The sequence below is a fragment of the Streptomyces similanensis genome (assembly GCF_039543625.1).
Classification (GTDB): domain Bacteria; phylum Actinomycetota; class Actinomycetes; order Streptomycetales; family Streptomycetaceae; genus Streptomyces; species Streptomyces similanensis.
Window position 1 is genome coordinate 1 of the sequence record NZ_BAABKC010000047.1, and the last position, 56462, is coordinate 56462.

At 73.0% G+C, this 56462-nt stretch carries 55 protein-coding genes (1 of these 55 running past the window's edge); 23 read left to right on the forward strand and 32 right to left on the reverse strand.

What is annotated here, in order from left to right; all coding sequences use genetic code 11:
- Positions 1-198: 198 nt before the first annotated feature.
- Positions 199-831: a uridine kinase family protein gene (locus ABEB07_RS16880; RefSeq protein ID WP_345669087.1), complete on the forward strand. Its 633-nt coding sequence runs from the start codon at positions 199-201 to the stop codon at positions 829-831.
- 224 nt (positions 832-1055) lie between these two features.
- On the opposite strand, the gene ABEB07_RS16885 is transcribed toward ABEB07_RS16880, so the two are convergent.
- The gene (locus tag ABEB07_RS16885) at positions 1056-1814 is read right to left on the reverse strand and encodes a SigE family RNA polymerase sigma factor (protein ID WP_345669088.1); all 759 of its coding nucleotides are present in this window, start codon (positions 1812-1814) and stop codon (positions 1056-1058) included.
- Positions 1815-2030: 216 nt separating this feature from the next.
- Between ABEB07_RS16885 and afsQ1 the strand changes: the two genes are divergently transcribed.
- The 5 genes from afsQ1 (at position 2031) to ABEB07_RS16910 (ending at position 6057) form a co-directional block, all read left to right on the forward strand.
- Complete coding sequence (afsQ1, locus tag ABEB07_RS16890; protein ID WP_164588642.1) at positions 2031-2708, forward strand: two-component system response regulator AfsQ1; 678 nt, start codon at positions 2031-2033, stop codon at positions 2706-2708.
- Entirely contained in the window at positions 2705-4345 is a 1641-nt protein-coding gene (locus ABEB07_RS16895) for a sensor histidine kinase (RefSeq protein WP_176150250.1), read from the forward strand. The genes afsQ1 and ABEB07_RS16895 overlap by 4 nt, the downstream gene beginning before the upstream one ends.
- Positions 4346-4494: 149 nt before the next feature.
- Positions 4495-5097 carry a hypothetical protein gene (locus tag ABEB07_RS16900; protein ID WP_345669089.1) on the forward strand — a complete coding sequence of 201 codons (603 nt, stop codon included), beginning with the start codon at positions 4495-4497 and terminating at the stop codon, positions 5095-5097.
- A 101-nt stretch (positions 5098-5198) separates the two neighbouring features.
- Positions 5199-5792 carry a VanZ family protein gene (locus tag ABEB07_RS16905; protein ID WP_345669091.1) on the forward strand — a complete coding sequence of 198 codons (594 nt, stop codon included), beginning with the start codon at positions 5199-5201 and terminating at the stop codon, positions 5790-5792.
- 61 nt (positions 5793-5853) lie between these two features.
- Positions 5854-6057 (forward strand): PspC domain-containing protein, encoded by a 204-nt coding sequence (locus ABEB07_RS16910; RefSeq protein ID WP_164588518.1) that lies wholly within the window; start codon positions 5854-5856, stop codon positions 6055-6057.
- 133 nt (positions 6058-6190) lie between these two features.
- On the opposite strand, the gene ABEB07_RS16915 is transcribed toward ABEB07_RS16910, so the two are convergent.
- Together ABEB07_RS16915 and ABEB07_RS16920 are read right to left on the reverse strand one after the other, a co-directional pair.
- A complete protein-coding gene (locus ABEB07_RS16915; RefSeq protein ID WP_345669092.1) occupies positions 6191-6538 on the reverse strand; it encodes an ATP-binding protein in 348 nt (115 codons plus the stop codon).
- A gap of 127 nt (positions 6539-6665) precedes the next feature.
- The gene (locus tag ABEB07_RS16920; RefSeq protein WP_345669094.1) at positions 6666-7829 is read right to left on the reverse strand and encodes an adenosine deaminase; all 1164 of its coding nucleotides are present in this window, start codon (positions 7827-7829) and stop codon (positions 6666-6668) included.
- A gap of 160 nt (positions 7830-7989) precedes the next feature.
- Here ABEB07_RS16920 and ABEB07_RS16925 point away from each other — a divergent pair, with 160 nt between their 5' ends.
- A complete protein-coding gene (locus ABEB07_RS16925) occupies positions 7990-8751 on the forward strand; it encodes an alpha/beta hydrolase (protein WP_345669096.1) in 762 nt (253 codons plus the stop codon).
- 56 nt (positions 8752-8807) lie between these two features.
- Here the strand turns inward: ABEB07_RS16925 and ABEB07_RS16930 are convergent, their stop codons facing one another.
- The gene (locus ABEB07_RS16930) at positions 8808-9779 is read right to left on the reverse strand and encodes a LysR family transcriptional regulator (RefSeq protein ID WP_345669097.1); all 972 of its coding nucleotides are present in this window, start codon (positions 9777-9779) and stop codon (positions 8808-8810) included.
- A gap of 63 nt (positions 9780-9842) precedes the next feature.
- On the opposite strand from ABEB07_RS16930, the gene ABEB07_RS16935 reads away from it, so the two are divergent.
- Positions 9843-11144: an MFS transporter gene (locus ABEB07_RS16935; protein ID WP_176150243.1), complete on the forward strand. Its 1302-nt coding sequence runs from the start codon at positions 9843-9845 to the stop codon at positions 11142-11144.
- A gap of 133 nt (positions 11145-11277) precedes the next feature.
- Entirely contained in the window at positions 11278-12294 is a 1017-nt protein-coding gene (locus ABEB07_RS16940) for a sigma-70 family RNA polymerase sigma factor (RefSeq protein WP_345669098.1), read from the forward strand.
- Here ABEB07_RS16940 and ABEB07_RS16945 read toward each other — a convergent pair.
- Positions 12178-12537, reverse strand: a complete 360-nt coding sequence (locus ABEB07_RS16945) for an STAS domain-containing protein (protein WP_345669100.1) — start codon at positions 12535-12537, stop codon at positions 12178-12180. The genes ABEB07_RS16940 and ABEB07_RS16945 overlap by 117 nt on opposite strands.
- Positions 12538-12748: 211 nt before the next feature.
- Between ABEB07_RS16945 and ABEB07_RS16950 the strand changes: the two genes are divergently transcribed.
- The gene (locus tag ABEB07_RS16950) at positions 12749-13669 is read left to right on the forward strand and encodes an AEC family transporter (RefSeq protein ID WP_345669101.1); all 921 of its coding nucleotides are present in this window, start codon (positions 12749-12751) and stop codon (positions 13667-13669) included.
- Between the two features lie 7 nt (positions 13670-13676).
- Here the strand turns inward: ABEB07_RS16950 and ABEB07_RS16955 are convergent, their stop codons facing one another.
- The 10 genes from ABEB07_RS16955 to ABEB07_RS17000 form a co-directional block, all read right to left on the reverse strand.
- A complete protein-coding gene (locus ABEB07_RS16955) occupies positions 13677-14261 on the reverse strand; it encodes a Uma2 family endonuclease (RefSeq protein ID WP_345669102.1) in 585 nt (194 codons plus the stop codon).
- A gap of 97 nt (positions 14262-14358) precedes the next feature.
- On the reverse strand, positions 14359-15642 hold the full coding sequence (locus ABEB07_RS16960; RefSeq protein WP_345669103.1) for a thymidine phosphorylase: 1284 nt from the start codon (positions 15640-15642) through the stop codon (positions 14359-14361).
- 106 nt (positions 15643-15748) lie between these two features.
- Entirely contained in the window at positions 15749-16153 is a 405-nt protein-coding gene (locus ABEB07_RS16965) for a cytidine deaminase (protein ID WP_345669104.1), read from the reverse strand.
- Positions 16150-17412 (reverse strand): ABC transporter permease, encoded by a 1263-nt coding sequence (locus ABEB07_RS16970; protein WP_164584037.1) that lies wholly within the window; start codon positions 17410-17412, stop codon positions 16150-16152. Before ABEB07_RS16970 ends, ABEB07_RS16965 begins: the two co-directional genes overlap by 4 nt.
- Positions 17409-18542: an ABC transporter permease gene (locus ABEB07_RS16975; protein ID WP_345669105.1), complete on the reverse strand. Its 1134-nt coding sequence runs from the start codon at positions 18540-18542 to the stop codon at positions 17409-17411. The genes ABEB07_RS16970 and ABEB07_RS16975 overlap by 4 nt, the downstream gene beginning before the upstream one ends.
- Positions 18539-20086, reverse strand: a complete 1548-nt coding sequence (locus tag ABEB07_RS16980) for an ABC transporter ATP-binding protein (RefSeq protein ID WP_345669106.1) — start codon at positions 20084-20086, stop codon at positions 18539-18541. The genes ABEB07_RS16975 and ABEB07_RS16980 overlap by 4 nt, the downstream gene beginning before the upstream one ends.
- 291 nt (positions 20087-20377) lie before the next feature.
- Complete coding sequence (locus ABEB07_RS16985; RefSeq protein ID WP_164584039.1) at positions 20378-21430, reverse strand: BMP family lipoprotein; 1053 nt, start codon at positions 21428-21430, stop codon at positions 20378-20380.
- A gap of 545 nt (positions 21431-21975) precedes the next feature.
- On the reverse strand, positions 21976-23013 hold the full coding sequence (locus ABEB07_RS16990; RefSeq protein WP_176152097.1) for a BMP family lipoprotein: 1038 nt from the start codon (positions 23011-23013) through the stop codon (positions 21976-21978).
- A gap of 297 nt (positions 23014-23310) precedes the next feature.
- Positions 23311-24567, reverse strand: coding sequence for an amidohydrolase (locus tag ABEB07_RS16995; protein WP_176152096.1), 1257 nt, complete (start codon positions 24565-24567; stop codon positions 23311-23313).
- Between the two features lie 350 nt (positions 24568-24917).
- A complete protein-coding gene (locus ABEB07_RS17000) occupies positions 24918-25943 on the reverse strand; it encodes a hypothetical protein (protein ID WP_345669146.1) in 1026 nt (341 codons plus the stop codon).
- 104 nt (positions 25944-26047) lie between these two features.
- Between ABEB07_RS17000 and ABEB07_RS17005 the strand changes: the two genes are divergently transcribed.
- Entirely contained in the window at positions 26048-26173 is a 126-nt protein-coding gene (locus ABEB07_RS17005) for a hypothetical protein (RefSeq protein ID WP_345669152.1), read from the forward strand.
- A 384-nt stretch (positions 26174-26557) separates the two neighbouring features.
- Here ABEB07_RS17005 and ABEB07_RS17010 read toward each other — a convergent pair whose 3' ends face one another.
- The 3 genes from ABEB07_RS17010 to ABEB07_RS17020 form a co-directional block, all read right to left on the reverse strand.
- Complete coding sequence (locus ABEB07_RS17010; protein WP_345669107.1) at positions 26558-27496, reverse strand: N-acetylneuraminate synthase family protein; 939 nt, start codon at positions 27494-27496, stop codon at positions 26558-26560.
- A gap of 10 nt (positions 27497-27506) precedes the next feature.
- Complete coding sequence (locus tag ABEB07_RS17015; RefSeq protein WP_345669147.1) at positions 27507-28796, reverse strand: N-acylneuraminate cytidylyltransferase; 1290 nt, start codon at positions 28794-28796, stop codon at positions 27507-27509.
- 176 nt (positions 28797-28972) lie between these two features.
- Positions 28973-30472 carry a DUF6716 putative glycosyltransferase gene (locus tag ABEB07_RS17020; protein WP_345669108.1) on the reverse strand — a complete coding sequence of 500 codons (1500 nt, stop codon included), beginning with the start codon at positions 30470-30472 and terminating at the stop codon, positions 28973-28975.
- 199 nt (positions 30473-30671) lie between these two features.
- Here ABEB07_RS17020 and ABEB07_RS17025 point away from each other — a divergent pair, with 199 nt between their 5' ends.
- Both ABEB07_RS17025 and ABEB07_RS17030 read left to right on the forward strand, forming a co-directional pair.
- Positions 30672-31649 carry a glycosyltransferase family 2 protein gene (locus ABEB07_RS17025; protein WP_345669109.1) on the forward strand — a complete coding sequence of 326 codons (978 nt, stop codon included), beginning with the start codon at positions 30672-30674 and terminating at the stop codon, positions 31647-31649.
- Entirely contained in the window at positions 31646-32983 is a 1338-nt protein-coding gene (locus ABEB07_RS17030) for a polysialyltransferase family glycosyltransferase (protein ID WP_176150233.1), read from the forward strand. The genes ABEB07_RS17025 and ABEB07_RS17030 overlap by 4 nt, the downstream gene beginning before the upstream one ends.
- 60 nt (positions 32984-33043) lie before the next feature.
- On the opposite strand, the gene leuE is transcribed toward ABEB07_RS17030, so the two are convergent.
- The 3 genes from leuE to ABEB07_RS17045 all read right to left on the reverse strand — a co-directional run bounded on the left by leuE (position 33044) and on the right by ABEB07_RS17045 (position 36014).
- Positions 33044-33697, reverse strand: a complete 654-nt coding sequence (gene leuE / locus ABEB07_RS17035; protein ID WP_345669110.1) for a leucine efflux protein LeuE — start codon at positions 33695-33697, stop codon at positions 33044-33046.
- Between the two features lie 64 nt (positions 33698-33761).
- Complete coding sequence (locus ABEB07_RS17040; protein WP_345669111.1) at positions 33762-34343, reverse strand: Uma2 family endonuclease; 582 nt, start codon at positions 34341-34343, stop codon at positions 33762-33764.
- A 90-nt stretch (positions 34344-34433) separates the two neighbouring features.
- Entirely contained in the window at positions 34434-36014 is a 1581-nt protein-coding gene (locus ABEB07_RS17045) for an acyl-CoA mutase large subunit family protein (protein ID WP_345669112.1), read from the reverse strand.
- A gap of 200 nt (positions 36015-36214) precedes the next feature.
- On the opposite strand from ABEB07_RS17045, the gene ABEB07_RS17050 reads away from it, so the two are divergent.
- Positions 36215-37144, forward strand: coding sequence for a L,D-transpeptidase family protein (locus tag ABEB07_RS17050; RefSeq protein WP_345669113.1), 930 nt, complete (start codon positions 36215-36217; stop codon positions 37142-37144).
- Between the two features lie 251 nt (positions 37145-37395).
- On the opposite strand, the gene ABEB07_RS17055 is transcribed toward ABEB07_RS17050, so the two are convergent.
- From ABEB07_RS17055 to ABEB07_RS17085, 7 genes are all read right to left on the reverse strand, one after another.
- The gene (locus tag ABEB07_RS17055; protein WP_345669114.1) at positions 37396-38652 is read right to left on the reverse strand and encodes an extensin; all 1257 of its coding nucleotides are present in this window, start codon (positions 38650-38652) and stop codon (positions 37396-37398) included.
- Entirely contained in the window at positions 38652-39314 is a 663-nt protein-coding gene (locus tag ABEB07_RS17060) for an RNA polymerase sigma factor (RefSeq protein ID WP_176150228.1), read from the reverse strand. Before ABEB07_RS17060 ends, ABEB07_RS17055 begins: the two co-directional genes overlap by 1 nt.
- Positions 39315-39821: 507 nt before the next feature.
- Positions 39822-41327 (reverse strand): ATP-binding protein, encoded by a 1506-nt coding sequence (locus ABEB07_RS17065; protein ID WP_345669115.1) that lies wholly within the window; start codon positions 41325-41327, stop codon positions 39822-39824.
- A 235-nt stretch (positions 41328-41562) separates the two neighbouring features.
- Positions 41563-42189 carry an RNA polymerase sigma factor gene (locus ABEB07_RS17070; RefSeq protein WP_345669116.1) on the reverse strand — a complete coding sequence of 209 codons (627 nt, stop codon included), beginning with the start codon at positions 42187-42189 and terminating at the stop codon, positions 41563-41565.
- A gap of 126 nt (positions 42190-42315) precedes the next feature.
- On the reverse strand, positions 42316-42714 hold the full coding sequence (locus ABEB07_RS17075; protein WP_345669148.1) for a hypothetical protein: 399 nt from the start codon (positions 42712-42714) through the stop codon (positions 42316-42318).
- A 184-nt stretch (positions 42715-42898) separates the two neighbouring features.
- Positions 42899-43459, reverse strand: coding sequence for a hypothetical protein (locus ABEB07_RS17080; RefSeq protein ID WP_345669117.1), 561 nt, complete (start codon positions 43457-43459; stop codon positions 42899-42901).
- Between the two features lie 278 nt (positions 43460-43737).
- The gene (locus ABEB07_RS17085; protein ID WP_345669118.1) at positions 43738-45387 is read right to left on the reverse strand and encodes a beta-N-acetylhexosaminidase; all 1650 of its coding nucleotides are present in this window, start codon (positions 45385-45387) and stop codon (positions 43738-43740) included.
- A gap of 108 nt (positions 45388-45495) precedes the next feature.
- Here ABEB07_RS17085 and ABEB07_RS17090 point away from each other — a divergent pair, with 108 nt between their 5' ends.
- From ABEB07_RS17090 to ABEB07_RS17120, 7 genes are all read left to right on the forward strand, one after another.
- Positions 45496-46191, forward strand: coding sequence for a 2-oxo-4-hydroxy-4-carboxy-5-ureidoimidazoline decarboxylase (locus tag ABEB07_RS17090; protein WP_425589020.1), 696 nt, complete (start codon positions 45496-45498; stop codon positions 46189-46191).
- 148 nt (positions 46192-46339) lie between these two features.
- The gene (gene sdhC, locus ABEB07_RS17095; protein ID WP_009190275.1) at positions 46340-46720 is read left to right on the forward strand and encodes a succinate dehydrogenase, cytochrome b556 subunit; all 381 of its coding nucleotides are present in this window, start codon (positions 46340-46342) and stop codon (positions 46718-46720) included.
- A gap of 5 nt (positions 46721-46725) precedes the next feature.
- Entirely contained in the window at positions 46726-47208 is a 483-nt protein-coding gene (locus ABEB07_RS17100) for a succinate dehydrogenase hydrophobic membrane anchor subunit (protein WP_164589549.1), read from the forward strand.
- Positions 47209-47231: 23 nt separating this feature from the next.
- Positions 47232-48986: a succinate dehydrogenase flavoprotein subunit gene (gene sdhA, locus ABEB07_RS17105; protein WP_164589550.1), complete on the forward strand. Its 1755-nt coding sequence runs from the start codon at positions 47232-47234 to the stop codon at positions 48984-48986.
- Positions 48986-49765 (forward strand): succinate dehydrogenase iron-sulfur subunit, encoded by a 780-nt coding sequence (locus ABEB07_RS17110; protein ID WP_164589551.1) that lies wholly within the window; start codon positions 48986-48988, stop codon positions 49763-49765. The genes sdhA and ABEB07_RS17110 overlap by 1 nt, the downstream gene beginning before the upstream one ends.
- Positions 49766-49931: 166 nt before the next feature.
- A complete protein-coding gene (locus ABEB07_RS17115; RefSeq protein WP_176150222.1) occupies positions 49932-50342 on the forward strand; it encodes a VOC family protein in 411 nt (136 codons plus the stop codon).
- Positions 50343-50372: 30 nt separating this feature from the next.
- Entirely contained in the window at positions 50373-51107 is a 735-nt protein-coding gene (locus ABEB07_RS17120) for a TetR/AcrR family transcriptional regulator (RefSeq protein WP_176150221.1), read from the forward strand.
- 3 nt (positions 51108-51110) lie between these two features.
- Here the strand turns inward: ABEB07_RS17120 and ABEB07_RS17125 are convergent, their stop codons facing one another.
- A complete protein-coding gene (locus ABEB07_RS17125; RefSeq protein WP_164589554.1) occupies positions 51111-52667 on the reverse strand; it encodes an ABC transporter substrate-binding protein in 1557 nt (518 codons plus the stop codon).
- Positions 52668-52945: 278 nt separating this feature from the next.
- Positions 52946-53185 (reverse strand): SCO4848 family membrane protein, encoded by a 240-nt coding sequence (locus ABEB07_RS17130; protein WP_176150219.1) that lies wholly within the window; start codon positions 53183-53185, stop codon positions 52946-52948.
- Positions 53186-53282: 97 nt separating this feature from the next.
- Between ABEB07_RS17130 and ABEB07_RS17135 the strand changes: the two genes are divergently transcribed.
- The gene (locus ABEB07_RS17135) at positions 53283-54569 is read left to right on the forward strand and encodes a D-alanyl-D-alanine carboxypeptidase family protein (RefSeq protein WP_345669119.1); all 1287 of its coding nucleotides are present in this window, start codon (positions 53283-53285) and stop codon (positions 54567-54569) included.
- Here ABEB07_RS17135 and ABEB07_RS17140 read toward each other — a convergent pair.
- Positions 54517-55440, reverse strand: a complete 924-nt coding sequence (locus tag ABEB07_RS17140) for a YihY/virulence factor BrkB family protein (RefSeq protein WP_176150217.1) — start codon at positions 55438-55440, stop codon at positions 54517-54519. The two genes, ABEB07_RS17135 and ABEB07_RS17140, sit on opposite strands and share 53 nt — an antisense overlap.
- 85 nt (positions 55441-55525) lie before the next feature.
- Here ABEB07_RS17140 and ABEB07_RS17145 point away from each other — a divergent pair, with 85 nt between their 5' ends.
- The gene (locus ABEB07_RS17145) at positions 55526-56290 is read left to right on the forward strand and encodes an SDR family NAD(P)-dependent oxidoreductase (protein WP_345669120.1); all 765 of its coding nucleotides are present in this window, start codon (positions 55526-55528) and stop codon (positions 56288-56290) included.
- Between the two features lie 52 nt (positions 56291-56342).
- Here ABEB07_RS17145 and ABEB07_RS17150 read toward each other — a convergent pair whose 3' ends face one another.
- On the reverse strand, positions 56343-56462 hold the final stretch of the coding sequence (locus ABEB07_RS17150) for a 2'-5' RNA ligase family protein (RefSeq protein WP_176150215.1). The gene runs 465 nt beyond the window's last position; the window shows 120 of its 585 coding nt (coding positions 466-585); the start codon falls outside the window, past its right edge; the stop codon is at positions 56343-56345.

Consider the following 56462-nt stretch of genomic DNA (forward strand, 5'->3'; position numbering starts at 1 on the left):
CCGTCGGCGCCCGCGACCGCGATCAGGACGTGCCGTGCGGTGGAGTGGGGGGTCGAGGCGTGTCGGGCCATGTGTGATGCCGCCTTCCGCTGCGCTGGGTAACGAGTTCAGCGCACAGGGTAGTTGAGACGCAGCCCACGCTCCAAAGCCGACCCGCGGGGTCGGCAGGCGCGCCACGATGCGTCAAACTGGTCTTCCGTGAGCCTTCATCTCCCGTCTCCCGCCCGCGTCGTGCTGCTGTGCGGCCCCTCGGGCTCGGGCAAGTCCCTGGTCGCCGCCCGTTCCGGGCTGCCCGTGCTGCGCCTCGACGACTTCTACAAGGAGGGCGACGACCCCACGCTGCCTCTGGTGGCGGGGAGTTCGGACATCGACTGGGACCACCCGGCCTCCTGGGACGCGGACGTCGCGGTCGCGGCGATCAGCAGCCTGTGCGCGACGGGCAGCACGGGCGTGCCCGTGTACGACATCGCGCGCAGCGCCCGCACCGGGGAGGACACGCTGCGCATCGGCCGTACGCCGCTGTTCATCGCGGAGGGGATCTTCGCCGCCGAGATCGTGGGCCGCTGCCGTGAGCTGGGCCTGCTGGCCGACGCGCTGTGCCTGGCCCGCGGTCCGGTCACCACCTTCCGCCGGCGGTTCCTGCGCGATCTGCGGGAGGGCCGCAAGTCGGTGCCGTTCCTGGTGCGCCGGGGCTGGCGGCTGATGCGCGCCGAGCGGTCCATCGTCGCCCGCCAGGTGGCCCTGGGCGCGTACGCCTGCGACCGGGACGAGGCGCTGGGCCGCCTGGCCGCGGCGGCGGACCACCGCCCCGAGACCCGCACGGCCGCCTGACCCCGGAGCGGTCACCGCACGACCGCCGCCGTCCCGGACGGCGGCCCGGCACACACGAAAGCGGGACCGGTCGGCCCCCCAGCCGTCCGGTCCCGCTTCCTCGGTGCTCCCCCACTTTCCCCCGTGATCCCCCCGGTACCGCTCCCCACTCCCCCGTGGGCTCCCCCGGTACCGCTCCCCCGTTCCCCCCGTCCCCCCGGGTTTCCCCCGTACCTCCGGCTCGCTCAGGCGACGAGCTCGCCGAAGGACTCCTCCTGGTCACGGCCGAAGCTGAGGACCTCGTCCTCGCGCAGCCGGCGCAGCGAGCGCCAGATGCTGGACTTCACCGTGCCGACGCTGATGCCGAGGATGTCGGCGATCTCCGGGTCCGTGCGGCCCTCGTAGTAGCGCAGGACCAGCATGGTGCGCTGGAGTTCGGGCAGCCGGGCCAGCGCCTGCCACAGGACGGCGCGCAGCTCGGTGCCGCGCATGGCGTCCGTGTCGCCGGGCGTCTCCGGCAGTTCCTCGGTCGGGTACTCGTTGAGCTTGCGCCGCCGCCAGGCGCTGATGTGCAGGTTGGTCATGGTGCGGCGGAGGTATCCGCCGACGGCCGCCTTGTCGCTGATCCGGTCCCACGCCCGGTAGGTCGAGAACAGCGCGCTCTGGAGCAGGTCCTCGGCCTCGAAGCGGTCACCGGTGAGGTGGTAGGCGGTCGCGTACAGGGAGGCGCGGCGCTCCTGGACGTAGGCGGTGAACTCCGCCTCCGACCGGGTGCGGCGCTCCTCCGTGGCCTCCCCGTACGCGTTTCCCCCGTGCGCACTCCCCCCGGGCGTCTCCCCGGTGCGCGCGTCCACCACCGTCATGTAGGCGGTGGTGTGCTGACGCCCGGCGCCACGGGAGCACCCCCGCACTCCCAGTGCGGCGCCGGACTTCTCCGGACCCCGGGTCACGTCGTGCAGACGCGTGACCACCGCGCTGGTGCTGTTGCCGTGCAGCGTGTTCATCTCGCGCCCCCCGTCGTGGAGTTCCGGTGTCCGTCGTGCTTGTCTGCCTGTGCCGAGAATCCTTACGCCGCCACTTCATGGCCGTGTCCGCCGACTGTCACAGACCTGTCACAGGGCCCCGGGCGTCCCAGGTCGGAGAGGTGTGTCCGGGTGTGTGCGCGGGGGCGCTCGTGGGGGTGTCGAAACCCCGAGCCCGGATGGGCCAGAATGAGCCCTGTGCCTTCCCTGTTGCTGATCGAGGACGACGACGCCATCCGGACGGCCCTGGAGCTCTCGCTGACGCGCCAGGGACACCGGGTGGCCACCGCTGCCAGCGGCGAGGACGGTCTGAAGCTGCTGCGCGAGCAGCGGCCGGACCTCATCGTCCTGGACGTCATGCTGCCCGGCATCGACGGCTTCGAGGTGTGCCGGCGCATCCGGCGCACGGACCAGCTGCCGATCATCCTGCTGACCGCGCGCACCGACGACATCGACGTGGTGGTGGGCCTGGAGTCCGGTGCGGACGACTATGTCGTCAAGCCGGTGCAGGGGCGGGTGCTGGACGCGCGGATCCGGGCCGTGCTGCGGCGCGGCGAGCGGGAGTCGACGGACTCGGCGACGTTCGGCGGCCTGGTCATCGACCGGTCGGCGATGACGGTGACGAAGAACGGCGAGGACCTCCAGCTGACCCCGACCGAGCTGCGGCTGCTGCTGGAGCTGAGCCGGCGGCCCGGTCAGGCGCTGTCCCGGCAGCAGTTGCTGCGGCTGGTGTGGGAGCACGACTACCTCGGTGACTCGCGGCTGGTGGACGCCTGTGTGCAGCGGCTGCGCGCCAAGGTCGAGGACGTTCCGTCGTCCCCGACGCTGATCCGTACCGTGCGCGGGGTCGGCTACCGCCTGGACGCGCCTCAGTGACGACGGCGCGAGGGGGGCTCCGCGGCTGGTTCGCGGGGCGGGGGAAGGCTCTGTCCGGGCTGCGGTTCACCAGTCTGCGGCTGCGGCTCGTCGTCGTCTTCGCGCTGGTGGCGCTGACCGCCGCGGTGTCGGCGTCGGGGATCGCCTACTGGCTCAACCGCGAGGCGGTGCTCACCCGCACCCAGGACGCGGTGCTGCGCGACTTCCAGCAGGAGATGCGCAACCGGGCGGGCACGCTGCCGGTGCACCCGACGCAGGACCAGTTGCAGCGCACGGCCGGGCAGATGGCCAACAGCAGCCAGCGGTTCAGCGTCCTGCTGGTGGCCGAGGACGCGAACGGCCGTGCGGTGTACGGGAATTCGGGCGGCCTGAGCGGTTTCGCGCTGGAGGACGTGCCCCCGTCGCTGCGCACCGCGGTGAACAAGGCGCAGCCGGTCGACTCGTCCAACAAGTCGCCGTACCACCTGTACTGGCAGCGGGTCACCGAGCACGGCACCCCGTACCTGGTGGCCGGCACCCGGATCATCGGCGGCGGGCCGACCGGTTACCTGCTCAAGTCGCTGGAGCCGGAGGCCAAGGACCTCAACTCGCTGGCCTGGTCGCTGGGGGTCGCCACCGCGCTCGCCCTGGTGGGAGCGGCGCTGCTGGCGCAGGCCGCCGCCACCACCGTGCTCAAGCCGGTGCACCGGCTCGGGATCGCGGCGCGCCGGCTCGGCGAGGGCCGGCTCGACACCCGGCTGCGGGTCTCCGGCACCGACGAACTGGCCGATCTGTCGCGGACGTTCAACAACGCGGCCGAGGCGCTGGAGAAACGGGTCGCCGACATGGCGGCCCGGGACGAGGCCTCCCGGCGGTTCGTCGCCGACATGAGCCATGAGATGCGGACGCCGCTGACCGCCATCACCGCCGTGACAGAGGTGCTGGAGGAGGAGCTGGAGTTCGAGGGCGGCGGCTTCGACCCGATGATCGAGCCCGCGGTGCGGCTGGTCGTCAGCGAGACCCGGCGGCTCAACGACCTGGTCGAGAACCTGATGGAGGTCACCCGCTTCGACGCGGGCACGGCCCGGCTGGTCCTGGACGACGTGGACATCGCCGACCAGATCACCGCCTGCATCGACGCCCGGGCCTGGCTGGACGCGGTGGAGCTGGACGCCGAGCGCGGCCTGCACGCCCGGATCGACCCGCGCCGCCTGGACGTCATCCTCGCCAACCTCATCGGCAACGCGCTCAAGCACGGCGGCTCCCCGGTACGGGTCTCGGTGCGCGAGGAGGGCGGCGAGACGCCGGAGTCGGCGCAGATGGTCATCCGGGTGCGCGACCACGGCCCCGGCATCCCCGAGGACGTGCTGCCGCACGTGTTCGACCGGTTCTACAAGGCGAGCGCGTCCCGGCCGCGCTCGGAGGGCAGCGGTCTGGGCCTGTCCATCGCCCTGAACAACGCGCACATCCACGGCGGCGACATCACCGCCGCCAACTCGCCCGAGGGCGGCGCGGTGTTCACCCTGCGGCTGCCCCGGGACGCCTCCGCGCTCACCGAGGAACCGCCCGAGGCCGACGGCGACGGCGACGGCAGCGGCAGCGGTGGCAGGGCGCGGAACGGCGGCGCGGACGAGGGGTCGAAGGGGGGCGCCCGATGACGACGGCACGGGACGAGCGCGGGCGCGGGCAGGTGCGCGGGCGCGCGGAAGTGCGCGGACGCGTCGAGGCGCGCGGACGCGTCGAGGCGCGCGGGCGCGCAGGCGGGCGTGTGACGGGGCGCGGACGCGGGCGTGGGCGGGGTGCGGTGGTGCGCGGGCGCGCTCTGCTGGCGCTGCCGGCGCTGGCGCTGCTGCTGGCCGGGTGCGGGATCCGCCCCACCGAGGTGCCCACCGACTTCGGCGGCGCGCCCTCGCGGGTGCCCTGCTCGCTGACCCAGCCCGACGGGGCCGTCCAGGTCTCGCGCGGGGTGCCCGTCCAGGTGTTCCTGCTGTGCGGTTCGTCGCTGGTGACCGTGGACCGCGTGGTGCGGGTGCCGGAGGGCACGGCGGACGCGCGGCGGCGGGTGATCGTGGCGCAGGGGCTGCTGGAGCAGCTGGCCGCGCCGCCCTCGGCGAGTGAGCGGGCGGCCGGGTACACGACGCACGTGCCGCACGCCCTGACCGTCGCCGGTCCGCACCCCAAGGACCCCGAGGACACGCTGCGGCTGGGCGCCGCCCCGGCCGCCCTGTCGGCGTACGCGCTCGCGCAGATCGTCTGCACGCTGTCGGACTCGGCGGCGGCCGAGGGCGACGGCTCGGTGGTCCTCGGCGGCCCCGGCGACAGCGCCCCGCGCCGCTACGAGTGCACGGACGACCTGCGCTCCCGCCCCGGCACCACGAGGCCCCCGTCGTCGGAGGCGACCGCCGAGTAGGCGCCGCAGCGGGGCGGGCGGCGCCCGGTGTGGCGCGCGCCTCACCGAGGGGGGCGGGCGGCGCCGGAACCGCGCGGGCGGGTGGGCGCGTCTTGGGTGGCGTGCAGCGTCAAGGCTCCGTCGGCGGCAGCGCCGCGATCCGCGTCCGCGTGACCGGGAGTGTCCTCCTCGTCGCCCATCTCGCGTTCGTCGCCTGGCTGATGCTGCGTCCGCTGGACGTGCCCTGGGTGCTGCCCGCCAATCTGCGTCCGTTCGCCACCGTCCGCGCCGATCTGGCGCTGGGCGGGGCCGAGGCCGTCCGGCGGATCGGGGAGGGGCTGGGGCTGCTGGCGCCGCTGGGCGTGCTGCTGCCGCTGGCGCACGGCCGGCTGCACGTCTCCCCCCTCGGCTCGCTGGTGCGCACCGTCGCCGCGGGCGCCATGGTCTCGCTGGCCATCGCCCTGCTCCAGACCGGTGTGCCGGGGCGGGTCGTGGACGTCGACACGCTGTTCCTGAACACGCTGGGAGTCGCCGTCGTCCACCTCGCGGCCGTCCCGGCCGTCCGTTCCCGGCTCCGCCGCAGGGCCGGGCGCCTGGACGGGCACCCGGACGGGTCCGCGGTGCGTCGGCAGGACGCGGCTCAGGGTCGGACCCCGACGATTCCCAGGGTCGGGATCGCTCCCTGGAGTGACGTTTTGCCCCCTTCGTCTCCGTAACGTGGAGGTCAGACGGGGCGCCGACGGGGAGGCCCCGCACCACAGCCACGGAGGCATCACGATGAACGCCCTTGCCCGCCCCACCCATGGCCGCGTGATCGGCGGAGTGTGCGCCGCGCTGGCTCGGCGCTTCGGCACCTCCGCGACGACGATGCGGGTGATCTTCCTGGTCTCGTGCCTGCTGCCGGGCCCGCAGTTCCTGGTCTACCTCGCCCTGTGGATCCTGCTGCCCGCCGAGGGCAAGGCCGCCCGCACGGCCTGGTAGCCGCCGTCCGTGTACGCCGCCGGGGCGCGCCCTGAGGTTCAAGGGCGCGCCCCGGCGGCGTGTCGGCGTCGCCGCGGGCTCGGGCGGCGACGCCGGGGGTCGGGCGAGGGTCAGGCAGGGGTCAGGCGGGGGTTCAGCCGATCGGGAAGCCGTTCACCTGCACGCCGTTGGTGGGCATGCTCTGCACCGGCATGCCGCCGAGCAGCTTGCCGACCGGCTCTACGGGGCCGTTCTGGAGGCCGCCGGCGGCGGGCTGGGCGGCGGAGAGCCCCGAGCCGAGCACGGGCTGGGTCTGGTCCAGGGCGCGGCCGGCTCCGGGCAGCTGGGCGACGTTCCCCGTCGGCAGCTCCTTGGCGACGGCGCCCAGCGCCTGGCCGGCGTCCGGCAGGGCCGGCGCGGCGTTCGCGGCGCCCGCGCCGACGGCGGCGAAAGCGGCGCCGAGAGCGGCGACACCGAGGGTCTTGGCGGCAGACTGCTTCATGAGAACGCGTCCTTGACTGGAAGACGGGGACTGAGCGGTTGTCGACCGTAGACACGGCCCGCCGCCGTCCGCAAACAACGGAATGCGGACGGAAGGTGAAGACGGCCGGCCGGCCCCCGTTTCGCGGTCATCCCCCGAATGGCGAGGAACCGCTGGTGGGCGCGGCCTGCTTAAACAGCCATTCGGATTTCAGCGCCGCGTACCCGGGCTTGATCACATCATTGATCATGGCCAGACGTTCATCGAAAGGAATGAACGCCGACTTCATTCCGTTGACGGTGAACCATTGCAGGTCGTCGAGCGTGTAGCCGAAGGCGTCGACAAGGTGCTCGAATTCCCGGCTCATGCTGGTGTGGGACATCAGACGATTGTCCGTGTTCACGGTGGCGCGGAAATGCAGTCGGCGCAGCAGTCCGATCGGGTGTTCGGCGTACGAGGCGGCCGCCCCGGTCTGGAGGTTGGAGCTGGGGCACAGCTCCAGCGGGACGCGCTTGTCGCGCACGTAGGAGGCGAGCCGCCCGAGTTCGACCGTGCCGTCCTCGTGGACGGTGATGTCGTCGATGATGCGCACTCCGTGCCCGAGCCGGTCGGCGCCGCACCATTGCAGCGCCTGCCAGATGGAGGGCAGTCCGAACGCCTCCCCGGCGTGGATGGTGAAGTGGTTGTTGGCCCGCTTCAGGAACTCGAAGGCGTCCAGGTGCCGGGTGGGCGGGTAGCCGGCCTCGGCGCCCGCGATGTCGAAGCCGACGACGCCCGAGTCCCGGTGGCGCTCGGCCAGTTCGGCGATCTCCAGGGAGCGGGCCGCGTGCCGCATCGCGGTGAGCAGGGCGCCGATCCGGACGCGCCGGCCGTCGGCGAGGGCGGCCCGCTCGCCCTCCCGGAAGCCCTCGTTGACGGCCTCGACGACCTCCTCCAGGCTCAGCCCGCCCTCCAGGTGCTGCTCGGGGGCGTAGCGCACCTCGGCGTAGACGACGCCGTCCGCGGCGAGGTCCTCGGCGCATTCGCGGGCGACCCGGACGAGCGCGTCGCGGGACTGCATCACGCCGACGGTGTGCGAGAAGGTCTCCAGATAGCGTTCCAGGGAACCGGAGTCGGCGGCCTCGCGGAACCACAGGCCGAGTTTGTCCGGGTCGGTGTCGGGAAGCGCGGAGTACCCGTTCGCCCGGGCGAGTTCCACGACGGTGGCCGGGCGGAGGCCGCCGTCCAGGTGGTCGTGCAGCAGCACCTTGGGCGCCCGGAGGATCTGGTCCGAGCTCGGTGTGTTTCCCGTGGGGGCAGTCTGGCTCGTCATGCGCGCACTCTAACTCCTACGCGCGTAGAAAGCGCCGTGCCGGAGCCGTGCGGAAAGCACTCCGTTCACACCCGCGTGTTCCGGCCGGCGGAATTGTCGATACGCAACGGTGACCGCACGGACGGGTGGCGTACACCGGTGCTTCTGACACTGTTCTGTCATGGCACAGCAAGCGACGCCGGTTCGCACGGCCCGGCTGGGGAGGACGCTCGGCCCGGGGCCGACGGCGGTGAACGGAGCGGTGCTGCTGCTCCCGGGCGGGCAGGAGGAGTCCGGCCGAAGACCGTCCCCGCTGCTGGCGGCCGCCTCGGTGCGCGCGCTGGGCCGCCGGCTGGTGCGGGCCGGCCGCGCCGAGCAGCTGGCCGTGCACGTGGTGCACTACCGCTACCGCGGCTGGAACGGCAGCGAGGAGCACCTCGCCCGCGACGCCGCCTGGGCGGTGGACGAGACCGTACGGCGCTACGGCGACGTCCCGGTGTGCCTGGCCGGTGTGGACATGGGCGGCCGGGCGGCGCTGCGCGCGGGCGGTCACGAGGCCGTCAACTCCGTGGTGGCGATCGCCCCCTGGCTGCCCGAGGACGACGTCGCCGCCTCCCCCGAACCGGTGAAGCAGCTCGCCGGGCGCCGGGTGCTCGTCGTGCACGGCACGAACGACGCCCGCACCGATCCCGAGCTGTCCTTCCGGTACGCGGCGCGGGCGAAGAAGGCCAACCGGGAGGTGTGCCGGTTCGAGGTGCACGCGGACGGGCACGGGCTGCGCCAGTACCGCGACGAAGTCGCCTCGCTCACCGCCGACTTCATGATGGGGACGCTGTTCGGGCGGGCGTTCTCCCGCCCGGTCCAGGACGCGCTGGCCGCACCGCCCCCGCTGGGGCTGCGGATGCCGCTGGCGGCGGGCTTCGGGAAGTCGCTGAGCTGGTAGGGGTGTCGGGGTCGCCGACACCCGGCTCGGCCCCGGAAGGCGGGCGGTTCGAGGGGTCAGGGGAGCAGGCGGCCGCGGCGGGAGAGGAGGAACCGCTTGAAGGCGGCCACCGGGGGTGTGTCCGGGTGGCCCTCCAGCCAGGCCACGCCGATCTCGCGCACCGCGCGCGGCGCGGTGACCGTCAGCTCGGCGACGCCCGGGCGGGGCACGGCCGGCGGCGGCAGCAGGGCCACGCCGAGGCCCGCCGCCACCAGGCCGCGCAGCGTCTCGGCCTCCTCGCCCTCGAAGGCGATCCGCGGCGTGAAGCCGGCCGCGCGGCACAGGTCGTCGGTGATCCGGCGCAGCCCGTAGCCGGGTTCCAGGGTCACGAACGCCTCGTCGGCGGCCTCGGCCAGGCGGACGCGGCGGCGGGCGGCGAGGCGGTGGCCGGCCGGGACGACCAGGCGCAGCTTCTGCTCGTCCAGGCGGCGCGCCACCAGGTCGGGCGCGTCCGGGACCGGCGAGGTGAGGCAGAGGTCCAGCTCACCGGCGCGCAGCCGCTCCAGCATGGCCTCGCCGTAGTTCTGGACCAGGCTGAAGCGGACGCGGGGGTGGTCGGCGCGGAAGGCGTGGATGAGGCCGGGCACGGTCTCGGCGCCCATGGTGTGCAGGAAGCCGAAGGCGACCTTGCCGGTGGCCGGGTCGGCGTCCGCGCGCACCTCCTCGGCGGCGCGCTCGATCTCGGCGAGGGCGCGTTCGACGGAGGCGAGGAAGGTGCGGCCGGCGGGGGTGAGGGCGACGGTGCGGCCCCGGCGGGCGAAGAGGTCGACGCCGAGATCCTGTTCGAGGCGGACCATGGCGCGCGACAGGGTGGACTGCGGGACGCGCATCTCCTGGGCGGCCCGGGTGACGTGCTCGGTGCGGGCGACGCCGGCGAAGTGCGCGAGGCGCGGCGCGAGCAGCAGGGCGACCTCCTCGCCGCGGTCCACGATGACTTCTGTGTCACCGGACGGTGACAGACGAACTCCTGACCTCTGCTGATGCACCATGGGAACGATTATGGCGAGTCCGTGCATTGGACGGATGACGGCCCGGCTTCCTACCGTCGTCGTATGTCTCCCGCCGATACCGGGGCGTCCGCTGTCGTGGGCGCCGCACCGCACGCTTCCGCCGCTTCCGACCCGACCGCGGGCGGGGCCGCCGACTCCCGGATGACGCCGGGCGGTCCCGGCTACCGCCGGATGAGCCTGGCCCTGTTCCTCGCCGGGGTCGCGACCTTCGCGCTGCTGTACTCCACCCAGGCGCTGCTGCCGCTGATCTCCGCCGAGTACGGGGTGGCGGCGAGCGAGGCGAGCTGGACGGTGGCGGCGGCGACCGGCGGTCTCGCGCTGTTCGTGCTGCCGATGAGCGCCCTGTCGGAACGTTTCGGCCGCCGTACGGTGATGACGGCCTCGCTGGCGGTCGCGGTGGCCGTCGGGCTGCTGGTGCCGTTCGCGCCGTCGCTGGGCGCGCTGGTGGTGCTGCGGGCGTTGCAGGGCGCCGCGCTGGCGGGGGTGCCGGCCTCGGCGCAGGCGTACCTGGCGGAGGAGGTCCGGCCCCGGGCCCTGGTCACGGCGATCGGCCTGTTCGTGGCCGGCAACAGCGTGGGCGGGATGAGCGGCCGGGTGATGACCGGCTGGGTGGCGCAGGAGTGGGGCTGGCGGGCCGCCGTCGGGGTGGTCGGCGCGGTCGCGGTGCTGTGCGCGGTGGCGTTCCGGATGCTGCTGCCGGCGCCGCGCCACTTCACGCCGGGGTCGCTGCGCCCGCGGGTGCTGGCCGGCACGGTCCGCGACCATCTGTCGAACCCGCTGCTGCGCCGCCTGTACGCGATCGGCGCGCTGTTCATGACGGTGTTCGGCGGCGTCTACACGGTGATCGGCTACCGGCTGACCGAGGCGCCCTTCTCGCTGCCGCAGGGCGTCATCGGCTCGATCTTCCTGGTGTACCTGGTGGGCACGGTGTCGGCGTCGACGGCGGGGCGGCTGGTGGGCCGGGTCGGCCGCCGGGGCGCCCTGTACCTGGCGGGCGCGACGACGGCGGCGGGGCTGCTGCTGTCGCTGCTGGACTCGGTCGTGCCGGTGCTGCTGGGCCTGGTGCTGATCACGGCGGGCTTCTTCGCCGGTCACGCGGTCGCCTCCTCGGCGGTGAGCCGGACGGCGGCGCACGGCCGCGCGCAGGCCTCCGCCCTGTACCAGTCGGCGTACTACATCGGCTCCAGCGTGGGCAGCACGGTCGGCGCGACCGCCTTCCACGCCCAGGGCTGGTCGGGGACGGTCGGCGTGGGGCTGCTGGCGGTGCTGGGCGTGGTGGCGATCACGGTCCTCGGGTCCCGGGCGGCGCGCGTGGCGCAGCGGCGCACGCCGGTGTCCGCGTGACCGGCGCCCTGCCTGTGACCTGCTGATCCGTCCGCTGCGGGGGCCGTTGTCAGTGGCCTGCGCTAGCTTTTCGCAGTGCCGGGCGCGACAACGCGTCCGGGACGGGAACAGCCACGGGGCGGGTGGACGACGAATGGGCGACGGTACGGCGACGGCGACCGATCTCGGCATGGAGCTGGAGAAGTACCGGGTCGAGCTGACCGGCTACTGCTACCGCATGCTCGGTTCGTCGTTCGAGGCGGAGGACGCGGTCCAGGACACCCTGGTGCGTGCCTGGCGCAGCCACGACAAGTTCGAGGGCCGGTCCAGTCTGCGGTCCTGGCTGTACCGGATCGCGACCAACGTGTGCCTGGACCTGCTGTCGGCGGGCAGCAAGCGGGCGCGGCCGATGGATCTGACCGAGTCGACGCCGCTGGCCCGGGCCGCGCTGGTGCCCCGCCCGGACAGCACCTGGCTGGAGCCGATGCCGGACGGCCGGGTGCTGCCGTCGGTCGAGGACCCGGCGCAGGCGGCGCTCGCCAAGGAGTCGGTGCGGCTCGCCTTCATGGCCGCGCTCCAGCGGCTGCCGGCCAAGCAGCGGGCGGTGCTGATCCTGCGGGAGGTGCTGGCCTGGAAGGCGAGCGAGGTCGCCGAACTGCTCGGCACGACGGTCGCCTCGGTCAACAGCGCCCTCCAGCGGGCCCGGGCCACGCTCGCCGAGCGGGAGGAGCAGGGGGCCGGGGCGCAGGTGTCCGACCCGCTGGACGAGGCGCAGCAGCGGCTGCTGGAGCGCTATGTGCGGGCCTTCGAGGGGTACGACATGACGGCGCTGACCGCGCTGCTGCACGAGGACGCGGTCATGACGATGCCGCCGTTCGACCTGTGGCTGACCGGTTCGGCCGACATCACCGGTTTCATGTCGACCATGGGCGCCTCCTGCGCGAACTCCCGGCTGCTGCCGGTGCGGGCCAACGGCCTGCCGGGCTTCGCCCACTACAAGCCGGACCCGGAGCGGGGCGGCTTCACCCCGTGGGCGGTGCAGGTGCTGGAGATATCACGGGGGCGGATCACCGGGTTCCACTGCTTCCTGGACACGGCCCGGTGGTTCCCGCTGTTCGGGCTGCCCCTCCACCTGGAAGGGGAGGCCGGCCAGGTCGAGCAGGGTCAGTAGCGCCGGGTCGGGGTCGCGCAGTCGTATCCCCGCCCCGGCCCGCCGGGCGGTGAGCAGCAGCCGCGCCAGCAGGTCCACGGCGCCGAGTCCGGGCGGTCCGAGCCCGCCGACGTCGCACACCACGGTCCGGGCGCCGGCCTCGGCCAGCAGTCGCCGCATGTCGTCGCACAGCCTCCTCACCCCCTCGCGGGTGACGGGGCCGGCGAGCACGAGCACGGGTGCGGCGGGTGTCTTGGCGTCCACGCCTTCTCAGACCGGGCGACGGGCCCCAACTCATCGGGCGGGGCGCCGGCGGGGCGCTGATCACCTCGGCGGGGATCACGTCGGCGGGGATCACGTCGGCGGGGATCACGTTGACCTGCCGGTCGCGCCGACCGGAGGGTGAGCGCATGCCGCATGGATCAGCACCGCCCCGGACCGTCGACGGCCTTCTCCCGCCCGGTGAGGGGGCCGCGTGCGGGGAGTGCTGACCGGGTTCGCGGTCATCGCGGTGGTGATCGGCGTCGGCTGGGCGCTCGGGCGGCGCGGCTCGCTGGGCGAGCAGGGCGGCGAGGTGCTGACCCGGCTGGCGTTCGAGGTGGCGACGCCGGCGCTGCTGTTCACCACGCTGGCCCGCGCGGACCTGACGGTGGTGTTCTCCGGCCGGCTGCTGGTGACGGCGCTGAGCACGGCGGCGGCCGCGGGCGTCTTCGTGGTGGTGGGCGTCGTACGGCGCTGGGGCGTGGGCCGCACGACGATCGGCGCCCTGTGCTCCAGCTACGTCAACTCCGGCAACCTCGGCATCCCGATCGCCGCGTACGTGCTGGGCGACGCCTCGCTGGTGGCGCCGGTGCTGCTGTTCCAGCAGATCGTGGTGACGCCCGTCGCGCTGACGGTGCTGGACCTGACGGGTGCGGGCGGGAAGGGGCCGCTGTGGCGGCGGCTGCTCACCCCGCTGCGCAATCCGGTCGCGGTGGGGGCGCTCGGCGGGGTCCTGGTCTCGGCGTCCGGATGGACGGTGCCCGGCCCGGTCAGGGAGCCGCTGACCCTGATCGCCGGCATGTCCGTCCCGGCGGTGCTGCTGGCCTTCGGCATCGCCCTGCCCGGCAGCGCGGCGCCCGGCCGCGGCCGGGACCGCCATCCGGTGCTGTTGTCCGTCGCCCTGAAGTCGGTGGGCCAGCCGCTGGCCGCCTGGGCGCTGGCGTCCGGCGTCTTCGGCCTGCGCGGTGCCTCCCTGCTGGACGTGGTGGTCACCTCGGCCCTGCCCGCCGCCCAGAACCTGTTCACCTACGCCGGCCGCTACGGGACGGCCGAGACCCTGGCCCGCGAGTCCATCCTCCTGTCCACCCTGCTCTCGGTGCCGGTCCTGGTGGCGATCGCGGCGCTGCTGGGTTGAGGGGCGGTCAGTCGAGCGGGAAGTCGTCGGTGTCGATGACCAGGTCGAACGGCGCCGGGAGCTTGATGGGCTCACCGAACTTGGCCGTGGCCAGGGGGCGGTACACGTCGCCCCTCGGCTCCCCGTAGAGCGTGGTGGCGGGGCCGTCGGGGGCCCAGCGGTCGACGAGGAGGTAGAACGGGATGCCTGCGGTGGCGTAGGCGGCGGGCTTGCTGATGCGGTCGTGGCGGGCGTTCGACTTGGACGTCACTTCTACGACGAGTTCGGCGACCACAGCAGAGACATGAGTGTCCGATTCCACACATTGCGACCGGGGGGCCACCACTAGATCCGGGACGAGCATGCCCAGTCGCGAGGGCACAGCCATGGCCAACGTCTGGTAGATCCCCCAGTCACCGGGGATCACGGAGTAGAGGCGACGCTGAATCAACTCCGCGATGACGTTGTGACGAGGTGCGGGAGCAGGTGACACGGTGATGATCCCCTCGATGATCTCCACCTTGCTGCCCTCGGGCCATTCCATCTCTTCCCAGAACCGGACGAGGTCGTCCCAGCTCTGGTCGGGGTCCTGGCTCACGGTGAGTGCGCTCATGGCGGTTCTCCTATCGGTGCGTCACCGATCCCAGCATGCCGAACGGGACCGGTGGCCGTCCACCGGTCCCGTTCACCCGAAGGGGTAAAGCACCTGGTCAGGCGATACGTTCCAGCACGACCGGGGAGGTGGTGAAGGCCGTGCCGGCCGGGGCGATGTCGTAGGAGCCCTCGGTGGCCTCAAGGGCGTACGCGAAGCGGTCCGGGGTGTCGGTGTGCAGGGTCATCAGGGGCTGGCCGGCGGTGACCGTGTCGCCGGGCTTGGCGTGCAGTTCGACGCCCGCCGCCGCCTGCACCGGGTCCTCCTTGCGGGCCCGGCCGGCGCCCAGGCGCCAGGCGGCGACACCGATGTCGTAGGCGTCCATGCGGGTCAGGACGCCGGAGGCGGGGGCCGTGATCACGTGCTGGTCCTGGGAGGTGGGCAGGGCCGCGTCCGGGTCGCCGCCCTGGGCCGCGATCATGCGCCGCCAGACGTCCATCGCCGAGCCGTCGGCCAGCGCCTTGGCCGGGTCGGCGTCCTTCAGGCCGGCCGCGTCCAGCATCTCCCGGGCCAGGGCGAGGGTCAGTTCGACCACGTCGGCCGGGCCGCCGCCGGCCAGGACCTCGACCGACTCGCGGATCTCCAGCGCGTTGCCCGCGGTCAGGCCGAGCGGGGTGGACATGTCGGTGAGCAGCGCGACCGTCTTCACTCCGTGGTCGGTGCCGAGGCCGACCATGGTGGAGGCGAGTTCGCGGGCGTCCTCGACGGTCTTCATGAAGGCGCCGGAGCCGACCTTGACGTCCAGGACCAGGGAGCCGGTGCCCTCCGCGATCTTCTTGGACATGATGGAGGAGGCGATCAGCGGGATGGCCTCGACGGTGCCGGTGACGTCGCGCAGGGCGTAGAGCTTCTTGTCGGCGGGCGCCAGGCCGTCGCCGGCCGCGCAGATCACCGCGCCGCAGCCGTCGAGCACCGACAGCATCTCCTCGTTGGACAGCAGCGCGCGCCAGCCGGGGATCGACTCCAGCTTGTCCAGCGTGCCGCCGGTGTGGCCGAGGCCGCGCCCGGACAGCTGCGGGACGGCCGCGCCGCAGGCGGCGACCAGCGGGGCCAGCGGCAGGGTGATCTTGTCGCCGACGCCGCCGGTGGAGTGCTTGTCGGCGGTGGGGCGGGACAGGGCGGAGAAGTCCATGCGCTCGCCGGAGGCGATCATCGCGGCGGTCCAGCGGGCGATCTCCCGGCGGTCCATGCCGTTGAGCAGGATGGCCATGGCGAGCGCGGACATCTGCTCGTCGGCGACCTCCCCGCGGGTGTACGCGTCGATGACCCAGTCGATCTGCTCGTCGCTGAGCGCGCCGCGGTCCCGCTTGGTGCGGATGACGGAGATGACGTCCATGGCCATGGGGTTCGGTTCCTTCCGGTGGTGCGAAGGGGGCTGAGAGAGGGGGAGCCCCGGAAAAGGGTGCGGCCCCTCCGGGCCGGGACGGGCTCGGAGGGGCCGCACGGTCTCACTTGGCGAGGTGGTCCGGGCCGAAGGCCTGCGGCAGCATCGCGGACAGCGGCCAGATTCCCTCGGGGGTCTCCAGCAGCAGGTCCGGGCCGCCGAACTCGTACAGCAGCTGGCGGCAGCGCCCGCACGGCACCAGGATGTCGCCGCGGCCGTCCACGCAGGTGAAGTGGGTCAGCCGGCCGCCGCCGCTGTTCTGGAGCTGCGAGACGAGACCGCACTCGGCGCACAGGCCGATCCCGTAGGAGGCGTTCTCGACGTTGCAGCCGGTGACGGTGCGGCCGTCGTCGACGAGGGCGGCGACGCCGACCGGGTAGCCCGAGTAGGGGGCGTAGGCGCGGCACATCGCCGCGCGCGCCTCCTCGCGCAGCGCGTCCCAGTCGACCGTCGCCGGCTCCCGCGTCACTTGCCCTGTCCCTTCCGGTACGGCAGGCCGTCCGCCTTCGGCATCCGCAGGTGCTGCGCGGACAGCGACAGCACCAGCAGGGTGACGATGTACGGGGTCGCGGTGACGACCTGCTTGGGCACGTCGTCGGTGCCGGCGTACCAGACGAACATCAGCGCCGAGACGACGGCGGTGATGACGGCGGGCACCAGCTTCTTCTTCCACACCAGGTACGCGACCCCGAACACCAGCAGGATCGCCAGCAGCAGGATCAGCGCGTGGACGTTGGTGGTGCCGCCGCGCAGGTTCAGGCTGTCGGTGTAACCGAACAGGCCGGCGCCGAGGGCGAGGCCGCCCGGCATCCAGTTGCCGAAGATCATCGCGGCGAGGCCGATGTAGCCGCGTCCCGCGGTCTGCCCGTCGAGGTAGACGTTGGAGGCGACGATCGACAGGAAGGCGCCGCCGAGGCCGGCGAAGCCGCCGGAGATGATCACGGCGAGGTACTTGTACTTGTAGACGTTGACGCCGAGGGACTCGGCGGCCACCGGGTTCTCGCCGCAGGAGCGCAGCCGCAGGCCGAAGGCGGTGCGCCACAGCACCCACCAGGACAGCGGGACCAGGGCGACGGCGATGACGGTCAGCGGCGACAGGTCGGTGATCAGACCGCCGAGCAGGCCGGCGACGTCGGAGACCAGGAACCAGTGCTTGCCGTTGAGGGTGGCGAGCCAGTCCGAGAGGCCGGGGATGTCGAAGGTGCCCAGCGAGTCGATCGGCGGGGACTGCTTGGAGGAGCCCTGCGGGACGCCCTCGAAGGTGAACTTCGACAGGTAGCGGGTGGTGCCGAGGGCCAGGATGTTGATGGCCACACCGGAGACGATGTGGTTGACGTTGAACGTCACGGTGGCGACGGCGTGCAGCAGGGCGCCGAGCGCGCCGCCGACGATGCCGAACAGGACGCCGGTCCACGGGCCCCACTGGTAGCCGGCCCAGGCGCCGAACCAGGTGCCGAGGATCATCATGCCTTCGAGGCCGATGTTGACGACGCCGGCGCGTTCGGCCCACAGGCCGCCGAGGCCGGCCAGGCCGATCGGCACGGCCAGGCGCAGCGCGGTGGACATCTGGCCGATGGAGGTGATCTCGTCGGCGCCGGTGATCAGGCGGACGGCGGAGGTGAGCACCAGGACGCCCGCGATGATCAGCAGGAGTACCGGCAGGGAGAACCGGCGGCTGCCCTTGCCGGGCTGCTTCGCCTGCGGCTTGGCGATGGTCGCGGTGGTCATCGGGCCGCCACCTCCTGCTTCTTCTGGGAGTTGTTCCGGGCGGCGGCCGCGGCGAGTTCGGCGCCGACCTGCTTCTGCTGGCGGCGCAGGCCCCACTGGCGCACGGCCTCGTAGGAGATGACGACCGCGAAGACGATCAGGCCCTGCATGATCGTGGCGATCTCCTTCTCGTACGCGACCGGGGTGGCGTAGTCGAGGGCGGGAGAGGCCTTGTCGAGGAAGGCGATCAGCAGCGCGGCGAAGGCGATGCCGATGGGGTTGTTGCGGCCGAGCAGGGCGATGGTGATGCCGGTGAAGCCGAGGCCGGTCGGGAAGCTGAGGCTGTAGGTGTGCGAGTCGCCGAGCAGCAGCGGCAGGCCGGACAGGCCCGCGACCGCGCCGGAGATCAGCATGGCGGTGAGGACCATCTTCTTGGCGTCGACGCCGGAGGCCGCGGCGGCGGTCTCGGACTCGCCGGTGGCGCGCAGGTCGAAGCCGAAGCGGGTGCGGTTGAGGACGACCCAGTAGACGACGCCCATGGCGACGGCGAGGAAGACCAGGCCGTAGATCTCGCCGACGTCCGAGCCCAGGTCGATGCCCGGGATCCAGCCGGAGTCCTTCATGACGCCGGTCGTCATGTTGTTGCCGACCTGCACGCCCCACACGTCGGAGAGGGTGAGGTAGCCGATGAGGCTGGTGGCGATGGAGTTGAGCATGATCGTGGCGACGACCTCGCTCACGCCCCGGGTGACCTTCAGGACGCCCGCGATGCCGGCCCAGAAGGCGCCGGTGAGCATGCCCACGATGAGCAGCACGGGGATCTGGAGGAAGGACGGCAGCGCGAGGTGGGCGCCGACGACGGCGGTCATCATCGCGGCGAGCCGGTACTGGCCGTCGACGCCGATGTTGAACAGGTTCATGCGGAAGCCGACGGCGACCGCGAGCGCGGCCAGGTAGTACATCGACGCCTGGTTCAGGATCAGCACCTGGACGTCGGAGTAGCCGGCCTGCTGGAGCATCAGCGTGTACGGCTCGATCGGGCTCTTGCCCGAGGCGATCAGCACGACCGAGGTCAGCACGATCGCCGCGACGAGCGCGATGACCGGGCCGGCCACCGCGAGGAGCACCCGCTCCTTGTCGAACTTCTTCATCGGGCCTCGTCCTCCGGACCGGCGGCTTCGTCGGTGGTCTCTTCGTGTTCCAGGTGGCCGGAGGCGGCGCCCGTCATGGCCGAGCCCAGTTCCTCCGGGGTGATGGTGGCCGGGTCGGCGTCGGCGACGAGGCGGCCGTTGTAGATCACCCGCAGGGTGTCGGACAGGCCGATCAGCTCGTCGAGGTCGGCGGAGATCAGCAGCACGGCCAGGCCCTCGCGGCGGGCCTCGCGGATGTGGTCCCAGATCGCGGCCTGCGCGCCGACGTCCACGCCGCGGGTGGGGTGGGCGGCGATCAGGAACTTCGGGCTGTGGCTCATCTCGCGGCCGACGATCAGCTTCTGCTGGTTGCCGCCGGACAGGGAGGCGGCGGTGACGTCGATGCCGGGGGTGCGCACGTCGTAGGCCTCGACGATGCGGCGGGTGTCGTCCTGGGCGCCCTGGGGGTCGAGCCAGAAGCCCTTGGCGTTGGGGCGCTCGGTGACGTGGCCGAGGATGCGGTTCTCCCACAGCGGGGCTTCCAGCAGCAGGCCGTGGCGGTGGCGGTCCTCGGGGATGTAGCCGACGCCGGACTCGCGGCGCCTGCGGGTGGGCCAGGGGGTGATGTCCTCCTCGCCCAGGGCGATGGTGCCGGAGTCGGCGTGCTGGAGGCCGATGAGGGCCTCGATCAGCTCCGTCTGGCCGTTGCCCTCGACGCCCGCGAGGCCGAGGACCTCGCCGGCGTGGATGGTGAAGGTGATGTCGTCCAGGACGGCGCGGCCGCCCTCGGCCTCCAGGCGCAGCTTGTCGACGGTGAGGACCGGGCGGTCGGTGACGGTCGACTCGGCGGTCTCCGGGGTGGGCAGTTCGCTGCCGACCATCATCTCGGCGAGCTGGCGGGGGGTGGTCTCGGCGGGGACGGCGGTGCCGACCGTGGTGCCGCGCCGGATGACGGTGATGTCGTCGGCGACGGAGAGGACCTCGCCCAGCTTGTGGGAGATGAAGATGACGGACAGGCCCTCGGCCTTCAGCTCGCGCAGGTTGTCGAAGAGCGCGTCGACCTCCTGCGGGACGAGCACGGCGGTCGGCTCGTCGAGGATGAGGGTGGTGGCGCCGCGGTAGAGGACCTTGAGGATCTCCACGCGCTGGCGGTCGGCGACGCCGAGGTTCTCCACCAGGGCGTCGGGGCGCACGCCGAGGCCGTAGCGCTCGGAGATCTCGTTGATCTTCCTGCGGGCGTTGCCGCCGATGCCGTAGAGCTTCTCGCTGCCGAGGACGACGTTCTCGAGGACGGTCAGGTTGTCGGCCAGCATGAAGTGCTGGTGGACCATGCCGATGCCGCGGGCGATGGCGTCGGCGGGGCTGCCGAAGGCGATCTGCTCGCCGTCGATCGCGATGGTGCCCTCGTCCGGCTTCTGCATGCCGTAGAGGATCTTCATCAGGGTCGACTTGCCGGCGCCGTTCTCGCCGACGAGGGCGTGCACGGTGCCCTTGCGGACCGTCAGGTGGATGTCGTGGTTGGCGACGACTCCGGGGAACCGCTTGGTGATGCCCGCGAGCTCCACCGCGACGGTCGACCGAGCGGTGAGCGGAGGGCTGCTGGACGCGTCGATGGCGCACTCTCCTCAGGAAAGGGGCCTCTCTACGCGCGTAGCGCCCCTGCTTTAAATAGTGCCCGGACCCGATCGATGATCATTTTCTCTCGATCCGTTCCGAGCATTCTGCCGCGAACGGGGCGCGGGTCGGCGAGTCCGCCCGCACCCCGTTCCGTGGCCGTAACGCTGCCATTGGAGCGTTCTTTTGACCATGCCTACGACGGGTTCAGCACCGGTCGCGACGGGTCCGTGACCTGTCGGTCAGGAGGTCTTGACCTTGATGCTGCCGTTCTTGATGCCTTCCTCGGCCTTCTTCAGCGCGGCCTGGAGGGCGGCGTTGTTCTTGAAGACGGGGTTGGAGTCGGCCAGGCTGACGCCGCCGGTGGCCAGGCTGGCGCGCACCTCGCCGGTCTGCGGCTTGCCGTCCTTGACCGACTTGGCCAGGTTGAACACCGCGCCCTGGACGTCCTTCATGGCCGAGGTGAGGATCGAGTCCTTGTACTTGGCCAGCGCGTCCTGCTTGTACTGGTCCGAGTCGACGCCGATGGCCCAGATCTTGTGGGCGTTGGCGGCCTTGATCACGCCCTGGCCGGAGAGGCCCGCGGCGGCGTAGACGATGTCGGCGCCGGCGTCGATCTGGCCGTTGGCGGCGTTCTCGCCCTTGTCGGGGCTGGCGAAGCCGCCCTCGGCGGCCGTCTCGGTCAGGTACTGCGACTTGACCTTGACGCCCTTCTTGGTGTCCTCGACGCCCTGCTTGAAGCCGGCCTCGAACTTGTGGATCAGCGGGACGTCCACGCCGCCGATGAAGCCGACGGTGTTCGACTTGGTGGTCTTGGCGGCGGCGACGCCGGCCAGGTAGGAGGCCTGCTCCTCGTGGAAGACCAGGTCGGCGACGTTGTCGGCCTTGATGGTGTTGTCGTCGACGATGCCGAAGGTGGTCTTCGGGTACTTCGCCGCGACCTCCTTGACGGCCGGCGCGTAGGCGAAGCCGACGCCGATCACCGGGTTGTAGCCCTGCTTGGCCAGAGTCTCCAGGCGCTGCGCCTTGTCGGCGTCCGACTCGCCGTCCTGCGGCTCGACGGCCGCGCTCTTGTAGCCGTACTGCTGGTCGGCCTTCTCCATGCCGGCGGTGGCGGCGTCGTTGAAGGACTGGTCGCCCTTGCCGCCGACGTCGTAGGCCAGGGCGAGGCCCAGGTTCTTCTTGGCGCCATTGCCGGCCGACTCGCTGGACGAGCTGCTGCCGCAGGCGGAAACGGTGACGGCGAGAGCTGCGGTTGCAACGCCTGCAACCGCGATACGGGACACCCGGCGCATGGAACGTGACTCCTTTGTGCAAGCGCCCAAACCAGGCGCTGGTTCCGCCGCAGCGTAACGCGCGTAGACCAGACGGAAAACCCCTTCTGTCCGGTCCGTTATCGACCTGTGGCCGCACGCACGGGGCGTCCTCACGGACAGAGAGGGCGGCCTTGCGGAAGGCAAGGGGCGCGGCCTGCGGCGGGGCGCGGGGCGGCCTCCGGCCCGGTGGAGGCGGGGCGGGAGCGGCCTGGGGGCGGGTGGGGAGCGTCCCTCGGGCGGGTGGGGACGCGCTTCGGGCAGGTGGGGGGCGTGCTTCGGACGGGTGGGGGCGGGCTCCGGACGGGTGCGGGGCGGACTCCGGACGGGTGGGGGGCGGACTCCGGACGGGTGGGCGGAGGGCGGGTTTGGCCTGGCGCCGGGGCCGGGAGCTGCCCGGCGGCGCCTCACCCGCCGCCAAGGGGCCGCGGCCCGGGAGGGGGCGCGGCCTCGGGGCGGGGCGTCCGCGGGGGCCGCCCGCGTCCGCGCGACGGGCGCGGGCGGCAGGTGAGGACGCCCCGGGGGCGCTACTTCGTGTCGACCGTCACCTTGCCCGCGATGATGTCCTGCTTGGCCTGGTTCACGGCGGCCACGACGTCCTTCATGGCCTGGTACTTCGGGTTGGAGTCGGCGAAGCCCACGCCGCCCGACTTCAGGTCGCCGCGCACCTCACCGGTCAGCGGCTTGCCGTCCACCACCGACTTGGACAGGTCGTACACCGCGCCGCCCACGTTCTTCAGGGCCGAGCCGAGGATCCAGTCCTTGTACTTGGCGAGCGCCGCCTGCCGGTACTGGTCGGAGTCGACGCCGATCGCCCACACCTGGTGCGCCGCCGCCGACTGGATCACGCCCTGCCCGGAGAGGCCGGCCGCGTGGTAGAGGACGTCCGCGCCCTTCTCGATCTGCGCGTTGGCCGCGTCCTTGCCCTTGTCGGGGCTGGCGAAGCCGCCCTCCTGCGCGGTCTGCGTCAGGTACTGCGACTCGATCTTGATTTTCGGGTTGACCGAGCGGGCGCCCTGGTCGAACCCGGCCTCGAACTTGTGGATCAGCGGGATGTCCACGCCGCCGATGAAGCCGATGTGGTTCTTCTTGGTGGCCTTGGCCGCCGCCACACCCGCCAGGTACGAGGCCTGCTCCTCGTGGAAGACGAGGTCCACGACGTTGCCCGCCTGGACGGTGTTGTCGTCGATGATGCCGAAAGTGGTCTTCGGGTACTTCGCCGCGACCTCCTTGACGGCCGGCGCGTAGACGAAGCCGACGCCGATCACCGGGTTGTAGCCGCTCTTGGCGAGCTGCTCCAGGCGCTGCACCTTGTCGGCGTCAGACTCGCCGTCCTGCGGCTCGATGTCCCGGCCGCTGATCTTGAACTCCTTCTCGGCCTTCTCCAGACCGGCGAAGGCGGCGTCGTTGAAGGACTGGTCGCCCTTGCCGCCGACGTCGTAGGCGAGACCGATGCCCTTGCCCTGGTACGTGCCGGACGCGCTGGAGCCGCCGCCGTCGCCGCCGGAGTCGGTGCTGGACTTGCCGCAGCCGGCGGCCGCGAGCGCGAGGACCGCGACGGCCACCGCGGCCTGGGAGAACCTGGTCCTCCGGGAGTTCGTACGCACAGCAAGCACCCCTTCTTGCCCCACGGCGCCGTCGCCGGCCCGCTTCCCCTGTGCCGCCTCTGGTGGCGATCCGGCGCACAGTAACGCGCGTAGAAGGAGGGGGGAACGGACTTTCTCCGGGCCGTTACCGAACCGTGCCGCCGGGCCGTTACGGCCGCGTGTCCCCGGTGACGGGCGGGTGTCGCGGTCGGGTGAAGGGGGAGGAAACACCCTCCCCGGCCCCTCCCCCCGGCCCGGGTCCCGGCCCCGGCGGGCTCAGTGCGCGGGGTGCAGGAGCGCCGCGGCCGTGAAGAGCTCCACGCCCACCCGGATCGCGGACTCGTCCGCGTCGAAGTCGCCCTGGTGCAGGTCGCGCAGGGTCCGCTCGCCCGGGGTGCGCACCCCGAGGCGGGCCATCGCGCCGGGCACGTGCTCGAGGTACCAGGAGAAGTCCTCGCCGCCGAGGCTCTGCTCGGTGCCCTCGACCGAGTCCGCGCCGCGCCGGGCCGTCATGGCGGCGCGGAGCAGTTCCGTCGCCTCCGCCTCGTTGACGACCGGCGGCACTCCGCGCACGTAGTTGATCTCCGACTTGGCCTTGTGCAGATTGGCCACCTCGTCGATCGCGGCGACCACGATGTCCGGCGCGTGCCGCCAGGCGTTGATGTCCAGGCAGCGCACGGTGCCGGCCAGCTCGGCGTGCTGCGGGATGACGTTCGGGGCGTGCCCGGACTCGATCCGGCCCCAGGTCACGGCGAGTCCGGCGCGGGTGTCGACGCGCCGGCCGACCAGGGCGGGCACGTCGGTGACGACCCGGGCGACGGCGGTGACCAGGTCGGTCGTCAGGTGTGGGCGGGCGCTGTGCCCGCCGGGGCCGTCGAGCGAGACCTCCAGCCGGTCGCAGGCGGAGGTGATGGCGCCCTGCCGCAGACCGATCATCCCGGCGTCCACCCGCGGGTCGCAGTGCACGGCGAGGATGCGGCCCACGCCGTTGAGCACGCCCGCCTTGATCGCCTCGGCGGCGCCGCCGGGCAGCACCTCCTCGGCCGGCTGGAACACCAGCCGCACCGGCCGGGGCAGCAGTCCGTCGCGGTGCAGGCCGGCCAGGACGAGCCCGGCGCCGAGGACGACGGTGGTGTGCACGTCGTGGCCGCAGGCGTGCGCCCGGTCGGGGACCGTGGAGCGGTACGGGCACTCGGTCTTGCTGTCCGGGATGGGCAGCGCGTCGATGTCGGCGCGCAGGGCGAGGACGCCGCCCTCGCCCCTGGCGTCGCCGAGCGCGCCGGCGTCGGCGGCGCCGCTGATGTCACCGATGTCGCAGACGACTCCCGTCCCGGAGGGGAGCACCCGCGGCGCGAGTCCCGCCTTCTCCAGGCGCGCCTTGATCGCGGCGGTGGTGCGGAACTCCTGGTTGCCGAGTTCCGGGTGCATGTGCAGGTCGCGGCGGAACGCGACGAGTTCGGCGAACAGCGCCTCCGGCAGCGTGCCGGGGAGACGGTTTTCCGCGGGGAGATCGGCCTCGGGCTCTGGGGACATCAGTTGCTTCACCCTCTGAAGGGTATGACGCCGGGGCGGTCAACTGACCCTCGATCAACAAAAGTTCAGCCCGTTAGGGGAAGAAAAACCGGCCGCGGACGCATGGCTGTCGACGGGGCTGGGTACACTCGCCGACCTTCGCCGGCCGAGCGGATCACGGGATCCCCGGGAGTGGCCTTCCGCCACGTCCTTGGCACCCGCCCCACTGTTCTTTCCTCCACGCATACCACGCTTCGCCGGGTGCACGCCCGAATTGTTCAGCTGCCGGACGCCCGCGGCGCGCCCGCCGACCTGCCCGGCGCCCTGGTACGACCTGCCCGGCCCACCCCGGAACGGGGCGGACACGCCGGTCAGCCGGGCTGGCCCGTCCGGGCGAGGCGGTGCACGTCACGGGCGGTGCCGGTGACTCCGGACAGGAAGCCCTGGGCGCGCGGCGAGGCGTGCGCGGTGAGCCAGCTCGGGTCGATGTCGCAGACGGCGACGCGCACCGGGGTGCCGGCCAGGGCGCGGGGCAGCGTGTGCACGACCGTGGACGGAAAGCTGAGGACGGTACGGCCGATCGGGCCACGGCGGGCGATCAGCTCCAGCGGCAGGTCGGGGCGGACCACCTCCAGGCCCGTCTCCACGGCCAGCCGGTGCAGCTTGTCCACGCTCTCGCGGCGGTGGGCGAAGTAGCGGGTCGCGCCGTGCGCCTCGGCGAGGGCGCGGACGGCGTCGAGGTAGCGCTCGCCGTCCACCACGCCCGTCTCGACCAGCGACGTGCCGACCAGGTCGGCGCCGGAGGTGAGGCGGGGCGGGCCGAAGCGGGCGCGGGTCCAGGCGAAGTCGTTCACGCCGACGCCCACGCCGTCCGGCACGTCGTCGATCGGCATGGCGGAGAAGACCTCCACCCGGCGGCCCCGGCCGCCGGCCGCCGGGGTCAGCCGGCGGCGGGCGGTGGCGGAGACGGGGGCGAACAGCAGGTCGCGCGGGCTGGGCCGGCCGCCCTTGCGGTGCCAGCGCACCAGGCGTTCGCCGCGGGCGAGCTGGGCGACGAACTCCATGGTGGCCGTGCCGTCGTCGACGACCACCAGGTCACGCGCCTTGGTGATGGTCAGCAGCAGTTGCACGTAGCGCGAGAAGGGGTCGCCCATCACCACCCGCTCCGCGCGGCGCAGCAGGCGTCTGAGCCCGCCGACGGTCTTGAACGGCGCGGCGGCGCCGCCGCGCGCCTCCTCCCAGCGGACCTCGTGGCCCTCCTCCCGGGCCAGCTCGGCCATCCGCCGCAGCTGGCCGCGGGTCATCGGGTCGGTCGGGGACAGGACGACGAGGGTGAGGCGGGGGCGAGGGCGGGGTTCGGGGCCCGCTCCGGGGCCGGGGGCCGCGGTCGTCGGCATGGCCGGCCGTCGGCGCGACTGGGCCGGGATCAGCCGGCCGGGCCGCCTGCCGGGGGCGCCGGGCTCCGGGGCGCTCGTGGGCGCGGGTACGGGTACGGGTACGGGTGCCGGTACTGGTGCTGACGCTGGTGTCGGTGCGGGTCCTGGTGCCGGTGCGGGTCCTGGTGTCGGTACGGGTGCTGGTGCGGCCGTATCTGAGGTGTCGGCGTCAGTACCGGTACCGGTACTGACGGGGTCGGTGGGGGCGGTACCGGCGGAATCGGCACCGCCCCCACCGGCGTCCCTGCTCCCACCGGCTTCCCCGCCCCCCGCGGCGGACGCGTCGCCCTCTGAGAACGCGCCGTCCTCGGCGGACGCGCCGTCCCCCGGTGGCCGCGCCGCCGCTCCCCCGGCCCCCCGTATCCACGGATCCGCCGGGCTGCCCGGGCTCCAGGGGTCCCGTGGGGTTCCTGGGGCGCGGGAGAGGCCCTGGGCGTGGGCCCACTCCAGGACGTTGAGGAGCTGGACGGGGCTCTCGACGAAGGCGAGGGTGTGGGGGCTCATCGACGCACGACCGTTCCGTCGTAAGGGGCCGTAAGGGGCGGGGGCGCGTGGGGGAACCGGGCGGACCGGTCTCAGACCGCGACCGGCTCGCCCGCCGCGGCGGCGATCTCCGCCTCGGCGACGACCCCGGTGACGCGGCGCAGCTTCTTCATCGGGCCGCGCTCGGAGTCGTAGACCTTCTTCACGCCGTCGCCGAGCGATGCCTCGATGGTGCGGATGTCGCGGACCAGGCGGGTGAGGCCCTGCGGCTCGACGGAGGCGGCCTGGTCGGAGCCCCACATCGCGCGGTCCAGGGTGATGTGCCGCTCGACGAAGACCGCGCCGAGGGCGACGGCGGCCAGCGTGGTCTGCAGGCCCGTCTCGTGGCCGGAGTAGCCGATCGGGACGTTCGGGTACTCCTTCTCCAGGGTGTTGATGACGCGCAGGTTCAGCTCCTCGGCCTTGGCCGGGTAGGTGGACGTGGCGTGGCAGAGCAGGATGTTGTCGCTGCCGAGCACCTCCACCGCGTGCCGGATCTGCTTCGGCGTCGACATGCCGGTGGAGAGGATGACCGTGCGGCCGGTGCCGCGCAGCGCGCGCAGCAGCTCGTCGTCGGTGAGGGAGGCGGAGGCCACCTTGTGGGCGGGCACGTCGAACTTCTCCAGGAAGGCGACGGCCTCGGTGTCCCACGGGGAGGCGAACCAGTCGATGCCCTTCTCCTTGCAGTGGGCGTCGATCAGGCGGTACTCGTCCTCGCCGAACTCCACCCGGTGGCGGTAGTCGATGTAGGTCATCCGGCCCCAGGGGGTGTCGCGCTCGATGTCCCACTGGTCGCGCGGGGTGCAGATCTCGGGCGTGCGCTTCTGGAACTTCACGGCGTCGCAGCCGGCCTCGGCGGCCACGTCGATCAGCTTGAGGGCGTTGTCGACGTCGCCGTTGTGGTTGATGCCGATCTCGCCGGTGACGTAGACGGGACGGCCGGGGCCGGCCTCGCGGGTGCCGAAGGTGCGGATGCGGGAGTCGGTGCTCATGACGGGGTCCTTACTTGCTGGTGAGGGGTTCGGGGGTGGGGAAGGCGGGGGTCAGCGAGGGGCCGAGGAGCCAGCCGGCGATCTCCCGGACGGCGCCGTCGCCGCCGGGGACGGTGGTGACGGCCCGGGCGGCGCCGCGTACGGCGTCGTGGGCGCTGGCCACGGCCACGGGCCAGCCGACGAGGCCGAAGCAGGGCAGGTCGTTGACGTCGTTGCCGACGTAGAGCACGCGTTCGGGCGCGATGCCCTGTTCCTCGCACCACTGCTTGAGGGCGAGGTCCTTGCGGTCGATGCCGTGCAGCACGGGCAGCCGCAGCTTGCGGGCGCGGGCGGCGACGACCGGGTTCTCCTCCGTGGAGAGGATCAGCAGGCGCAGGCCGCTCCTGCGCAGGGCGGCGATGCCGAGGCCGTCGCCGCGGTGGACGGAGACGAACTCGCGTCCGTCGGAGTCGATCAGCACCCGGTCGTCGGTCTGGGTGCCGTCGAAGTCGAGGACCACCGCGTCGACGTCGGCGAGCGTCGGCAGGGCGCCCAGGGCGGCGCCGCCTGCCGCGGGGTCGGGCGTGCGGGGGAGGTCGGCGTCGAGGAGCGGGGCGAGGGCGCGGGCGCGGGCCAGGTCGTGCGGGTCGTCGATCTCCAGGACCCGGGCCGGGTCGGTGCGCACGAGTTCGGTGCGGCCGAAGAAGCGGTGGCGGTGCTCGCGGAAGCCGGCGGCGGTCATCGCGTAGGCGGCGCCGGTCTCCAGCAGGTCCTGGGGGCGGTCCTGGCGGCGCGGGCGGACGGCCTTGTCGTGGTTGACGCCGTAGCCGCCGCCGGTCGCGGCCGCGGCCTCCGGGACGCTGCCGGCCGCCGCCTCGTCCTCGGCGTCGCGCCAGACGAAACCGTGGAAGGGGGCGACGGTCACGGCGGTGTCCGCGCCGTTCTCGACGATCGCGCGGGCCACTGAGTCGACGTCCTCGCGGGCGACGAAGGGGCTGGTGCACTGGACCAGGAGCACGACGTCCACGCGGCCGCCGTGCGCCTCGTGGGCGTCCAGGGCGTGCAGCACGGCCGACTCGGAGGTGGCCGTGTCGCCGGCTATCGCGACCGGGCGCGAGACCACCTCGGCGCCGGCCTCGCGGGCCGCGGCGGCGATGGCCGCGTCGTCGGTGGAGACCACCACGTCCGTCACCAGCCGGGCGGCGCGGCACGCGCGCACCGCGCGGGCGACCAGCGGTACGCCGCCCACGGAGGCGAGGTTCTTGGCGGGCACGCCCTTGGACCCGCCGCGCGCGGGGATCACCGCGAGCACCCGCCGCACGGCGGCGCCCAGGTCCGCCCGCGGGCCGTACGGGCCGGCCGCCGGGGACGCCGCCCGCTCGCCCGCCGCCCGCTCGCCCGCCGCCGGGCCGTTCGCCGCCAGGCCGTTCGCCGCCGGGCCGTTCGCTTCCGGGTGGGACATGGGGGCTGCTCCTTGAGGTCGGGCCGGGAGGCGGTTCACAGGTCGCCCATCCGCCGGATGACGGGCGCGACGCGCTGCACGCCGTGCCGGTAGGCGCCCCGCGCGGCCCGGCGCACGATCTGCCGGACCGGACCGGGCTCCCGGCCGGGAGCCGGCGCGCCGGACAGCGGGGCGCCGTCGGGGCCGAGGTGGTGGCGGGCGAGGATGCCGGGCAGGTAGCCGGGCGCGGTCGCGGCCGTGTAGTACGGGTCCAGGGGCGGCAGTCCGCCGGGCGCCGCCAGCAGCGTCGCGATGCGCTCGCGCGCCGTGTCGAAGGCGGTGGCGTACGCGCCGCCCGCGGCGGGGCCGCCTCCGGCGGGGCTTCCCTGAGCGGGGTCTGCCCCAGTCGAGCTTTCCCCCGCGGCGGAGCCGTCCTCGGCGAGGTGTCCCCCGGCGTGGCCGCCGGCGGCCACGCCCTGGCGGGCCAGCCACTCCTCGTCGGGCACCGGGCGGTGCCCGGCGTCCAGCTGCTCCCAGGAGGCCAGGCAGCCGGAGCCGGTGAAGTGGTGGTTGCCGAGCACCTCGCGCACGCCCAGGTCGGTGAGGACGGCGGTGGGGATGCGGCGGTGCAGCGCCTCCAGGGCGGCCGTGGAGCTGACCGTGACCAGCAGGTCGGTGCGGTCCAGGACCTCGCCCATGTGCCCGTAGACGAGGCGGAGGTTGGGCGGCAGGTCGGTCTTCTGCGCCAGCTTCTGGTAGGGCAGTTCCTCGATGTGGGTGGTGTGCTCGCCGGGCCGGGAGCGCAGCTTGAGCAGCACCTCGCGCTCGGGGTGCGCGGCGGCGTGCCGGATCAGCCGGTCCAGCAGGTAGGCGCGCTCCGCGCGGCCGGCCGGCACGGAGGGCTGCGCGGCGAACACCACCGTGTACGGGTCGTTCGGCCCCTGGTAGGGCGTGCCGCCGAGGAACGGCAGCGCCACCTCGGTGACCGCCGAGGCGTCGGCGCCCACGCCCTCGTACACGGCCCGGAAACGGTCCGCGTCCTGGCGGGAGTTGGCGAGGACGAGGTCGGCGCCGTGCCGCAGCAGCAGGCCGTCGGCGAGCTTCTCGTAGACGACGCCCACGTAGCCGGTGACGACGACGGGACGGCGCGCGCGGCCCTGCCACACCCGCTTCAGCCCGTGCAGCATCGCCTGCACGCCGCCGCCCACGAGGGCGAGGACCACGACGTCGTACGGCTCCTCAACGTCGGCGTCGCCGTCGGCGTCGGCGTCGGCGGCCATGGCGCGCAGGAACTCGACGGCGGTCACCTCGCGCAGCGAGTCGGCGTGGACGCCGACCTCCGTCAACTGGCGGGCGGTGGGGGTGGCTCGGCCTCGCAGGAGGTATCCGTCGAGGCGGAGGCCCGGTGCACCCGGTCCGCCGGGCTCGGCCGTGTCGCCTGAGCCCTGTGGCGGGGCGGAAACGATGCGGGACGCGGTGAGCGCCCCCCATTTCCACCGGGTGTCGGAATCCGCGAGAACGGCGACCCGCCGGGCCTTCTTCGTTCTTGCTGGCACGTCGAAGACCGTAGGAAGGCATTTCTAGGTCCGGCCCAACCGAGCGGCAACAAACGGTTAACAGCACACCGCCGGACGGCGAATCGAGCCCGGGCCGGCTTGCCGCGGGCCCTGGTTCACGGCATCGCCACGCGCCGTTCACCCCGGGTCAAACTGCGGGTAAAGACGCAGGCGGGAGCCACGCCCTAACGTCATTCGCGTGGTCAAGCTCTCCGTCATCGTGCCGTTCTACAACGTGCAGCAATACGCGCCCGACACCTTGAAGAGTCTGCGTGCGAACGCGCGCGACGACTTCGAATTCATTCTCGTCGACGACTGCTCGCGCGACGGGACCCCGGACATTCTCGCGCGTGCGCGGCGCGAACTGCCGGGCGCGGTGTGCGTCCGGCACGAACGGAACGGAGGGCTGGCGACCGCGCGCAACACCGGGATCGACCGGGCGCGCGGCGAGTACCTGACGTTCCTGGACGGCGACGACTGGCTCGCGCCGGGCTACTACCAGCGGCTGCTGTCCGAGATCGAGGCGCTGGGCTGCGACTTCGTGCGCACCGACCACGTCCAGTGCACCGGGCGGGCGCGCACCGTCCACCGGGTGCCGCACGGCCGGCGTTCGGTGGTGCTCGACCCGCGCTCGGTGATCCTGCCGGCCGACCGCTCCACCTCCGTCGACTACCCCTACGCCTGGGCCGGGATCTACCACCGCCGTCTGGTCGACCGGGGCCTGCTGCACTTCACCGACGGGCTGCGCACGGCCGAGGACCGGCCGTGGATCTGGAAGCTGCACCGGGAGGCGGAGTCCTTCGCCGTGGTGGGGCTGCTCGGCGTGCACTACCGGCGCGGCGTCGCCTCCTCGCTGACGCAGATCGGCGACGTGCGCCAGCTCGACTTCATCCGCGCCTTCGACCAGGTCGTCGAGGAGACGGCCCGGGACCGGGAGGCGGACCGGCTGCTGCCCAAGGCGGTGCGCACCTACTGCGCGATCATCTCCCATCACCTGGGAACCATCCGGAGGTTCGAACCGGCGGTGGCACGGAAACTGAAGTCGCGCAGCGCGGCCGCGCTGCGGCGCATGCCGCAGGACGTCCTGGACGCGGCACTGGACTCGATGGACGTGCAGCGGGCGACCCGGCTGCGCCGGCTGCGCCGCCGCCCGGCCGCGACGGGGGCCGCCGCGTGAGGACGCAGATCTTCCTGGCGTCGACGCTGTACGGCGTCGCCACGCTCGCCGCCGCACTCGACTCCGACTGCTTCGGCGCCGCCGACCGGCGGATCCTGCTGGTGAGCAACAACGCGGCGACGCCCGAGACCGCGCCGCCGCTGGACCGGCTGCCCGGCTTCGAGCGGCTGCGCGACCGGTTCGACGACGTGGTGTCGTGGAACGAGACCATCGCCCCGCTGCACCCCGGCGACTGGGCGCCGCGCCCGGACGACGTGCCGCTGTGGGAGCGGCACCTGCGGCCGCTGTGGGGGCTGGGCGACGACGAGATCGAGCTGGCCGTCGAGTCGATCCAGGTCAACCCGGCGCTCGCGGTCTGCCAGATCTTCACCGGGGCGCCCGTCACCGTCTACGCCGACGGCCTGATGAGCTACGGCCCCACCCGCAACAAGCTCGACCCGCTGGTCGGCACCCGGATCGACCGCCTGCTGCACCTGGACCTGGTGCCGGGTCTGAAGCCGGTGCTGCTGACCGAGTTCGGCGTCGAGCCGGAACTCGTCCCCACCGACGCCTTCCTGAAGGTGCTGGGCGAACTCGGCGGCACGGCGTCAGAGTTGCCCGCTCTGCCGGAGGAACCCGCGCTGCTGCTCGGGCAGTACCTCTCCGCGCTCGGCATCCTCACCGCCGAGGAGGAGGAGCGGCTGCACCTGCGGATGCTGCGGGGCGCGGTCGCGCTCGGCCACACCCGGGTGGTGTTCAAACCGCACCCTTCGGCGCCGGCCGGCTGGTCGCGGGCGCTGCGCGAGGAGGCCGGGACGCTGGGCGCCGAGCTGACGGTGCTGGACACACCGGTCCTCGCCGAGGTGCTGTACGAGCACACCCGGCCGGCGCTGGTCGTCGGCTGCTTCTCCACCGCGCTGCTCACCGCGTCGGCGCTGTACGGGCTGCCGGTCGCCCGCACCGGCACCGGCACGCTGCTGGAGCGGCTGACCCCGTACGAGAACAGCAATCGCGTCCCGGTGACGATCGTGGACGCGCTGCTGCCCGGCCTGGACGACCGCGAGGCGGTGACGGGGCAGCGGCGGGGCATGACCGTGGAGGCGCTGAGCGAGCTGGTCGAGGCGGTGTCGTTCGCGATGCAGCCGCGCATCCGCCCGGATCTGCGCCCGGCCGCGGAACGGTACCTGGCCGCGCACCTCGACACCCACGCCCGCCGCTACTTCAAGCGCCGCCGGCTCACCTCGCTGGCGCTGCCCGGCGGCATCCCGGTGCAGCTGGGCTTCATACCGCGCAACGCGGCGGTACGGCGGATGGCGCGGCGCGCCCGCGCCCTGGGCCGCGCGATGGGCCGCTGACGCGGGCGGGGCCGCGCGTCACGCGTTACCCGTCACCTGTCACCCGTCACCCGTCACGCGTCACGTGCTGGCCAGCGACAGCTTGACCGCGAAGCCGAGGAACAGCGCGCCCGCCGCCGAGGTCGCCCACGCCGACAGGCGCTTGCGGCGGCGGAAGGCGGCGGCGAGCTTGGTGCCGCCGAAGATCAGGGCGCTGAGGTAGAGGAAGCTGGCGACCTGCGCGAAGGCGCCCAGGACGACGAAGGAGAGAGCCGGGTAGGCGTATCCCGGGTCGACGAACTGAACGAAGAAGGCGACGAAGAACAAAATGGCCTTGGGGTTGAACAGGCTGACGACGAAGGCGCGGCGGTAGGGGCGCTCGTCGGTGGCCGCGGGCGCGGCGGCGGCCGTCTCCAGGGACCTCTCGCGCCGCGTCCGCCACATCGACCAGGCGGCCCGCATCATCCCGATCGCGAGCCAGGTCAGATAGCCGGCGCCGGCGTACTTCACGATCCCGAAGAGCACGTCGTTCGCCTGGAGCAGGGAGGCGACCCCGGCGGCCGACAGCGTCATCAGCACGGTGTCCCCGCACCAGACGCCGGCCGCGGCGGTGTATCCGGCCCGCACACCGCGCCGCGCGGCCACGGACAGCACGTAGAGCGAGTTGGGTCCGGGAAGCAGGACGATGAGGACGAGACCCGCCAGATAGGTGGGGAGATCGATGACGCCGAACATGCCAGGGAGTCTCGCACGCGGGTACGAGACTCCGGCAGGGGGTCCGCGGGACGAGACGCCGGGTTCAGCCGCTGCCGTCGAGGAGGGTGTCGACGGCGAGGTCGAGGGCCACGCCGACGGACGACGGCAGCGGCACGGACTGGCCGCGCTTGAAGCGTTCGGGCTCGGGATACTTTCCGTCGGTGGGGGCGGTGTAGAGAAGGACCTCGTCATGTCTGCGATCGGCGATCACATAGACGGGGATGCCGGCTCGCGCGTAGACGTCGACCTTGGTCGCCGTGTCCTGGGTCCAGTTGGACGAGGTGACTTCCAGGACCAGGCGGAAGACGTGGGGCGCGTAGCAGTTCTTCTCCACGAGCGCGTCCTTGTAGTCGTCGTCGACCACGGACACGTCCGGCACCGCGTAGTCGTCCGGTCCGGTCGGCAGCCACAGGCCGATGCCGGGGACGGCCCGGATCCCGGCCTTCCGAGCGCCGGCTTCCCTGAACAGGTGAGCGATTTCGTAGCAACTCTCCTGATGCGAGCCGTCCGGCGGTGGTGTCACGACAATGCTCCCGTTGAGAATCTCCACCCGGTGACCGGGCAGCTCCTCCCAGAGCCGGTCGGCAGCATCGGCGAGCGACGACTCGTGCAGCATCACAGCCACGGCACCCTCCTTTCGGAAGCAGTCTTCATGAGAGTAACCGGCCGTGGGCGTTTTCCGCCCCCGATCACCCATTCGAGGGATCACCGCAGTTCAGAGGGTGTCTGTGGGGACGTGGGCGCCCCACACCTCCCGTAGCGCTCCGCACACCTCGCCCACCGTGGCGCGGGCGCGGAGGGCTCGCTTCATGGGGTACAGGACGTTGTCCCGGCCCGCGGCGGTCTCCTTGAGGGCGGCGAGGGCGGCGTCCACCGCGGGCTGGTCGCGGTCGGCGCGCAGCGCGGCGAGGCGTTCGGCCTGCCGGGCCTCGATCGCGGGGTCGACGCGCAGCGGCTCGTACGGCTCCTCCTCGTCCAGCCGGAACCGGTTGACGCCGACGACGACCCGTTCGCCGGAGTCGGTCTCCCGGGCGATCCGGTAGGCGTTGCGTTCGATCTCGCCCTTCTGGAAGCCGCGCTCGATGGCGGCGACCGCGCCGCCGAGATCCTCCACCCTCCGCATCAGCTCCAGAGCGGCGGCCTCCACGTCGTCGGTCAGCGACTCGACGGCGTAGGAGCCGGCGAACGGGTCGACGGTGGCGGTCACGTCCGTCTCGTGGGCGAGGACCTGCTGGGTGCGCAGGGCGAGCCGGGCGCTCCTGTCGGTCGGCAGGGCGAGCGCCTCGTCGAAGGAGTTGGTGTGCAGCGACTGGGTGCCGCCGAGCACCGCCGCCAGCGCCTGGACGGCGACCCGGACCAGGTTGACCTCGGGCTGCTGGGCGGTCAGCTGCACGCCCGCCGTCTGGGTGTGGAAGCGCAGCATCAGCGACCTGGGGTTCCGCGCGCCGAACTCCTCCCGCATGACGCGGGCCCAGATCCGGCGGGCGGCGCGGAACTTGGCGACCTCCTCCAGCAGGGTGCTGCGGGCCACGAAGAAGAAGGACAGGCGCGGCGCGAAGTCGTCCACGTCCATGCCGGCGGCGATCGCCGTGCGGACGTACTCGATGCCGTCGGCGAGCGTGAACGCGATCTCCTGCACGGGCGAGGCGCCCGCCTCCGCCATGTGGTAGCCGGAGATGGAGATGGTGTTCCACTTCGGCATCCCGGCGCCGCAGTACCGGAAGACGTCCGCGGTCAGCCGCAGCGACGGCCGGGGCGGGAAGATGTACGTGCCGCGCGCGATGTACTCCTTGAGCACGTCGTTCTGGACGGTGCCGGTGAGCCGGTTAGCCGGGACGCCCTGCTCCTCGGCGACCAGCTGGTACAGCAGGAGCAGCAGCGCGGCGGGCGCGTTGATGGTCATGGACGTGGAGACCCGGTCCAGTGGGATCCCGTCGAACAGCGTCCGCATGTCGTCGATCGAGTCGACGGCCACGCCGACCCGGCCGACCTCGCCGTGCGCGATCGGGGCGTCGGAGTCGTGGCCCATCTGGGTGGGCAGGTCGAAGGCGACGGACAGGCCCGTGGTGCCGTGGGCGATGAGCCGCCGGTAGCGGGCGTTGGACTCGGCGGCCGTGCCGAAGCCGGCGTACTGGCGCATGGTCCAGGGGCGGCCGGTGTACATCGTCGGGTACACGCCGCGGGTGAACGGGTACGCGCCGGGCTCGCCCAGCTTCCCGGCCGGGTCCCAGTGCGCGAGGGCGTCGGGCCCGTAGACGGGCTCGATGGGCCGTGCGGACTCCGACTCGCGTGCCATGGTGTGCCTCCGCGTCCTGGGCCGCCCGCTCACCGACCGGTTTCCCGTCTCTCCTCGTTTCCCACCCTTCCCCGTGGTTCGCCGCCGGTCACGTGTGGGGAGGAATCCGGTGTACGGCCCAGAGGCCGTGCGAGCGGAGTGGCGAAGGGCGGTCGCGGCGGACGCCGGGCGGCCGACGGCGGGGAGACGGCGGGGGCGGTATGCGCATCGGGGGCATCGGGGGCGTGGGGAGGGCGGGCGCGGCGGCGGCCGCGGTGCTGGCGCTGCTGGCGGTGTCCGGCTGCGAGGTGCGGGACACGGGGGCGGGGACGGCGGGCACGGGTACGCGTACGGCGCCGGCGGGCACCGGTGCGGGGACGGCGGGTACGGGTGCCGGGCGGCACCGGGCGCCGACCGGCACCGACGACCGGCCGGGGAAGGGCGACGGGGCGCGGACAGGCGCGAGTACGGGTACGGGCTCCGCCTCGGGGCGGGCCACCGCGCCGTCCGAGCCGCCCGCGCGGGTGCTGTGGTCGCGCGGCGACAGCGGTCGCGCCGTCCGCGCGCTCCAGGCCCGGCTGCGGCAGGTCGGCTGGCTGGCCGCCGTGCCGAACGGGACGTACGGCCCGCAGACGGAGCGGGCGGTGAAGGGTTTCCAGGGCAGGCGCGGCCTGCCCGCGACGGGCCGGGCGGACACGGTCACCTGGCGGCGGCTGGTGGCCATGACGCGCGAGCCGACCACCTGGGAGATGTACCCGATGGGCGGGCAGCCGGCCGGCCCGCCGGACGCGCACTGCCTGACCGGCCGGGTGCTGTGCGTCGACAAGACCAGCCGGACCCTGCGCTGGATGATCGACGGCCGGACGCTCTCGACGATGTCGGTGCGGTTCGGCACGCAGTACACGCCGACCCGGGAGGGCGAGTTCCAGGTCTACTGGAAGTCCCGCCACCATGTGTCGACGCTCTACCACACGGCGATGCCGTACGCGATGTTCTTCAGCGGCGGGCAGGCCGTGCACTACTCCGCCGACTTCGCGGCCCGGGGCTACGCGGGCGGCTCGCACGGCTGCGTCAACGTGCGGGACGAGGCCGCGATCGCGCGGTTGTTCGCGCAGGTGAAGGTGGGCGACAAGGTCGTCGTGTACCGGTGAGGCGCGGCGCGGGCCGGCGGGCCGGCGCGGTGGCGTCGATGGGGCGCGGGCGGGACCGGGGGAACGTGTCCCGCCCGCGCCGTGTGCACGAGCCGTAGGTACGGGGGGAACCCCGGCTCTGTGCGAGGGCCGATGACCAGTCGGCTCACTCCTTACTGCGCCGCGCCGTGCGAAAACGTCACACCTCGCGGGAGGAAATTTTCACGGCTCGGAAAACCGCAGGTCAGAGACGGTGAGATGCGGCAGATGGATCACGGGGAGCCGTCGGAAGGGGTTCCGTCGGAGGCGGTCGCGTCGTCCGGGGCTCCGTCGCCGGGAGTTCCGTCCGTGGGCGCGGGGGCCGGGTCCTCGGTGGCCGGGGTCGTGGCCGCCGTCGGCTTGGGGAGGAGCCGGAGCAGGGGCGGGGCGGTGGCGATGTCCGTCCGGGGGAGGTTCCTCCTGGGGCGACCGCCCGGGTCGTGTCCTTCGCCGTCACCGCCCTGTCCGTCGTCGCCGCCGTGACCGCCGCCGTGGCCGCCGCGTCCGTTGCCCCGGCCCTTCCCGGCGCCCTGTCCGGCGTGGTCGCCGCCCTCGTCCGCGCCCTGTCCGGTGCCGCGGCCCTGGGCGCGGCCCTCGATCGCCTTGAGGACGCCGACGCAGTACGCCCACACGCGCGACGGTCCGCCGGCCGCGCCGTCCAGGACGTGCCGGCGGACGGCGTCCAGGCCCTTGCCGTCGCGGAGGTCGCGGCAGGCCAGGGCCAGCGGGTCGCGGCGGCCGCCGGAGCCGTCGCCCCGGTCGCCGCCCGCTCCGGGGGTGGCGTCGGGTCCGGCGGTCCCGGCGCCGCCACGGGCCGTGTCCTCGTCGGGGGCGCCGGCGGACGACCCCGCCGTGGCGCCGCCGGTCGGCGACGCGTCGGGCGCGCCGCTCGGGGTGCCGTTCGAGAGCGTGGCGGCGGGGCGGCCAGGGGTGGGCGGGGCGGAGACGGAGGCCGCGGGCGCTGGGTCGTCGTCGCCGAACGGCGTCGGCAGCACCCCGGTCGTGGCCGCCGCGGCGACGCCGCCCACCGCGCCGGCGGCCAGCGCGGCGGACAGCACGAGATGCACGGGCCGCCCCCGACGGGGCCGCCGGCCGGCCCGGTCCCGCCCGCGAGGCCGCGCCCGCCCGCCGATCCGCACGACCGGGTCCCCGATCGCCCCGTCGACCGGGCCCGCGCCGACCGGGCCCGCCGCGGGCGTCGGGTCGGGGGTGGGCCGGGGCTCGGGGCGGTAGGCGTCGTAGGGGGACGTGCGGGCGTCGGTCCGGTCCGCCGTCGCCTTGCGGAAGGCGGCCAGGGCGGCGGCCTCGCCGGGAAGTTCCGCGGCGGGCTGCGAGGCGCCGGCGTACGGGTCGGCGGCCAGGGCGGTCAGCGCCCGGGCGAGTCGTTCGGCCTGGTCGCGGACGGCCGCCTCGACGGTGTCCAGCGGCTCCCCGCGCAGCAGTCGCTCCGCCGTGTCGCGGTCCAGCCACCTGTACTGCTCGTCGGCCATCACATGTCCCTCTGCGTCCGGGCGCGCGTATGCGTCACACCGGCGGACGTCACCGCACGGCCCCTCGGTTGCCTCGGCGGCGGCATCGCGTCCAGCGCGTCGGCGGCTTCCGGATCGTCCCCCAGCAGTTCCGCGAGCCGTTTCAGACCCCGGTGCGCCGCCGTGCGGACAGCGCCCGGCCGCTTGCCCAGCGTCTCGGCGGCGGTCTTGGCGTCCAGCCCCACGACCACGCGCAACACGACGGCCTCGGCCTGGTCCTGGGGGAGCCGGGCGATCAGCGAGAGGGTGCGGCCGGTGGCGAGGGACTCGAACGCCTCGCCCGCCGTGTCGCTCTCGGCGGCCTTGCCGGTGAGTTCCGTTTCGTCGCCGCCGATGGCCGGACGGCGGCCCCGCATGCGTATGTGGTCGAGGGCGCGGTTGCGGGCTATCCGGGCGGCCCAGCCGCGGAACCGGTCGGCGTCCCCGCTGAAGCGCGGCAGGTCACGGGCTATCTGGAGCCACGCCTCGGACGCGACGTCCTCGGCGTCCGGCTCGCCGACCAGCGTGCGGGTGTATCCGAGCAGCCGCGGGTGCACGGCGCGGTACACAGTCCGGAACGCGGTCTCGTCCCCGTCCTGTGCCGCGAGCACCGCGGCGGTCAGCTCCGCGTCGTCCCCCAGCACCCCGTGGTGCCCTTCCTCGCGCCTGGACCGGCGCCGCTCGCGCGGACCGGGTGTTCGCCGTCGTGGTTCCTCAATGGATGGTCGCGGTGTTCGAGGCCGCAGCCGCCGCAGACGGTTGCGGGGGCACGCGCCCGCCGCCCCTCGGCGCGACACCGCACGGTACGACTTGCGACCGTCTTACGTCCATGACCGTACAACGTGCAACTAACCCTTTACGGGGTGAGGTGTGACGCAAAACGCACACCCGGCGCTGTAGGAAGTACGGGCCGCCGCGCGACCCGTGCCACGCGACGGCCGGGGCCTCTCCTGTGGGGGGTGGCGGCCCCGGCCGTCGCCTCGGTTTCAGGGCTCCGGCTTGCGGCGTTGCACCGACTCCGTGACCAACGTGGCCAACGCGTGACCAACCGGTCGGACGCTCTTGTCCAGCACGAGGCGCTGAACCGTCCACTTGCCGCCCCTCGGCTCCCCCGACTCGGGGGGCTGCGGCACGAGCTCTGCCCGCCGGTGTCAGCTCCCGTAGAGGGCGGGCAGATCGACCAGAAGAAGGTCGTCACGACGATTGGCCAGGTCGACCAGGTCCGGATAGAAGCCGTGCAGGGAGTACAGGGCCAGAGTGGTGGCAGCGGTGTCGTGTCCCTGATCCGCGAGCAGGCCACGGATGCGTTCCAGGCGTTCCAGGTCACCGGTCCCACGGCGAGCGGCGGTCGCCTTCGCTTCGCCCAACAGCGCGATTTTCACTCGGGGTGCCTGCGGACGCTCGCCGGCTGCCAGCGCGATGACATCGATCTCGTGCTTGGTCCGGGCGGCCTGGTCGGCGACCTCGGTGGTGCCGACCGGCCCGGGCAGTCCGCCGGGGAGAAGGGTGTGGGCGTAGCGGCGGGTGAAGTCTCGGGCCAGATCCTCGAAGTGCGGCCCGAGGATCTTGGAGTTGAAGGTCGGGGCCGCCTGCTGCCAGACCTGCTCGGCGAAGCCCTGCTCCACGGCGGCGGCCTGGGGAAGGGTGATGAGCTGGTTGAAGCGGATGACGGGGTCGGCGAGGGTGATGGCAGGGTGCTTGGAGCGGAGGATGTCCTGTTCCCGGCGGATGTAGCCGGTGGACTCCAGCACGCCCAGGGGGTGAGCGACGGCATTACGCGGCCGCTCCAGGGCGGCACCGATCTTGCTGGGTGTGGTGGCGCCGTTCGCGATCGCGGTGAGGATGTCGTAGTACAGGGTGTGCTGCGTGATCCTCGGGTCCTCGCGCAACAGATACTCGGTCTCGGTACGCGAATACACCGCCCGGCCTGGATCGAGCAGTGTTCGGGCGAGCCACGTGTCAAAACCGTCGTCCGGATGCGGACGGCCGGCCACCGGCCGGTAGCCGGGCGCCCCGCCGAGGACCGCGTGCACCTTGAGCGCGGTCAACGGGTCGGTGATCTGCCAGAAGTCCCGGCTGTCCCGGTAGTCGAAGGCGCCCAGCCGTAGATCGACCACGGCCCGGCCCCGCAGCGGCTTGGTTCCCGAGAGCAGTTCGTGCATGACGCTCATCGCGGAACCGCACAGGATCAGCCGCGGCCCCGGCCCGGCACCACGCCGGGCGCCGCGCTGGCGTTCGTCGTAAAGCTGCTGAAGCAGTCCCGGGATCTCGGGCGAGTGCTGGAGCAGATAGGGCAACTCGTCGATCACCAAGAGCGGATGCGCCGAGCGGGCCGTCACATCAAGGGCATTGGACAACACGTCACGCCAGTCGGCCAGACGCAGGCTGCCCGGCCTCAGACCGGCATGCCGGGCGACCGCGTCACTGAACCGTTGGATCGCGGGCAGTCTCCCCTCTTCCCGGACCGCCGTGACGTACAGACCGCCGACCTGCTCGGACAGGGCCTGCAGAAGGTACGACTTCCCGTGCCGCCGACGCCCCGACACGATACCGAGCCGCATCGCCGGGTCCGGATCGGTGAGGAACTCCGCGAGCAGACCCCACTCCCGGTCCCGGTCGACCACATCGTCCGGCTTCGCCGGCAGGCTGTTCTCCACTCGCCCTCCCCTATCTCGACTGCGACCATTTGCGTCTAAGTCTACTTCGACGAACAAAGTCGTGCTGGAGTAGTCCGCTTGCGTCGTCACTCGGCTGCTCGCAGAGCAGAGCCGGCGTCGGCCGCATGACCAAGCGGTAAACGAGGGCTCCCGCCCGGACGATGAAATACCTGTTCAGATCCGTGTTACGGCTCTCTCGGGCCAGGAGGGCGGCCCCGGCCGTCGCCTCGGTGGCTCACCCGTCCTCTTCCCGGCCCTCGCTCCCGGTCGGCGCCTCGTCGGCGGCGAGTTGCTCGGCCAGGCGTCGCAGGCCCCGGTGGGCGGCGGTGCGGACGGCGCCCGGCCGCTTGTGCAGGACGCGGGCGGCGGACGGTCCGTCGAGGCCGACGACCACCCGCAGCAGCACCGCCTCGGCCTGGTCGCGGGGCAGCCGGCGGACCAGGGCGAGCGCGTGGGCGGTGCCGATGGACTCCATGGCCTGGTCGTGGGTGCTGTCCGGGCCCGGCAGGTCCAGTTCCTCCGGTTCCAGCGCGGCGCCGCGCGGCCGGGACCGCCGCCGGCGCAGGTGGTCCAGCGCCCGGTGCCGGGCGATGGTCGCCGTCCAGCCGCGGAACCCCGCCCCGTCGCCCCGGAAGCGCGCGAGGTCGCGGGCCGTCTCCAGCCAGGCGTCGGCGGCCACGTCCTCGGCCTCGTCGCCGACGAGCGTGCGCAGGTAGGCGAGCAGGCCGGGCTGTACGAGCCGGTAGGCCACCGCGAACGCGTCCTCGTCACCGTCCTGGGCCCGCGCGACGGCCGCGCCCAGGTCGGCGTCGTACGCCTGCGCGCGGCGGGCGTCCCTTCCTTGGCCCTGGCCCTGGCCCAAGAACCGTCCTCGTCCGTAGCGGGTCCTCGCGGGTGCGCGGCCCGGCGACCGGTGCGCACGCCCCCAAGGCGATCAGCGCCGGGTCCGGCGGAAGTGTCACAGCCGCGGCGGCGGGGCGGCGGCCGCTCAGGCCCGGCCCCGGCCCGCTTCCAGCGCCTCCCGGCACAGCAGCCGCAGCGACCCGTGGCCGCCGTAGCAGCGCCGGGCCTCGTCCACCGGGTCCCAGAACCGCCCGTCCGCGGTGCGCACCCAGTGCTCGCCGCCGGTCGCCCACCACTCGGCGCCGCCCGCGCGGACGATCACCTCCCCGGCGTACGCGCCGAAGCCGCGCAGCACGCTCTCCACCGCCGCGTACGGCGTGCCTTCGCGGCGTATCTCCTCGATCACCCGGTCCACCCGCCACAGGCTGCGCGCCGAGTAGTCCAGGCGCAGCCGGGCGCCCTCGCGCATCGCCGCCACGGTGTCCGCCGCCCAGCGCGCCGGGCGGGCGGCGGCGTGCGGCCTGGTCTGCTGCCGATTGGTCACTTGCTGCGCTGTCACATAGGGATTGAGCGCCGCGCGGGCCGGTTCCGTCACCGCCGATCCGGCCGGTTCCGGCAACCCGCCCAGGACCCGCGCAGCATGCCCGCAGGACGCTCACAGGATCACCGCCCCACCGGGGTGCGGGGCCGGTGTCACCCCCGGCCGCGACCCCGCCGCCGGGCCGGTGTCACACCCGGCCGCGGGCCCGGCGGGAGACCACCGCGCGCAGCACCCGGCGGCCCTCCGTGGAGACCGCCAGCGCCTGGCGCAGTCCGGCGGGGCCGGGGCCGGCGAGGAGTTCCAGGACCGTGATCTGGCGGCGCAGCTCCCCCGCGGCCAAGGGGGACATGCCGTCCGTACGGCCCTGCCGGCGGGCGTCGACCGGGGCGGCGTCCGCGGCCGGGTCCAGGAGCAGGTGGATGCGCAGGGCGGCGACCGAGCAGGCGTCGGCCCACTCCCGTACGCCGTCGGCGGCCGGGGCGGCCGGGGCCGTGCCGAGCATCCGGCGGGCCAGCAGCGCGGCCTCGTCCTCGGCGGGGTCCTCGGGGCCGGCCGCCGCGAGCGCGCCGCGCGCCCGCTCCAGGCGACCGGACCAGCCGGCGCCGGAGCCGTCCGCCAGGGCGCCCCACAGCGGGCGCAGCACCTCGTCGTCGCCGCCGAGCAGCGGAACGCACCGATCCAAACAAGCCAGCCCGCTGGCGGCCAGTCCTCGCTCGTCGGCCCGCGCGATCAGTTCCACCAGGCTCATGCTCGCCTCCCCGCCAGGACCCCGACCTTCCAGGAAGGCCGTGGTTACCGGTGCCGCACCCGCGGTCGCCCCGTAGTGTCACACGCCGATCACACCCAGTCGAGGGTGCGGCGGGAGAAAGATTCCGGCCAACCACGCGCCACACCCGGCGGGGCGTACGGCGAGCGGCGCAGTGCCCCGCACGCACGGCGGGCGGGCACGGCGCGACGCGCGGGCCGGTCGGCCCGCGCGTCGCGGTGGCGGTGGTGGCGGTGAGTGGCCGCAGGGGGGCGGGGCGGTCAGCTCACGTGGTTCGCCAGGGTCTCGAAGTCCGGCCAGGACAGGGCCGGCTTGCGGGAGTCCCACAGTTTCTGGGCGGTCGCCCGCAGCGGCATGCGGATGCCGGCCGCCACCTGGTCCTGGGTCTGGGAGTGCGCCAGGTCGCACCAGACGGCGAAGGAGCCGCCGAGGATCTGCGCGTCGTAGCGGGCGGGGACCGCCTCCGTGCCGCGCAGCACCCGCGGGGTCCACTGCTCGTAGATCCGCCGGCCGGTCGGGTAGACGAAGGTCTGCGGCTCGCCGAGGACGTAGTACAGGAACTCGTCGTTGTAGTTGATCACCTTGCGGCCGGCGCTCAGATAGGCGTCCGGCTGCCGGGCGCCGAACTCCTTGCCGGTCCAGTAGGCGACCTCGATGTCCTCGCCCGGCCGCACGGAGGCGTCCCGGAAGAAGCCGTCGTTCCAGGCGCGCGGGGCGCGCTCGTGCGCGCGGACGGTGGCGGCGCGGTCGTTCAGCCAGCCGGTGGTGAGGTCGGCCACGGTGCCGCCGGAGCCGTACGCCGTGCGCGCGGCGGCGGCCAGTCGCGGGTAGGACGCCTCGGGGTCGCGCACGGTCAGCGCCTGGTACTCGTCGCCGCCCAGGTGCCAGTAGCCGCCGGGGAAGACGCCCGCGAACTCGTTCAGGAGGTCGTCGACGATCCGGGCCGAGGCGGGCTTGGAGATGTCGACGGCGCCCTTGGTGGCCACGCCCCGCGCGTCACGCAGCTGGAGGTCGGGGTGGGCGGCGATGACCGCGCCCAGGTGGCCGGGCGAGTCGATCTCCGGCACGACGGTGATGTGCCGGCTCGCCGCCAGGTCCACGATCCGCTTGACCTGCGCCTTGGTGAGGTGGTCTGCGGAGACGATCTCGGGGTGCGTGTCGGACTGGACGCGGAAGCTCTGGTCGTCGGAGAAGTGCAGCCCGAGCTCGTTGTACTTCAGGTCGCCCAGTTCCCGTACGCGGTCCTCGATCCAGTCGGCCGTGAACGGCTTGCGGGCGATGTCGAGCAGGAAGCCGCGGCGCGGTTTGGCCGGCGCGTCGTCCACCACGCCCTCGGGCGCGGTCCCGCCGCCGCGCACCTCCTGCTTCAGGGTGCGGGTGCCGTAGAAGACGCCCGCGTCGGAGGGCCCGCTGACGGTGACGGCGCCGCCGCGCACGGTCAGGGTGTACGACTCGGGGCCGCCGCTCCCGGCGCCGGCCAGGGCGAGCCGTACGTCCCCGGCGCGGGCGTCGGTCCGCTCGCCCGCGTAGGTCAGGCCCAGCTCGCTCGCCGTCAGCCGGCCCTCGTCGGCCAGGGACGGGTCGGTCACCACCACCCGGTCGCCGCGGGCCGGGCGCCAGCCGGGGCCGCGGGCGGCGGTGTGCGCGCGGACGGCCGGGATGGTGCGCGGGGCCTTGGAGAGGGGGTAGGCGCGGGTCGGGCTCGCCGAGGCCGGAGACGAGGAGGCGGCGGACGCGGCGGACGCCTCGGGCGCGCCGCGCGCCGGTCCCGCCGGGGACCCGTCGCCGTCGAACGCGCCGACGCCGAGCGCGACGCCGAGGCCGGCCGTGACCGCTAACGCCCCGGCGGCCAGGACCCGCCCGCGCCGCGGCTTTCGCGCCGGAGGACGGCGCCGCCTGTGCTGACTCACTCCGTCAACCTACGGCCTCAGCGGAGGGGGCGCGTCCACCGGCCGTTCCCAAACTCCGCCGTCCGGGTGAAATCCGCGTATGCGACGGACAGGTCATGATCATTCCCTATAACGTGGCCGCACAGCTCACTTCGCCCCTCCCCCGATCGCCCCGTCACCCCCCGCTCACCCCCCGTCGCCCCCGTCGATCCCGTCGACCCCGTCCGAGGACCCACGCTGCCCGCGCAGACCCTGGAGCACTTCAACACCGCCCCGCCCGACGAGGCCCGCCGCACCCTCCTGACCTGCCTGCACAGCACCCGCTGGGCCCACCGCCTCACCGCCCACCGCCCCTACCCCGACCTGCCGGCCCTGCTGGCGGCGGCGGACGAGGCGGCCTACGACCTGAGCCCGGCCGACCTGGCGGAGGCGCTGGCGACGGAGCCCGCGCCCGCTCTGCCCGCCGGCATCTACCTGGCGGCCTCCACGGCCCTGAGCGCCGCCCGCTCGGCCTACGAGGCCCGGTTCGGCCACCGGTTCGTCGTCTGCCTGGACGACATCGCCCCGGACGAGGCCGTGGACCGGGCCCTGGCGGCGATCCGGTCACGATTGACGAACGATCCGGAAGAGGAACGGATCACCACGGCGGACGAACTCCGCCGTCTGGCCAGGGGGCGGCTCGGCACCGCCGTCGAGGGGCCCGGGGCCGCGCCCCCGAGCGGCTCCGCCGCGGGGCGCGAACAGCCCGCACCCGCCCGCGTCCGGCAGCAGAACGCGCCCGCCCGCCCGGCGGCCGCCCCGACTCATCCGTCCGTGCAAGTTTGAGTGCCAGTTTGATCACACCGGCAGGCCCGCTGCAAAGCTCGCGGCAGCGCATCGCTACGATGCTGGGGGCCGGTGGACCGTACCCGGCCGGGCCCGACCGACAGTGAAGCCGGCGCGGCCCTAGTCCCCGCTCCCGGAGGGTTCTTCCGTGCCGGCTGGAACGCTGTACCGCGGACGGGAAGGAATGTGGTCCTGGGTGGCTCACCGAGTCACCGGCGTCCTCATCTTCTTCTTCCTGTTCGTTCACGTGCTGGACACCGCGCTCGTCCGCGTGTCTCCCGAGGACTACGACAAGGTCGTGTCCACGTACAAGACCCCGATCGTCGCGTGCCTGGAATACGGCCTCGTCGCCGCCATCCTCTTCCACGCGCTCAACGGCCTTCGGGTCATCGCCGTCGACTTCTGGGCCAAGGGCGCCCGCTACCAGAAGCAGATGCTCTGGACCGTCGTCGGCGTCTGGGTCGTGCTCATGATCGGGGCGATCTACCCCGTCCTCGGCCACGCCGCTCGAGTCGTCTTCGGGAGCTGACGCGCATGTCCACCACCGAATCCCCCGCTTCCGGCATCGGCCCCGTCGAGGGCGCCTCCGTCTACACCGTGGACAACCCGGCGCCGTTCATCGAGGCCCCCCGCAAGCGCACCAAGAAGACCCCGAAGTCGACCCGGGGCAACTTCGAGATGTACGGCTGGCTGTTCATGCGGCTGTCCGGCATCGTGCTGGTCGTCCTCGTCATCGGGCACCTGCTGATCCAGCTCGTCCTGGACGGCGGCGTCTCCAAGGTCGGCTTCGCCTTCGTCGCCGGCCGCTGGGCCTCCCCCTGGTGGCAGGTCTGGGACCTGCTGATGCTGTGGCTGGCCATGCTGCACGGCTGCAACGGCCTGCGTACCGTCATCAACGACTACGCGGAGCGCGCCAACACGCGGCTGTGGCTGAAGGGCCTGCTCTACACCGCCACGGTGTGGACCATCCTGCTGGGCACGCTGGTGATCTTCACCTTCGACCCGAACATCCGATAGGCACGGGGCTGAGGCATCCACTGATGAAGATCCACAAGTACGACACCGTCATCGTCGGCGCGGGTGGCGCCGGTATGCGCGCCGCCATCGAGTCGACGAAGCGCAGCCGCACCGCCGTGCTGACCAAGCTCTACCCCACCCGCTCCCACACGGGCGCCGCGCAGGGCGGCATGGCCGCCGCGCTGGCCAACGTGGAGGAGGACAACTGGGAGTGGCACACCTTCGACACGGTCAAGGGCGGTGACTACCTGGTCGACCAGGACGCCGCCGAGATCCTGGCGAAGGAGGCCATCGACTCCGTCCTCGACCTGGAGAAGATGGGCCTGCCGTTCAACCGCACCCCGAACGGCACCATCGACCAGCGCCGCTTCGGCGGCCACTCGCGCAACCACGGCGAGGCCCCGGTCCGCCGCTCCTGCTACGCGGCCGACCGCACCGGTCACATGATCCTCCAGACGCTGTACCAGAACTGCGTCAAGGAGGGCGTGGAGTTCTTCAACGAGTTCTACGTCCTGGACCAGCTGATCACCGAGGTCGACGGCGTCAAGCGGTCCGCCGGCGTGGTGGCCTACGAGCTGGCGACCGGCGAGATCCACGTCTTCCAGGCGAAGTCCGTGATCTACGCCTCCGGCGGCACCGGCAAGTTCTTCCGGGTGACCTCCAACGCGCACACCCTGACCGGTGACGGCCAGGCCGCCGTGTACCGGCGCGGGCTGCCGCTGGAGGACATGGAGTTCTTCCAGTTCCACCCGACCGGCATCTGGCGCATGGGCATCCTGCTCACCGAGGGCGCCCGCGGCGAGGGCGGCATCTTGCGCAACAAGGACGGCGAGCGCTTCATGGAGAAGTACGCTCCCGTCATGAAGGACCTGGCGTCCCGCGACGTCGTGTCCCGCTCGATCTACACGGAGATCCGCGAGGGCCGCGGCTGCGGTCCCGAGGGCGACCACGTGTACCTCGACCTGACGCACCTGCCGCCGGAGCAGCTGGACGCCAAGCTGCCCGACATCACCGAGTTCGCGCGGACCTACCTCGGCATCGAGCCCTACACGGACCCGATCCCGATCCAGCCCACCGCGCACTACGCCATGGGCGGCATCCCGACCAACGTCCAGGGCGAGGTCCTCGCGGACAACACCACCGTCGTCCCGGGTCTGTACGCGGCCGGCGAGGTCGCCTGCGTGTCGGTGCACGGCGCCAACCGCCTGGGCACCAACTCGCTGCTGGACATCAACGTCTTCGGCAAGCGGGCCGGCATCGCCGCCGCCGAGTACGCGCACACCGCGGACTTCGTCGAGCTGCCGGAGGACCCGGCCTCGCTCGTCGTCGGGCAGATCGAGCAGCTGCGGTCCTCCACGGGCACCGAGCGGGTGGCGGAGCTGCGCCGCGAGCTCCAGGACACCATGGACGCCAACGTCATGGTGTTCCGCACCGAGCAGACGATCAAGACGGCGGTCGAGAAGATCGCCGAGCTGCGCGAGCGCTACCGCAACGTGGCGATCCAGGACAAGGGCAAGCGGTTCAACACCGACCTGCTGGAGGCCATCGAGCTGGGCAACCTGCTGGACCTGGCCGAGGTCATGGCGGTCTCCGCGCTGGCCCGCAAGGAGTCCCGCGGCGGTCACTACCGCGAGGACTACCCGAACCGCGACGACGTCAACTTCATGCGCCACACCATGGCGTACCGCGAGGTCGGCGCCGACGGGTCCGAATCCATCCGTCTCGACTACAAGCCGGTCGTCCAGACCCGCTACCAGCCGATGGAGCGTAAGTACTGATGGCAACCCCTGTTCTGGACAAGGCGGATGCGGCCGGGCAGCCCGAGCCGGGATTCGCCGACTCCCCCTACATCACCGTCACCTTCCGCGTCCGCCGGTTCAACCCGGAGGTCTCCGCGGAGTCGGTCTGGGAAGACTTCCAGCTGGAGATCGACCCCAAGGAGCGCGTCCTCGACGCCCTGCACAAGATCAAGTGGGACCTGGACGGCACGCTGACGTTCCGCCGCTCCTGCGCGCACGGCATCTGCGGCTCGGACGCCATGCGGATCAACGGCAAGAACCGCCTCGCCTGCAAGACGCTGATCAAGGACATCAACCCCGAGAAGCCGATCACGGTCGAGGCCATAAAGGGCCTGACGGTCCTGAAGGACCTGGTCGTCGACATGGAGCCGTTCTTCCAGGCGTACCGGGACGTGATGCCCTTCCTGATCACGAAGGACACCAACGAGCCCACCCGGGAGCGGCTCCAGTCGGCCGAGGACCGGGCACGGTTCGACGACACCACGAAGTGCATCCTGTGCGCGGCGTGCACCTCGTCCTGCCCGGTGTTCTGGAACGACGGCCAGTACTTCGGTCCGGCCGCCATCGTCAACGCCCACCGGTTCATCTTCGACAGCCGTGACGAGGCCGGTGAGCAGCGGCTGGAGATCCTGAACGACAAGGACGGCGTCTGGCGCTGCCGCACCACCTTCAACTGCACCGACGCCTGCCCGCGCGGCATCGAGGTGACGAAGGCGATCGCCGAGGTGAAGCGGGCGCTGATCACGCGCCGCTTCTGACCCCGGCCACCCGCGGTCTGTGCGCGAAGGGCCTTGCTCCCACCGGAGCGGGGCCCTTCGGGCTGTCGCGGCGGCCGCCGCCCGGTGGGCCGGGCGGGTGACGCGGGGGCCGGTCGTGCGGGGTGTGCGCCGGGGCGGGGGCCGGGACCGTACCTAATCTGATCGCATGTCAGATGACGAGTCGTACGAGCTGCTCGGGTTCGACAACGTGCTGCTGCCCGTCGGGGATCTCGACGAGGCCGTCCGCTTCTACGCACGGGCCGGGTTCGAGGTGGCGTTCCGGCTGGACGAGGCCCGGATCGCGCTGCTGAAGGTGGGCGGCGAGACGCCGGGCGTCCTGCTGCGCGCGGAGGAGGCGCTGGGCCGCCGCACGCCGCCGTGGCCCTCGCCGCGGATCTGGCTGGAGGTGCCGGACGCCCGGGCGGCGGCGCGGGAACTGGCCCGGGCCGGGATCGCGCTGCTGGACGAGCCGTCGGCGGTGGCCACCGGCTGGACGGTGGAGATCGCCGACCCGTGGGGCAACGTCCTCGGCTTCACCGACTACACCAAGCGCCCGGAGCTGGGCCGCCGGCCGTGACGGCGTGCGGCCAGTGACTAGGCTCTCCCCGTGCCCGAGAAGAACAGCAGCAAGTCCGAGCAGACCCGTGCCCTGATCCTGGAGACGGCCATGCGGCTGTTCCAGGAGCGCGGCTACGACAAGACGACCATGCGGGCCATCGCCACGGAGGCCGGGGTCTCGGTCGGCAGCGCGTACTACTACTTCGAGGGCAAGGAACACCTGATCCAGGGCTTCTACGACCGGATCGCCGCCGAGCAGCGGGCGGCGGTGCGCGAGGTCCTGGACCGGGAGACCGACCTGGAGGCGCGGCTCGCCGGGGTGCTGAAGACCTGGCTGGACATCGCCACGCCGTACCACGAGTTCGCGGTGCAGTTCTTCAAGAACGCGGCCGACCCGGACAGTCCGCTCAGCCCCTTCTCCACCGAGTCCGAGCACGCCCGCGAGGAGGCCATCAGCGTCCACAAGGAGGTGCTGTACGGGGCGCGGACGAAGGTGGCTCCCGAACTGCGCGAGGTGCTGCCCGAGTTGATGTGGCTGGCCCAGATGGGGCTGGTCCTGTACTGGGTGTTCGACCGCACCGAGGGCCGTCGGCGCAGCTACCGGCTGGCCGAGCGCGGCGCCCGCCTGACCGCGCGGGGCGTCTCGCTGGCCCGCTTCCGCGTGCTGCGGCCCCTGGTGCTGGAGGTCCACGAGCTGTTCACGGACTTCCTGCCCGGCATGACGAAGGCGCTGCCGGACCCGGCGGCCGAGAAACGGCCGGCCGGGTCCGCGGCCGACGGGTGACGGTCAGATCCAGGTGAGCTTCCACAGCCGGAAGACGCCCGTGCCGTCCGACAGGTACTGGCCGCCGCCGACGTCCTCGGTGGAGACGACGTACTCCTTCTGCTGCCACAGCGGGATCAGCGGGACGTCCTCGGCCACGTCCGCCTGGAGGTCGCGGAAGTCGGAGGAGACCCTGCCGCGGTCGGCGTAGCGGCGGCTGTCGGTGATCAGGCCGTCGACGGCCTTGCTGCTGTAGCCGGTGTTCATGCTGGAGCCGGTGCCGACGAGCGGGGCGCCGAAGGTGTCCGGGTCGGGGTAGTCGGCGACCCAGCCGACCGCCCAGGCGTCCAGCTTGCCGGCCGTGTAGCGCTTCTGGAACGCGGTCCACTCGTAGCCCTTGACGTCGACCTTGAACAGGCCGCTCGCCTCCAGCTGCTTCTTGATCGCCGCGGCCTCCTCGGCGCCCGCGCCGCGGCCCACGCCGTAGCCGTAGGTGAAGCGCACCGGCAGGGAGACGCCGGCCTCGGTCAGCAGGGCGCGCGCCTTCTGGGCGCTCTGCGCGGGGTAGGCGTCGAAGAACGAGGTGGTGTGGCCGGTGAGTCCGGCCGGGATCAGCGAGTACAGCGGGTCGACGGTCCCGTCGTACACGTCGGAGGCCAGCTCCTCCCGGTTGAGCAGCCAGGCGACGGCGCGGCGGACGCGGGCGTCGTGCAGCGGCGAGGAGGCGTGGGTGTTGAGGTAGAGGTTGCGGGTCTCGGAGCTGTCGCTGACCGATACGCGCTGGTCGGGGTCGCTGGGGTTGAGTCCGGCGAGGACCTTGGGCGTCAGGGTGCGGGTGGCGACGTCGACGGTCTTGTCCTGCCAGGCCGTGTCGAGCGCGTCGCCGTCGGCGAAGTAGCGCAGTTCGACCGGCTTGCCGGTGGCGGTGACCGCGCCCTCGTAGGAGCCGTTGGGCTCCATCACGGCGGACTTCCCCTTGACGTACCGCTTGAGGCGGTAGGGGCCGGTGCCGTCGACGTCGCCGCCGGTGCGCAGCGCGTCCTTCGGGTAGCGGGTGTGGTCGACGATGGAGCCGGCGCCGGTGGCCACCTTGAACGGGAAGGTGGCGTCCGGCGTGGTCAGGTGGAACGTCACGGTCGTGCCGTCGGCGTCCACCGAGCCGAGGGTGTCGAACAGGGACGCCGGGCCGACGTCGGACTTGATCTTCTTGACCCGGTCGAAGGAGTACTTCACGTCCTCGGCGGTCATCGCGCGTCCGCTCGGGAACTTCAGGCCCTCGCGCAGTCGGCAGCGGTAGGTGCGCAGTCCGGTGTCGGTGAAGGAGCAGCTCTTGGCGGCGTCCGGGACGGGGGTGGTGCCGTCGGACTCGAAGGTCAGCAGCGACTGGAAGAGGTTGCTGTACAGGGCCCAGGAGCCGGCGTCGTAGGCGCCGGCCGGGTCGAGCGAGGTGACGGCGTCCGTGGTGCCGACGGTGATCGTCTTGTCGGTCCCGCCCCGGGAGGGGAGCAGCCGCCAGGCGCTCACGCCCACGATCGCCACCACGAGCAGCGCCAACAGAATCCGTATGCGAACCGACCGCATCGGTGATGTCCCTCCCGGGCCCGCCCGGGCCGTCGTGCATGCGCCACACACCTGAGTGGCGCGGCAACCTAATCACACGTGTTTCGCCCGGGGGAAGAGGGTTTTGGAGAGGATGAGAAGACGTTATGAAGAACCGTATCCAGTTTGTTTCACAGCAAGTCCTCAGGAGTTCCCGGTGGCTTGGTGAAATGGTATGAAATGTCGGTTCTGTTGGCCTTCTCGTCCCCTGACGCCCGCACACGCGGGAGAGTCGCGGCAAGGGCGGCGGCCCTGGGGGGCTATGACGTCCGGCGCAGTGCGCGCAGTCCGCGCAACCCGAGGACGCCGATGGCCGTCCCCCATAGGAAGGAGACGACGGCCAGCGCGAGATGCACCCAGAAGTACGCCGTCGGGTGCCCGTCGTCGAACGCGAGCCCGCTGCTGTCCGCGACGAGATTCTTGACGAAAGTGACCCAGATGATCCAACTCCACACCCCGAAGACGAGCAGGAACCAGGAGACCGGGCGGCTGAGCTTCATGCCTTCAGTATCGCTGCCGGGCGCCCGGGGCCGGGCCGGGGGTGGAAGCGGGGGCTCGGGTGCGGCCCCGGCGGGCGGTGCGGGTACGTTTCCGACCGTGCCCGCACCCCACAAGAGCGCCCAGCGCACCCTGCTGGTCGCCTCCGCAGCCCTGCTGTCCCTGTCGCTGACCGCGCCCGCCGCCCTCGCCGCACCGGGCCCCAAGTCCGGCAAGCCGGCCGCTCCCCCGGCGGGCATGTCCACCCTCGGCGGCGCCCGCCTCGGCCTGGCGGGCACCCAGGTGAACCTCTCGGCCGGCGTGCCGGTGCTGCCCAAGGACCTCACCGCCCGCTCCTGGATCGTCGCCGACGCCGAGTCCGGGCAGGTGCTCGCCGCGCACAACGCGCACTGGCGGCTGCCCCCGGCCAGCACCCTGAAGATGCTGTTCGCCGACACCGTCCTGCCGAAGTTCCCGGCGGCGCAGCAGCACAAGGTGATCACGAGCGACCTGGCCGGCATGGGCGAGGGCTCCAGCCTGGTCGGCATAAAGGAGAACGAGAGCTACTCCGTGCGCGATCTGTGGCTCGGCGTCTTCCTGCGCTCCGGCAACGACGCCGTGCACGTGCTGTCCGCGATGAACGGCGGCGTCGGGGCCACCGTGGCGGACATGAACGCGCACGCCCAGGACCTCCAGGCCCTGGACACCCACGTGGTCAGCCCGGACGGCTACGACGCGCCCGGGCAGGTCTCCTCCGCCTACGACCTCACCCTGTTCGCGCGCTCCGGGCTCCAGAAGAAGGACTTCCGCGCCTACTGCTCGACCGTGCGGGCCGAGTTCCCCGGCGAGACGAAGAAGGACAAGAAGGGGAAGACCACCCGGGACTCCTTCGAGATCCAGAACACCGACCGGCTGCTCAGCGGCGACTACGACATGTCCGTCTACCCGGGCATCGCCGGGGTGAAGAACGGCAACACCACCAACGCCGGCGCCACCTTCACCGGCGTCGCCGAACGCGGCGGCCGGGTGCTGCTGGTCACGGTGATGAACCCGGAGAAGAAGGAGCACAACGAGGTCTACCGGGAGACGGCGAAGCTCTTCGACTGGGGCTTCCAGGCGGCCGGCAAGGCGCAGCCGGTGGGCGAACTGGTGGCGCCCCGGAGCGCGCGGGGCGCGACACCGGCGGCGCCCTCGGCCGGAGCGGCGGGCGGCGGACAGGCGGGCGGCGGACAGGGCGGTGCGCCGGCCGGGCCGGTGGCGAGCGCCGCGGTGAGCGGCGGCTCCCGCGGCATGGGCGTCGCCCTCGGCATCGCCGGCGGACTGGTGGTGCTGCTGGCGGCCGGCGCCTTCCTGGTCAACCGCCGCTGGCCGCTGCCGGACCTGGTGCGCCGCCGCTCCCGCTCCTGAGCGCCCCGGCCGGCTCCGGGTCCGCCTTGCTGCCGGTCGCCGTCCAGGCCGCGCAGTACAGCACCAGTTTGCAGGTGAAGTTGATCCACAGCAGCAGGGCGACCGGGACGCCGAACGCGCCGTACATGCTCTTCGCCGCCACGCCCTGGATGTAGCCGCTCAGCAGCAGCTTGAGCAGTTCGAAGCCGACCGCGCCGTTCAGCGCGGCCACCAGCAGCCGGCGGCGGGGCGGCTCCGCGCCGGGCAGCAGCGTCAGGACGTACAACAGCACCAGGAAGTCGGCGAGTACGGCCACGACGAACGCGATCACCCGCAACACCACGCTGCCCCAGCCGTGTTCGTCCAGACCCGCCTGGCGCGACACCCAGCCCACGGCGGCCGAGGCGACGGCGGAGGCGGCGAAGGTGACCAGCACCGCGCCGCCCAGGCCGACGAGGATCCCGGCGTCCTTCAGCCTGACCAGGACCGGGTTCTCGTCCGGGTCGGCCAGCTCCCACACCGCGCGCAGGCAGTCGCGCACCTGCGCCACCCAGTTGACCCCGGTCAGCAGCAGCACCGCGCCCGCGATGACACTGACCGCGCCGGCGTTCTGCGCCAGGGAGGCGATGTCGAGTTCGTTGCCGAGACCCGGGAACTGCTGGGCGATCTTGCCCTCCAGGGTGCGCTGCTGGGCCCCGGTGAGGGTGGCGGCGCCGATCGCGGCGGCCACGGTCAGCAGCGGGAAGAGCGCGACGAAGCTGACGAACGTCATGGCGGCCGCCAGCCGCGTCCACTTCACCCGGTCCAGGCGCTCGTACGACCGCCACGCGTGGGTGAGCATCAGCCGCGCCAGCGGGGGCCCGACGACCGGGAGCTTCTTCAGCCAGTCCATGGTCGGACCGTTCCCCCTCAACGCGCGCGCCAACACAGCGTTTCTGCGACAAAGCGCGCATAACCGGACGATACAGTCGGCTGCCGTGAAGAACGCCTCCGGTCCCGCCCGTCTCCCCCGGTCCCTGCTCGTGCTCGGCGGCACGTCCCCGATCGCGCTGGCCACCGCCCGCCGGCTCGTCGCGCGCCGCACCCGCACCATCTGGCTGGCGGGCCGCCCCTCGCCCGAACTGGCCGGAGCCGCCGCGCACCTGCGCACCCTGGGCGCCGAGGTGCACACCGTCGACTTCGACGCGCTGGACACCGACGCCCACGAGTACGCGCTCGGCAAGGTGTTCGCCGAGGGCGGCGTCGACATGGTCCTGCTGGCCTTCGGCATCCACGGCGACCAGGCCTACGACGAGCGCGACCCGCCGGCCGCGGTGCGCGTCGCGCGGACCAACTACACCGGGGCCCTCTCCGCCGGTCTGACCGCCGCACGGCTGCTCCAGAACCAGGGCCGCGGCTCGCTCGTCGTGCTCTCCGCGGCCGCCGCCGCACGGGCCCGCCGCACCGACTTCCTCTACGGCTCCAGCAAGGCCGGCCTGGACGTCTTCGCCCAGGGCCTGGGCGACGCCCTGTACGGCACGGGCGTGCACGTCATGATCGTGCGCCCCGACGCCGTCCGCGCTCCGGCGCGCCCCGGCCACCGGGTGCCGCCGCTCGCCTGCACCCCGGAGGAGGTCGCCACGGCCGTCGAGCTGGGGCTGCGGCGGCGCTCGGAGAGCGTGTGGGTGCCGGGGGCGCTGCGCGTGGTGACGGCGGTGCTGCGGCACCTGCCGCGCGCGCTGTACCGGCGGCTGCCGCTGTAGGGCCCCGAGCGGCTCCGCGGGGCCACGAGGGGAGGCGGGGCGGCGGGGGTGGTCAGCGGGTGGGGAGGGTGCCGTGGTCGTCGGCGGGGGACGCCTGGGGCGGCACCGTCCCGCGGCCGCCGAAGGTGAACTCGCGCAGCTTGTGCCACACCCCGGCGGAGTCCTGCCGGTG

What these genes read in the sequence shown, in the direction of transcription:
- ABEB07_RS16885 (WP_345669088.1), bottom strand. Translation starts at nt 1,814, where the DNA reads ATGAACACGCTGCACGGCAACAGCACCAGCGCGGTGGTCACGCGTCTG.
- ABEB07_RS16910 (WP_164588518.1), top strand. Translation starts at nt 5,854, where the DNA reads ATGAACGCCCTTGCCCGCCCCACCCATGGCCGCGTGATCGGCGGAGTG.
- ABEB07_RS16915 (WP_345669092.1), bottom strand. Translation starts at nt 6,538, where the DNA reads ATGAAGCAGTCTGCCGCCAAGACCCTCGGTGTCGCCGCTCTCGGCGCC.
- ABEB07_RS16920 (WP_345669094.1), bottom strand. Translation starts at nt 7,829, where the DNA reads ATGACGAGCCAGACTGCCCCCACGGGAAACACACCGAGCTCGGACCAG.
- ABEB07_RS16925 (WP_345669096.1), top strand. Translation starts at nt 7,990, where the DNA reads ATGGCACAGCAAGCGACGCCGGTTCGCACGGCCCGGCTGGGGAGGACG.
- ABEB07_RS16930 (WP_345669097.1), bottom strand. Translation starts at nt 9,779, where the DNA reads ATGGTGCATCAGCAGAGGTCAGGAGTTCGTCTGTCACCGTCCGGTGAC.
- ABEB07_RS16935 (WP_176150243.1), top strand. Translation starts at nt 9,843, where the DNA reads ATGTCTCCCGCCGATACCGGGGCGTCCGCTGTCGTGGGCGCCGCACCG.
- ABEB07_RS16940 (WP_345669098.1), top strand. Translation starts at nt 11,278, where the DNA reads ATGGGCGACGGTACGGCGACGGCGACCGATCTCGGCATGGAGCTGGAG.
- ABEB07_RS16955 (WP_345669102.1), bottom strand. Translation starts at nt 14,261, where the DNA reads ATGAGCGCACTCACCGTGAGCCAGGACCCCGACCAGAGCTGGGACGAC.
- ABEB07_RS16960 (WP_345669103.1), bottom strand. Translation starts at nt 15,642, where the DNA reads ATGGCCATGGACGTCATCTCCGTCATCCGCACCAAGCGGGACCGCGGC.
- ABEB07_RS16970 (WP_164584037.1), bottom strand. Translation starts at nt 17,412, where the DNA reads ATGACCACCGCGACCATCGCCAAGCCGCAGGCGAAGCAGCCCGGCAAG.
- ABEB07_RS16975 (WP_345669105.1), bottom strand. Translation starts at nt 18,542, where the DNA reads ATGAAGAAGTTCGACAAGGAGCGGGTGCTCCTCGCGGTGGCCGGCCCG.
- ABEB07_RS16985 (WP_164584039.1), bottom strand. Translation starts at nt 21,430, where the DNA reads ATGCGCCGGGTGTCCCGTATCGCGGTTGCAGGCGTTGCAACCGCAGCT.
- ABEB07_RS16995 (WP_176152096.1), bottom strand. Translation starts at nt 24,567, where the DNA reads ATGTCCCCAGAGCCCGAGGCCGATCTCCCCGCGGAAAACCGTCTCCCC.
- ABEB07_RS17000 (WP_345669146.1), bottom strand. Translation starts at nt 25,943, where the DNA reads ATGCCGACGACCGCGGCCCCCGGCCCCGGAGCGGGCCCCGAACCCCGC.
- ABEB07_RS17010 (WP_345669107.1), bottom strand. Translation starts at nt 27,496, where the DNA reads ATGAGCACCGACTCCCGCATCCGCACCTTCGGCACCCGCGAGGCCGGC.
- leuE (WP_345669110.1), bottom strand. Translation starts at nt 33,697, where the DNA reads ATGTTCGGCGTCATCGATCTCCCCACCTATCTGGCGGGTCTCGTCCTC.
- ABEB07_RS17045 (WP_345669112.1), bottom strand. Translation starts at nt 36,014, where the DNA reads ATGGCACGCGAGTCGGAGTCCGCACGGCCCATCGAGCCCGTCTACGGG.
- ABEB07_RS17050 (WP_345669113.1), top strand. Translation starts at nt 36,215, where the DNA reads ATGCGCATCGGGGGCATCGGGGGCGTGGGGAGGGCGGGCGCGGCGGCG.
- ABEB07_RS17055 (WP_345669114.1), bottom strand. Translation starts at nt 38,652, where the DNA reads ATGGCCGACGAGCAGTACAGGTGGCTGGACCGCGACACGGCGGAGCGA.
- ABEB07_RS17080 (WP_345669117.1), bottom strand. Translation starts at nt 43,459, where the DNA reads ATGAGCCTGGTGGAACTGATCGCGCGGGCCGACGAGCGAGGACTGGCC.
- ABEB07_RS17100 (WP_164589549.1), top strand. Translation starts at nt 46,726, where the DNA reads ATGTCCACCACCGAATCCCCCGCTTCCGGCATCGGCCCCGTCGAGGGC.
- sdhA (WP_164589550.1), top strand. Translation starts at nt 47,232, where the DNA reads ATGAAGATCCACAAGTACGACACCGTCATCGTCGGCGCGGGTGGCGCC.
- ABEB07_RS17110 (WP_164589551.1), top strand. Translation starts at nt 48,986, where the DNA reads ATGGCAACCCCTGTTCTGGACAAGGCGGATGCGGCCGGGCAGCCCGAG.
- ABEB07_RS17115 (WP_176150222.1), top strand. Translation starts at nt 49,932, where the DNA reads ATGTCAGATGACGAGTCGTACGAGCTGCTCGGGTTCGACAACGTGCTG.
- ABEB07_RS17125 (WP_164589554.1), bottom strand. Translation starts at nt 52,667, where the DNA reads ATGCGGTCGGTTCGCATACGGATTCTGTTGGCGCTGCTCGTGGTGGCG.
- ABEB07_RS17130 (WP_176150219.1), bottom strand. Translation starts at nt 53,185, where the DNA reads ATGAAGCTCAGCCGCCCGGTCTCCTGGTTCCTGCTCGTCTTCGGGGTG.
- ABEB07_RS17140 (WP_176150217.1), bottom strand. Translation starts at nt 55,440, where the DNA reads ATGGACTGGCTGAAGAAGCTCCCGGTCGTCGGGCCCCCGCTGGCGCGG.